This is a genomic window from Prevotella sp. P5-126, from assembly GCF_002251185.1.
Classification (GTDB): domain Bacteria; phylum Bacteroidota; class Bacteroidia; order Bacteroidales; family Bacteroidaceae; genus Prevotella.
In genome coordinates, this window is sequence record NZ_NPIZ01000050.1 from 1 (window position 1) to 57,671 (window position 57,671).

General features: G+C 45.2%; 45 protein-coding genes, 1 rRNA gene and 1 CRISPR repeat array (1 of these 47 running past the window's edge). Of the genes, 28 read left to right on the forward strand and 18 right to left on the reverse strand.

What is annotated here, in order from left to right:
• Position 1: 1 nt before the first annotated feature.
• Positions 2-111: ribosomal RNA gene (gene rrf / locus CIK90_RS04450) — 5S ribosomal RNA — on the forward strand.
• A gap of 681 nt (positions 112-792) precedes the next feature.
• Here the strand turns inward: rrf and CIK90_RS04455 are convergent.
• From CIK90_RS04455 to CIK90_RS04470, 4 genes are all read right to left on the reverse strand, one after another.
• Positions 793-957, reverse strand: coding sequence for a rubredoxin (locus CIK90_RS04455; RefSeq protein WP_094390822.1), 165 nt, complete (start codon positions 955-957; stop codon positions 793-795).
• Positions 958-985: 28 nt separating this feature from the next.
• Positions 986-1,525 (reverse strand): rubrerythrin, encoded by a 540-nt coding sequence (gene rbr / locus CIK90_RS04460; RefSeq protein WP_094390821.1) that lies wholly within the window; start codon positions 1,523-1,525, stop codon positions 986-988.
• Positions 1,526-1,993: 468 nt separating this feature from the next.
• Positions 1,994-2,290: a hypothetical protein gene (locus CIK90_RS04465; protein ID WP_144007224.1), complete on the reverse strand. Its 297-nt coding sequence runs from the start codon at positions 2,288-2,290 to the stop codon at positions 1,994-1,996.
• Positions 2,291-2,488: 198 nt separating this feature from the next.
• Complete coding sequence (locus tag CIK90_RS04470) at positions 2,489-3,259, reverse strand: class I SAM-dependent methyltransferase (protein WP_094464447.1); 771 nt, start codon at positions 3,257-3,259, stop codon at positions 2,489-2,491.
• Positions 3,260-5,445: 2,186 nt separating this feature from the next.
• On the opposite strand from CIK90_RS04470, the gene CIK90_RS04485 reads away from it, so the two are divergent.
• Genes CIK90_RS04485 through cas2 form a run of 8 tightly spaced genes read left to right on the forward strand, consistent with a single transcriptional unit; the run spans position 5,446 to position 14,053 of the window.
• A complete protein-coding gene (locus CIK90_RS04485) occupies positions 5,446-6,450 on the forward strand; it encodes an XRE family transcriptional regulator (protein ID WP_256387349.1) in 1,005 nt (334 codons plus the stop codon).
• Positions 6,447-8,624 carry a CRISPR-associated helicase/endonuclease Cas3 gene (locus tag CIK90_RS04490; RefSeq protein WP_094464451.1) on the forward strand — a complete coding sequence of 726 codons (2,178 nt, stop codon included), beginning with the start codon at positions 6,447-6,449 and terminating at the stop codon, positions 8,622-8,624. The genes CIK90_RS04485 and CIK90_RS04490 overlap by 4 nt, the downstream gene beginning before the upstream one ends.
• Before the next feature lie 12 nt (positions 8,625-8,636).
• Complete coding sequence (gene cas5c / locus CIK90_RS04495; protein ID WP_094464452.1) at positions 8,637-9,329, forward strand: type I-C CRISPR-associated protein Cas5c; 693 nt, start codon at positions 8,637-8,639, stop codon at positions 9,327-9,329.
• Entirely contained in the window at positions 9,326-11,182 is a 1,857-nt protein-coding gene (cas8c, locus tag CIK90_RS04500; RefSeq protein WP_094464453.1) for a type I-C CRISPR-associated protein Cas8c/Csd1, read from the forward strand. Before cas5c ends, cas8c begins: the two co-directional genes overlap by 4 nt.
• Before the next feature lie 28 nt (positions 11,183-11,210).
• Positions 11,211-12,074 (forward strand): type I-C CRISPR-associated protein Cas7/Csd2, encoded by an 864-nt coding sequence (cas7c, locus tag CIK90_RS04505; RefSeq protein ID WP_094464454.1) that lies wholly within the window; start codon positions 11,211-11,213, stop codon positions 12,072-12,074.
• Positions 12,075-12,081: 7 nt separating this feature from the next.
• Positions 12,082-12,753: a CRISPR-associated protein Cas4 gene (gene cas4 / locus CIK90_RS04510; RefSeq protein ID WP_094464455.1), complete on the forward strand. Its 672-nt coding sequence runs from the start codon at positions 12,082-12,084 to the stop codon at positions 12,751-12,753.
• On the forward strand, positions 12,737-13,759 hold the full coding sequence (gene cas1c, locus CIK90_RS04515) for a type I-C CRISPR-associated endonuclease Cas1c (RefSeq protein ID WP_094464456.1): 1,023 nt from the start codon (positions 12,737-12,739) through the stop codon (positions 13,757-13,759). The genes cas4 and cas1c overlap by 17 nt, the downstream gene beginning before the upstream one ends.
• Before the next feature lie 3 nt (positions 13,760-13,762).
• Positions 13,763-14,053 (forward strand): CRISPR-associated endonuclease Cas2, encoded by a 291-nt coding sequence (cas2, locus tag CIK90_RS04520; RefSeq protein ID WP_094464457.1) that lies wholly within the window; start codon positions 13,763-13,765, stop codon positions 14,051-14,053.
• 167 nt (positions 14,054-14,220) lie between these two features.
• Positions 14,221-16,417: direct repeats of the CRISPR family, unit length 32 nt; unit sequence GTCGCACCCTATGTGGGTGCGTGGATTGAAAC.
• Between the two features lie 533 nt (positions 16,418-16,950).
• Here the strand turns inward: cas2 and CIK90_RS04525 are convergent.
• The gene (locus CIK90_RS04525; protein WP_254046275.1) at positions 16,951-19,179 is read right to left on the reverse strand and encodes an exo-alpha-sialidase; all 2,229 of its coding nucleotides are present in this window, start codon (positions 19,177-19,179) and stop codon (positions 16,951-16,953) included.
• Between the two features lie 859 nt (positions 19,180-20,038).
• Complete coding sequence (gene rbr / locus CIK90_RS04535; RefSeq protein WP_094389750.1) at positions 20,039-20,578, reverse strand: rubrerythrin; 540 nt, start codon at positions 20,576-20,578, stop codon at positions 20,039-20,041.
• Between the two features lie 163 nt (positions 20,579-20,741).
• Between rbr (CIK90_RS04535) and CIK90_RS04540 the strand changes: the two genes are divergently transcribed.
• The 3 genes from CIK90_RS04540 (at position 20,742) to CIK90_RS04550 (ending at position 23,635) form a co-directional block, all read left to right on the forward strand.
• Positions 20,742-21,986 (forward strand): aminoacetone oxidase family FAD-binding enzyme, encoded by a 1,245-nt coding sequence (locus tag CIK90_RS04540; protein ID WP_094464459.1) that lies wholly within the window; start codon positions 20,742-20,744, stop codon positions 21,984-21,986.
• Between the two features lie 101 nt (positions 21,987-22,087).
• On the forward strand, positions 22,088-22,789 hold the full coding sequence (locus CIK90_RS04545; protein ID WP_254046276.1) for a peptidylprolyl isomerase: 702 nt from the start codon (positions 22,088-22,090) through the stop codon (positions 22,787-22,789).
• 390 nt (positions 22,790-23,179) lie between these two features.
• Positions 23,180-23,635 carry a transposase gene (locus CIK90_RS04550; protein ID WP_094464461.1) on the forward strand — a complete coding sequence of 152 codons (456 nt, stop codon included), beginning with the start codon at positions 23,180-23,182 and terminating at the stop codon, positions 23,633-23,635.
• A 392-nt stretch (positions 23,636-24,027) separates the two neighbouring features.
• Here the strand turns inward: CIK90_RS04550 and rhaD are convergent, their stop codons facing one another.
• Positions 24,028-24,837, reverse strand: a complete 810-nt coding sequence (gene rhaD, locus CIK90_RS04555; RefSeq protein ID WP_094389754.1) for a rhamnulose-1-phosphate aldolase — start codon at positions 24,835-24,837, stop codon at positions 24,028-24,030.
• A gap of 130 nt (positions 24,838-24,967) precedes the next feature.
• On the opposite strand from rhaD, the gene CIK90_RS04560 reads away from it, so the two are divergent.
• From CIK90_RS04560 to CIK90_RS14140, 5 genes are all read left to right on the forward strand, one after another.
• Positions 24,968-26,254: a GTP-binding protein gene (locus tag CIK90_RS04560; protein ID WP_094389755.1), complete on the forward strand. Its 1,287-nt coding sequence runs from the start codon at positions 24,968-24,970 to the stop codon at positions 26,252-26,254.
• A 265-nt stretch (positions 26,255-26,519) separates the two neighbouring features.
• Positions 26,520-26,735: a DUF4492 domain-containing protein gene (locus tag CIK90_RS04565; RefSeq protein ID WP_094389756.1), complete on the forward strand. Its 216-nt coding sequence runs from the start codon at positions 26,520-26,522 to the stop codon at positions 26,733-26,735.
• A gap of 77 nt (positions 26,736-26,812) precedes the next feature.
• Positions 26,813-28,375 carry a cytochrome ubiquinol oxidase subunit I gene (locus CIK90_RS04570; RefSeq protein WP_094464462.1) on the forward strand — a complete coding sequence of 521 codons (1,563 nt, stop codon included), beginning with the start codon at positions 26,813-26,815 and terminating at the stop codon, positions 28,373-28,375.
• 47 nt (positions 28,376-28,422) lie between these two features.
• Entirely contained in the window at positions 28,423-29,526 is a 1,104-nt protein-coding gene (locus CIK90_RS04575; protein WP_094389758.1) for a cytochrome d ubiquinol oxidase subunit II, read from the forward strand.
• Between the two features lie 363 nt (positions 29,527-29,889).
• Positions 29,890-30,039 (forward strand): hypothetical protein, encoded by a 150-nt coding sequence (locus CIK90_RS14140; RefSeq protein ID WP_158216030.1) that lies wholly within the window; start codon positions 29,890-29,892, stop codon positions 30,037-30,039.
• Here the strand turns inward: CIK90_RS14140 and CIK90_RS04580 are convergent.
• The 9 genes from CIK90_RS04580 to CIK90_RS04620 form a co-directional block, all read right to left on the reverse strand.
• The gene (locus tag CIK90_RS04580) at positions 29,998-30,645 is read right to left on the reverse strand and encodes a response regulator transcription factor (RefSeq protein ID WP_094464463.1); all 648 of its coding nucleotides are present in this window, start codon (positions 30,643-30,645) and stop codon (positions 29,998-30,000) included. The two genes, CIK90_RS14140 and CIK90_RS04580, sit on opposite strands and share 42 nt — an antisense overlap.
• Before the next feature lie 11 nt (positions 30,646-30,656).
• Complete coding sequence (locus CIK90_RS04585; protein ID WP_094464464.1) at positions 30,657-31,610, reverse strand: CDP-alcohol phosphatidyltransferase family protein; 954 nt, start codon at positions 31,608-31,610, stop codon at positions 30,657-30,659.
• A gap of 27 nt (positions 31,611-31,637) precedes the next feature.
• Positions 31,638-32,363: a sugar phosphate nucleotidyltransferase gene (locus CIK90_RS04590; RefSeq protein ID WP_094464465.1), complete on the reverse strand. Its 726-nt coding sequence runs from the start codon at positions 32,361-32,363 to the stop codon at positions 31,638-31,640.
• Positions 32,364-32,443: 80 nt separating this feature from the next.
• Complete coding sequence (locus CIK90_RS04595; protein ID WP_094464466.1) at positions 32,444-33,199, reverse strand: head GIN domain-containing protein; 756 nt, start codon at positions 33,197-33,199, stop codon at positions 32,444-32,446.
• Between the two features lie 276 nt (positions 33,200-33,475).
• Positions 33,476-36,085 (reverse strand): DUF5686 family protein, encoded by a 2,610-nt coding sequence (locus CIK90_RS04600; RefSeq protein WP_094389763.1) that lies wholly within the window; start codon positions 36,083-36,085, stop codon positions 33,476-33,478.
• Positions 36,069-37,397 (reverse strand): inositol-3-phosphate synthase, encoded by a 1,329-nt coding sequence (locus CIK90_RS04605; protein ID WP_094389764.1) that lies wholly within the window; start codon positions 37,395-37,397, stop codon positions 36,069-36,071. The genes CIK90_RS04600 and CIK90_RS04605 overlap by 17 nt, the downstream gene beginning before the upstream one ends.
• A 12-nt stretch (positions 37,398-37,409) precedes the next feature.
• A complete protein-coding gene (locus CIK90_RS04610; protein ID WP_254046277.1) occupies positions 37,410-38,126 on the reverse strand; it encodes an HAD family hydrolase in 717 nt (238 codons plus the stop codon).
• Positions 38,101-38,958, reverse strand: coding sequence for a hypothetical protein (locus CIK90_RS04615; RefSeq protein WP_094464467.1), 858 nt, complete (start codon positions 38,956-38,958; stop codon positions 38,101-38,103). Before CIK90_RS04615 ends, CIK90_RS04610 begins: the two co-directional genes overlap by 26 nt.
• A 336-nt stretch (positions 38,959-39,294) precedes the next feature.
• Positions 39,295-40,557, reverse strand: coding sequence for a HAMP domain-containing sensor histidine kinase (locus CIK90_RS04620; protein ID WP_094464468.1), 1,263 nt, complete (start codon positions 40,555-40,557; stop codon positions 39,295-39,297).
• 127 nt (positions 40,558-40,684) lie between these two features.
• On the opposite strand from CIK90_RS04620, the gene CIK90_RS04625 reads away from it, so the two are divergent.
• From CIK90_RS04625 to CIK90_RS04660, 8 genes are all read left to right on the forward strand, one after another.
• Positions 40,685-42,226, forward strand: coding sequence for a THUMP domain-containing protein (locus tag CIK90_RS04625; RefSeq protein WP_094440288.1), 1,542 nt, complete (start codon positions 40,685-40,687; stop codon positions 42,224-42,226).
• Positions 42,213-44,441: a DPP IV N-terminal domain-containing protein gene (locus CIK90_RS04630; protein ID WP_371592545.1), complete on the forward strand. Its 2,229-nt coding sequence runs from the start codon at positions 42,213-42,215 to the stop codon at positions 44,439-44,441. The genes CIK90_RS04625 and CIK90_RS04630 overlap by 14 nt, the downstream gene beginning before the upstream one ends.
• Positions 44,438-45,670 carry a phosphoserine phosphatase SerB gene (serB, locus tag CIK90_RS04635; protein ID WP_094389768.1) on the forward strand — a complete coding sequence of 411 codons (1,233 nt, stop codon included), beginning with the start codon at positions 44,438-44,440 and terminating at the stop codon, positions 45,668-45,670. The genes CIK90_RS04630 and serB overlap by 4 nt, the downstream gene beginning before the upstream one ends.
• Positions 45,671-45,708: 38 nt before the next feature.
• Positions 45,709-46,977 (forward strand): phosphoribosylamine--glycine ligase, encoded by a 1,269-nt coding sequence (gene purD, locus CIK90_RS04640; protein WP_094440289.1) that lies wholly within the window; start codon positions 45,709-45,711, stop codon positions 46,975-46,977.
• Positions 46,978-46,993: 16 nt separating this feature from the next.
• Complete coding sequence (locus tag CIK90_RS04645; RefSeq protein ID WP_144007225.1) at positions 46,994-47,932, forward strand: hypothetical protein; 939 nt, start codon at positions 46,994-46,996, stop codon at positions 47,930-47,932.
• The gene (locus tag CIK90_RS04650; protein WP_094389771.1) at positions 47,908-48,360 is read left to right on the forward strand and encodes a YqaA family protein; all 453 of its coding nucleotides are present in this window, start codon (positions 47,908-47,910) and stop codon (positions 48,358-48,360) included. The genes CIK90_RS04645 and CIK90_RS04650 overlap by 25 nt, the downstream gene beginning before the upstream one ends.
• Positions 48,361-48,449: 89 nt before the next feature.
• Positions 48,450-51,827 carry a DUF2723 domain-containing protein gene (locus tag CIK90_RS04655; RefSeq protein WP_094446728.1) on the forward strand — a complete coding sequence of 1,126 codons (3,378 nt, stop codon included), beginning with the start codon at positions 48,450-48,452 and terminating at the stop codon, positions 51,825-51,827.
• A 37-nt stretch (positions 51,828-51,864) separates the two neighbouring features.
• Positions 51,865-52,476 (forward strand): polysaccharide deacetylase family protein, encoded by a 612-nt coding sequence (locus CIK90_RS04660; RefSeq protein ID WP_094389773.1) that lies wholly within the window; start codon positions 51,865-51,867, stop codon positions 52,474-52,476.
• A 185-nt stretch (positions 52,477-52,661) separates the two neighbouring features.
• Here CIK90_RS04660 and CIK90_RS04665 read toward each other — a convergent pair whose 3' ends face one another.
• The gene (locus CIK90_RS04665) at positions 52,662-53,249 is read right to left on the reverse strand and encodes an epoxyqueuosine reductase QueH (RefSeq protein ID WP_094464469.1); all 588 of its coding nucleotides are present in this window, start codon (positions 53,247-53,249) and stop codon (positions 52,662-52,664) included.
• Positions 53,250-53,293: 44 nt separating this feature from the next.
• Entirely contained in the window at positions 53,294-53,830 is a 537-nt protein-coding gene (locus tag CIK90_RS04670; protein ID WP_094389775.1) for a DUF3237 domain-containing protein, read from the reverse strand.
• A gap of 509 nt (positions 53,831-54,339) precedes the next feature.
• Here CIK90_RS04670 and CIK90_RS04675 point away from each other — a divergent pair.
• The 3 genes from CIK90_RS04675 to CIK90_RS04685 all read left to right on the forward strand — a co-directional run.
• Positions 54,340-55,398, forward strand: coding sequence for a DUF3810 domain-containing protein (locus tag CIK90_RS04675; protein WP_094389776.1), 1,059 nt, complete (start codon positions 54,340-54,342; stop codon positions 55,396-55,398).
• A 261-nt stretch (positions 55,399-55,659) separates the two neighbouring features.
• Positions 55,660-56,685: a LacI family DNA-binding transcriptional regulator gene (locus CIK90_RS04680; protein WP_094389777.1), complete on the forward strand. Its 1,026-nt coding sequence runs from the start codon at positions 55,660-55,662 to the stop codon at positions 56,683-56,685.
• Between the two features lie 135 nt (positions 56,686-56,820).
• Positions 56,821-57,671, forward strand: partial view of a two-component regulator propeller domain-containing protein gene (locus tag CIK90_RS04685; protein WP_158214955.1) — the 5' portion only. The gene runs 2,230 nt beyond the window's last position; only the first 851 of its 3,081 coding nucleotides appear in the window; its start codon is at positions 56,821-56,823; the stop codon falls past the right edge of the window.

Sequence of the window (57,671 nt, forward strand, 5' to 3'; positions counted from 1 at the left end):
AGGTGGCTATTGCGGTGGGGTTCCACCTCTTCCCATTCCGAACAGAGAAGTTAAGCCCACTTGCGCCGATGGTACTGCAATGCAATGCGGGAGAGTAGGAGGCCGCCATCTTTTACAAAGCACCTTGCTTCATTGCTGAAACAAGGTGCTTTTTTTCGTTTCCTCCCTTTACGGATCCACAGAGCACACAGAGTACACGATCCACGGAACACACAGAGTGTTTAATTTAGAGATTAGTGGTTAGAGATTATAGTTAAAGATTCTCTTAAAGATTTTCGTTTAGATTTCGAGCCGTAAGGCGATCCATAATAAAGCTCTTCCCAAAAGCGAGGTATTCGAGCGCATTTTGGTCAAGGATTTTTGTTAATGATTATATTTTAAGTTGCCTGCCGGCAAGATGTTTTGGAGTAGCGAAGACAGAGTGAGAGACGCGGCTTCCAGTATGCTGAGTCACGACAAAACAAACCATAGGTAAATTTTAGAGGAAATCTTCATATAAAATCTAAGGACCTAACGGTCCAGAAATCTATTTAATAATATTGTTATCTTCCTAAATTATTTCTTGCCGTAGGCAACATCTTAAACAAGATTTCCTCCAAAGATTTCTTGCCGTAGGCAACTAAAAAAATCTATTTCCCAAAACTGTCAACTGTCAAACTGTAACGCCTGTGATTGATGATACGGATAGCTTGTGGGGATGGCATTATTCTGTCCTCCGTGGCATTTTATTATACGAAAAACAACCCATAACACGTTTGAAGCATTATGGGTTGTAGATGTGTTTTTATTAACTTAGTCGTCTATAGGAGAGAACTCGTCCTTTCCTACTGAGCAAAGCGGACACTCGAAATCATCGGGAAGATCCTCAAATGGTGTACCTGCTGGTATTCCAGCCTCTGGTACTCCTACAGCTGGGTCGTATACCCAACCGCATACGTCGCAAACATACTTCTTCATAGTTCGTTCTTTTTTTAGTGGTTTATATTTAGAAATTATCTACATGTACCTCAAAGTAAGCCTTTGGATGTGAGCATGTAGGGCATATCTCTGGAGCTTCGGTTCCTACTACAATATGTCCGCAGTTGCGGCATTCCCATACCTTAACCTCACTTTTCTTGAACACTTCCTGAGCTTCTACGTTGCGCAGTAGTGCACGATAACGCTCTTCGTGACGCTTCTCAATAGCAGCTACAAGGCGGAACTTTTGTGCCAATTTATTGAAGCCTTCCTCTTCGGCAGTCTTGGCAAAGTTTTCGTACATATCTGTCCATTCATAGTTCTCGCCTTCAGCAGCAGCTGCAAGATTCTCAGCTGTAGTGCCAATGCCACTAAGCTCCTTAAACCACATCTTGGCATGTTCCTTCTCGTTGTCGGCAGTTTGCTGGAAGATAGAAGCTATCTGCTCAAATCCGTCCTTTTTTGCACGTGATGCGAAATATGTATATTTATTGCGAGCCTGTGATTCGCCTGCAAAAGCAGCAGCGAGGTTCTTTTCTGTCTGTGTGCCTGAATATTTGTTTGCCATAGTCGTATTTTTTTAAAAATGTTATTGTTTTCTTTATCTGATGCAAAGTTACTGATAATCATTAAATTAGCAAAATAAATATCGGCAAACAGATAGTAAATTTCGGTACTGCGACATATTTGTACGCTTAGCTTGCTGAAATTTACCATTTGTTTTGTAATTTTATGCCCAAATAACAGATATATTATGACAACAGAAGAACTTACGATTCTACACCTTATATTATAGATGATAAAATCGTGCGTATGTTAATGCCATTGGTGGACGACATGGAGGAAGAGTCAGCAATACCGCGAAGAGTGAAACAGGACCCTGAAACAGTATCTCTCCCCTGTTTTACATGATTTCCGTGTGACTTTAAAAAGATCCGTGTTCATCAGTGTCTTTCCACAAACTGTCAACTGTCAAACTGTAACGCCTGGTGTGAATTGGCGTTGTCCCCAAAAAACAGGAACCAGTCCCCCTGTTTCATTTTACTTGCATTTCCCGTCTCAATCCGGGAAAATAGCAATAGACGAGTAATGCCGGCACCAAGGATGAAAAGAATCGCAGATAAGAAAACTCATGCAACAGCCAATCAATCCCTACTATTACTCTGATAGAGTACAAGCCTACAATGGCTATCATCACCAACCTCTGTAATGGTAACTTTCTCATATCACCAGCCACAGAGAGCGCATAAAGTCCTGCAATGGCAAAACCTACTGCCAGACAAACCGTAACCACATACAACAGCCATTCCTGCCCAAAACAGAGATGCCTCATTTCATCTAAAATACCATAAACCTTGAAAGCCTCCTCTAAAAAGAAGAGGCAAATCAAATGACCTAGGGCTATCAAAAAATGAAGGAAAGCTCCAAATCTTAACTTCAATACATTTCGCATTTTTAACCAATACTCAAACTTTATTTTTAATAATATTTCTATCTCATGTATTCTGTATCAGGACAAGACATACTATATTCAAACTTTTCTCCCAATATAAAAGACGTAACCGAAGCAATCCTTGTTCTCCTCGTAATAGGCGATTTCCTCTTTCAGGCGATCGATGAAAGCCTGTGCCTTGGAGTCTCCGGGATGATCTTTCAGAAAGGCTTCCATTGCCGGCTGCATCGGTTCATAATAATTCTTCGTCCAGCAGGTTTCGGGTAGGATGAAATGAGCATAAGGCTCGTAACCAGCCTCTGCCATCTGATGAATCTTATGTTCGATGGAATCAATCTCAGGAAGATTGTCCTGAATCCATTTCATGTTCTCTGGGCGCTTATTGCCGAGCCAGCTACATTCCGTTACGGCAACAAAGCCGCCAGGCTTTAGAAACTCCCGCCAATACGATAATCCCTTCTCGTAACCGATGATGAAGATAGAACCTTCCGCCCATATCAAATCGTAGGATTTCTTCCTGAAAGGCAGCGCATCCATTGAAGCTTGAACAGGATGGATATTCTCTTCCATATTTCTTGAACGACTTTCCATCTCTATGTTTTCCAACATTTCAGGCAATATATCAACGGCATCAATTTCTGCGTCATATTCATCGGCAAGAACGAAAGTCTGGCTACCCTTGCCGCATCCGATGTCTGCGATACGAATTTCTCGTTTGAAGTCAGGAATCATACTCGTGGCGAGTCTTGTCTCCCAGTCGCCCCCAGGACCCTGTCTATCTACTCTCTTAAAGAAATCGGCTATCATAGAGAAGTCGAAATCATCAATCACTACGTTTTCCTTTTCCATTATTATCTTTCTCCTTTTTTATTATATCTTTTTTTGCGTATTGTCATTTGATGTAATGAGATTGCAAAAATAGTTATTTTGTTGGTAGGACATTTTCAAATAAGGGAATAATGCAAAGATTTTATAGGAACAGCTGTTTTTTTGATGAATAGTTGATCGCATCCGGAAAGTCATAGAGACTGCTGCCTCGTTTTTAGCTTTTGGAAAACTGTTATACTGTTATATTGTAACGCTTGTACCGCAAAAAAACGTTTTAGGAAACTGTCAACTGTCAACTGTAACGCTTGTGAATGATGATATTGACTACGGATGGTTTTGGGATGACATTGACCTGTATCCATGACATGGCTGCAGACTGCAACTCCGGAAAGCTGAAAGGGTATGCTCCGGAATATGCAAACAAGTGAAACAGTATCTGTTCCCCTGTTTCATGGTTGCCTCATAAGTAAGTCATAACTAACTCCGCACTAAGTCCCAAAATTGGCGGACAATGATAGGAGGTACAAGGAACAGAAAGGGAGAATACCAATGATGTGGAAATGAATTGTATGATTGGAATTGCAATCTAAAGCGTTACAGTTGACAGTTGACAGTTTGGGAAAACCAAAAAATCATCCAAGCGTTACAATATAACAGTATAACAGTTTCCATAAACCATATTTTTGCGTTGGGCTCCGAAAATGTCACACGGATTACATGGATGACACGGATTTTTATTTGCAAGTTCCCTCCCTTTTTAATATCACACAGATATTCTGGAGCAGCGAAGACAGAGTGAAAGCTCGGTTTTACTCTGTTGAGTCGCGTCAGAATAAGCCAAAGGCAAATCACAGAAATTTATTATCCACGGAACACACGGAGAACACGGAAAAGATTAAAGTTAAAGAAACGCCCGGAGGAAGGTGTTCGAGTGCATTTTCGTCTTTGATTCATTTGCTCTGATATGCGCTTGGCTTATATTGTCAGGAGAGAATTATAAAAAAAACTATGCGAAGTCGAAGATAAAAATATCTATAATAAAGTTAAATAATATTAAATATCGAATTAAAACTGCCAAAACTCTTGCATTTCGGGTGTGTCATGTTGTATCTTTGTGTTTCAAGCCGAGGATGATTTCCAAAACAAGAAAGAAACCTTTAAAATCAAAAACCAAACAAAAATAATTAACAACTAAAAAGACGCTTGTGTTTACAAAACAAGTAATTCAACACGCCATTTGGTCCCGACAGAAAGACCACGGTTTCCCGATCGCTTCTCGTTCGGTTCCCGTTAACTTCTCGTTAGGTCCTCGTTCGTCTCTCGTTCGTCTCTCGTTCGTTATTCGTTAGTCTATCGAAGACCGATCGAGAACCGAACGAGGAACAAGCGAAAAACGAACGAAAGAGCAACGAATGTCGGTCGAGAAACTATCGAAAACTCGACGAGTAGCCATCGTCATGGCTGGCTTATGGCAGACAAAGTTCCCTCCAGCAACCGCAAACCAGAAAAATGCCTTTTGCCTCAAGCCAGCCGAGGTGGAATCCTGCATTTTCTGTCCCACACTGAGCATTTTCTCGGCGAATAAAACCATTTCGTCCATCCCGACGGATCCTATGGTCCAACCACGCCTAAACTCCCTCCACGGGCTTATAACGCCTTGTTGTTCCCCAAATAACCGACGGAGAGAATCCAGAGTCCACCCCAAAACACCCTACCATAAGTCCAACAGCCCATCTTTATAGGCTCAACCACAGGTCAAACCATAAAAATCATGTAAAGCCTTACAAGAACCCTCAATATTATCATTTTGTGCAATGTTGGTATTGTAACTTTACAAATGAAACATAACGTAAGTTCGATATATTTACAGAACGACGGATTTTGGCATCAATTCAATCCATTATTTCACGGAAGCCCTCTTTTGTCCAACTCCTCTTTGATGAAGGCATCATATCATGTCTGGATGATGTCGAAATCACAGAAATCACGGAAATCTTTTATCCACGGATCACACGGAGAAAGCGGATTTTTTAATGTCGCACAGAAATCATAGAAATTTTAATTTCACATGGATGACACGGGTTTTTTCTTAAATCTTCTTGTTCTTCTTGTATTCAAGTGCTTTTTTATGTTAAATTTCTATGTTGTTTAGTGACAATTTCATATATTCTTTTTATATTTGTCAACAAATCAAAGGACTAATAAATATGACTAATAACTCATTTTCTATAAGATTGCGGGAAGCTCGCCTGATGATGGGACTCAGTATGGATAAACTCGTAGAGCGGACCAACGGAGCCATCACCAAGCAGAGCATCTCCCGATATGAGAAAGGCATCATGCGCCCTAAGCGTGGTGCCCTGCAAGCCATAGCCAAAGCCCTCAATATCAGCGAGGAATATTTCGAAGGAACCAATCTCAAGATAGACATGCCTATGCTTCGCACCACCTCCAATGGTAAGTTGTCCGAAGACGAGTTGCAAGCCCTTGAAGCAAAACTCTCGTTTTGGGCAGAGCAGTATCTAGCCAAGGAGAAAGAAGCAGGCTTTCCTACCCGGTTCAAGAATCCGGTAAAAGGCACGAAGGTATCAACCCTTGAAGATGCCATCCATGCTGCCGACCTTCTTCGTGAAAAGTGGCATTGCGGTGATGGACCTATCGCCAGTATCCTGAGACTCTTGGAAAGAAAAGGTATCATGATACTTGCTGCAACTCTCCCGGATTATGTCTTCGGAATGAGCACCTGGGCAGATAAGAAGCATCCGTTGATGGTTCTGGATATGCGTCAGAAGAAAACAACAGTAGAACGTCTTCGCTTCACGGCAGCTCATGAGTTAGCTCATCTGCTTCTTGCCTTTCCTGTAAATGCAGAGTTAGATATAGAGAAGCGATGCAATAAATTTGCCGGTTTCTTTCTATTTACTCGGCAAGCTTTAATTGAAGAGATGGGAGGCGAAAAGCGAGATGTGCTTACGCTTGAAGAAATGATAGATCTCAGGGAAGTTTATGGTATTTCAATAGCTGCTCAAGTGCATGCAGCCTGGGATATCCGTATGATTTCCCGTGAACACTACGACTGGTGGTTTGATGAGAAAATCAAGAAGAACAGGTTGGAAGTTGGTTGGGGGGAGTATATATTTCCTGAGACTATTGGAAGAGAGAGGAGAATGGATGTGAGGATAGTAAATATTGAAAAGAATAATTTAAAATGACAGAATTAATATCACATATATATCAAGATTATGTAGGGCATTGGATTATCCAATCTAATGAAGAACATTCTGTTGGTGTAGCTAAGCTTGCTTCTCGCTTTGCAGGTGAATTTGTCATGAGTGAATGGGGAAAAGTTTTAGGGCAGCTTCATGATAAGGGTAAGGAATCACATGCTTTTCAGCAGCATATTAAAAAAGAGAGTGGATATGAGCCTGATATTAAAGTTTGTGGTAATTATAACCATGCATTTATTGGTGGAGTTTTGGCACGAAAACTTTATGGTAAATCTGCTGATATTTTCTTCGTTAATCAAATAGTGTCTCATCATACAGGCTTACATGATTATGATGAGATAGAAGGCATTCTTAATCAGGATATTCCAGCAGAAGTTAATATCAATATAGGAAAGGAAAAATTAAATGTACCTGCTTTTAAGATTCAAACTAATGATTTTCATCATTTAGCTCGTATGATGTTTTCATGTTTGGTGGATGCCGACTTTCTTGATACTGAAGCTTTTATGGATAAAGAATCTTCTATGTTAAGACGGAATAAAGCTACGATATATGATTTGCTGCCTTTACTTGAAAATAAACTGAAGGATTTGAAAGCTAAAGCAGATAATTCTAATGTAAATGCAATAAGAAATCAAGTCCAGCAGCAATGTATTAAAATGGCAGATACTGAAATAGGTTTTTATAGTTTGACGGTACCAACTGGTGGAGGAAAAACTTTGTCTTCTTTGGTATGGGCAATGAAGCATGCTATCAGAAATGGTCAGAAAAGAATTATTATAGCCATTCCATATACAAGTATCATTGTTCAGACGGCATCTGTTCTACGAAGCATTTTTGGAGAAGAGAATGTTTTGGAGCATCATAGCAATGTGGATCCTGAGCATATTAAAGACGAAAGACTTCAGGAGAAAATGAAGTTGGCGACAGAAAATTGGGACTATCCGATAATTGTAACAACTAATGTGCAATTATTTGAATCTATATTTAGCAATAAGCCATCGGTTTGTAGGAAGCTTCACAATATAGTCAACAGTGTAGTGATCTTAGATGAGGTGCAGACGCTTCCGATGGACTATCTTCAGCCTGTTGTGGATTCGTTGAAAACGTATTATAAACTATTCAATGTTTCTTTCTTGTTCACTACGGCAAGTCAACCCGTGTTAAGTGGGCTTATAGAAGGATGTAATCCAAAAGCAGCATTCAGAGGAATTGACCATATTACAGAAATCATTCCTCGAGAATTTAAGTTGCATGACAAGTTACGAAGGGTAAAGTTAAGTATCAATAACGAAGGGAGAACGTATGATGAGGTTGCTGAGATGTTGAGTAAGCATAAAAGAGTGCTTTGTATTGTGAATACACGTCGTGATGCTAGAGATCTCTATGCACGTTTGCCGCAAGAAGGGATTACATTACATCTTTCAAAAATGATGTGTCCAGCACATATTAGCGAGACGTTAGATAAACTCAAAAAAGCTCTAAAGGACGATACGAATGAAGTTATCCGTGTTGTCTCCACGCAATTGATAGAAGCTGGAGTTGATTTGGATTTTCCTGTTGTATATAGGCAAGAAGCTGGACTTGACTCTGTATTGCAAGCTGCCGGCCGATGTAATCGAGAAGGAAAGAATGGCTTAAGTACTACTTATGTCTTTTCTTTGTCTAAAGAGCATAATCTTCCTAGAGGAGATATGCAGGCTGCGAATAATGCAAGGTTAAGTCTTGGTGCAGCGATAGATTGGTTTGCTCCAGATGTGATGACATCATATTTCAAGCAAATATATTGCAGAAAGGAATGTTTCGATGTAAAGAATATGAAGCATTATCTTTATAATCCTAAGGAAATATGTTTTGCTACTGCTGCAAAAGAGTTTCAGATGGTTGAAGATAATGGTATCAATGTTGTTGTCTGTTGGAGAAATAGTTTCGAGCTTATTCAACAATTATTGGAAAAGGGACCTTCATATATACTGATAAAGAAGCTGTCGAAGTATATCGTAAATATCACTAAGACAGACTTTAAAACTTTGTTAGATATGGGTGTCATTAGTGAGAAAAAAGAGGGACTCTTTGTTGTCGATTATAAACAGCAGTATGATGAACATATAGGCTTGTGCATCGATAATAATTGGGCAAATGAAGTATTAATACAATAAAAATATAATGGTATGGAATATACTGATAAAGAATATTGTTTGGAGGTGTGGGGCGATATGGCTTGTTTCACAAGACCCGAACTGAAAGTTGAACGTGTAAGCTATGATGTGATTACACCATCAGCTGCACGAGCTATATTCGAGGCTATATTTTGGAAGCCTGCCATTCATTGGCAGATAACCAAGATAGAAGTGTTGAAACCTATCAAATGGACTTCTGTAAGAAGAAATGAGGTGGGGGCGGTAGCTGGTAAATCTGTCATCTTTATAGAGGAAAAACGCCAGCAGAAAAATACTTTGCTTTTAAAAGATGTTGGTTATCGAATTTGGGCAAAGATGGAGTTCCGTTCTGTATTGAAGCGAAAGGCAGAAGGAGATTTGTTTTCTCATGAGCCGGGTAAAGATGAGAATCCGATGAAGTATTATCAGATGTTTGAGCGTAGAGCAAGCAAGGGACAATGCTTCAATCAGCCTTATCTTGGTACTCGTGAGTTCTCTGCCTCTTTCCGTCTCGTTAATCCTGATGATGATACATTGACTCCACCAATATCTGAAGAGCAAGGTGGTACTAAAGACTTAGGAATCATGCTCTATGATATGGACTTTGCTGATAAGAAGAACATCCAGCCAATGTTCTATCGTCCACAGATGAAAGATGGCGTAATAATTGTTCCACCAATTAATAGTGAGGAGATTTTAAAATGATACTAAAAGCATTATATGATTATTATAATAGATGCGGTGATCTTCCAATGCCTGGTATGGAAGAAAAAGAGATTGGTTTCATTATAGTCCTTTCTAAAGAGGGAAGGTTTGTTCGCTTCGAAGATTGCCGTACGGGTAAGAGTCAGGCAAGAACATATCTTGTAAAGAAGCATGTAGGACGCTCAAGTGCAATAGTTGCTAATTATTTGTATGATAATAGTACTTATGTATTAGGGTATGCAGATATGGACAAAGAGGTTGATAAATGTAAAGAACAAGTTGACCTGTTGGAGAAGCAGGCTGCCCAATCGGTAGCTGCTCAAAGTGCATACGAGAAAGCCAAAGAAGAGCTGAAAGAATTAGAGAATAAACGTTCTATTAAAGAGCAAAGTTGTCTAGATGCTTTTAAAAACAAATTAATTTCAATTTTCCACTCCTATCCTGATAGTTATGAGTTGTCTTTAGTCTGTAAGTTCTACCAGCAAGATAAAGATGAAATTCTGTCCTCTATTAAACAAGATAGTTTGTGGGAAGATATAAAAAAGAACTTGTCAAAGAAGTATTCTACATTTTCATTTAGAATTGAGGGTGACTTAAAGATTATTGCAGAAAAAAGAGAACTCTTGCAATTGGATGAAGCTGAGGAGATGAATGGTGAAAAAGATATTTGTTTAATAACAGGAAATAGGGATATTACTGTCGATACGACAAGCGCAACAATGATTCCTGGAAGTCAGGCAACTGCAAAATTAGTTGCATTCCAGGTTAACTCTGGCTATGATTCCTATGGCAAGAAGAAATGTGGTAATGCTCCAATATCTAAAAAAGCAGAATTTGCCTATACCACTTCTCTTAACGCTATGCTGCAAAAAGGTTCTCACAATAAGTTTAGTGTAGGTAATCGAACTTTTGTCTTTTGGGCGTCCTCTAACAGCGAGGCAGCAGAACAGATTGAAGGTAGCCTCTTTGACCTGTTGGGATATATCGAAGAAGAAGGTGACGACCCAAATGCTAAGATAGAGCAAGTGCGCAAAGTGTTTACGGCTATATATTCTGGAAGTTTGAAGACATCATTAGAGGATCGTTTCTTTATACTTGGCTTGGCTCCAAATTCGGCTAGAATAGCTGTTGTATATTGGTCAGAAAGCTCTCTTAGAGAATTTGCAGGAAAGATCCTTCAGCATTTCAAAGATATGGAAATTATAGATACTCGCAAAGAAGGAAAGCCATATATGGGAATTAAGGATATGCTTGCTGCTGTTACTTTGAGTGGAAAACAGTCTGAAGCGACGCCTAATCTTCCTGAAGCTATAGTCAATAGTATCTTCCAAGGAACACCATATCCATTCACTTTATTTTCTGCATGCATTCGCAGAATAAGAGCAGAGTCAGGAAGTCACGATAAAAAAGCTATACGCATAGCTCGTATGGCAATCATTAAGGCATATCTCAATAGAACAAATAGTAATAATAAAAAAATAGAAATTATGTTAGACAAGAGTAACACAAACCAAGGCTACTTATGTGGCCGTCTTTTTGCTGTTCTTGATAAGATTCAAGAAGATGCAAATGGAATTAGCAGCATACGTGAAAGATATATGAATGCTGCCAGTGCAACACCAGCTTCTGTGTTTGCAACAATTCTTAATCTTTCTTCACATCACATGGAGAAGTTGACAAATGATGGTAAGAAAATATTCTTTGAAAAGATGAAGCAGGAGATTATTGATAAGATTCCTGCATCGGGTTTTCCTGCACATCTTGATCTTCAAGACCAGGGTAGGTTCTTTATTGGATATTACCATCAGAGACAAGAGTTCTTTACGAAGAAAGAGGAAGAAAATAAAGAATGAAATATTAACGTTTTAAAATATAAATATTATGGCTGAATTAAAAAATAAAATTGATTTTGTTTACATTTTTGATGTTCAGGATGGCAATCCTAATGGAGATCCAGATGCAGGTAATCTTCCTCGTGTGGACGCAGAGACTGGTATGGGCTTAGTTACTGATGTATGCTTGAAGCGTAAGGTGCGTAACTATGTACAAGTGGCTAAAGGCTTGGTTGATGGCTATGATATTTTTATCAAGGAGAAGGCCGTTCTCAACAATGAGATAGATAAGGCCCATGATGACTCAGAAGTCAAGAGCGCAAAAGACAAAACAGCTGCTGCTCGTTTGTTTATGTGCAAGAACTATTATGATATTCGTACTTTTGGTGCAGTAATGTCTACAGGAAAGAATGCAGGACAGGTAAGAGGTCCTATTCAACTTACTTTTGCTCGCTCTGTAGATTCAATTGCAACTGCTGAACATTCTATTACTCGAATGGCGGTCGCTACAGAAAATGAAGCAGAAAAGCAGAAAGGCGACAACAGAACTATGGGTCGCAAAGCAACTGTTCCTTATGGTCTCTATGTCTGTCACGGTTTTATCTCTGCTAATCTTGCAAAGCAAACTGGTTTTTCAGAGGAAGATCTTCAACTATTCTTTGATGCATTAAAGAACATGTTTGATGTTGACCGTTCTGCAGCAAGGGGCTTGATGAGTGCTCAGAAATTAATCGTGTTCAAACATGATTCCGTTCTGGGTAATGCTCCAGCGAATAAATTATTTGATTTGGTGAAGATTGAGAGAAATCCTGATACGAATCCGGATGCGGTACCAAGATCGTTTAACGATTATAAAGTTACAATAGATTTGGACTCTGTTCCAAGCAGCGTATCAGTTGAAGAATTGATTTAGTATCATCATGTATGCTGAAGATGAAATGCTCATGTTGTCGGGGATACAGCACTTTATGTTCTGCCCCCGTCAATGGGCTTTGATTCATATCGAACAACAATGGGCAGAAAATAAACTGACGACAGAAGGGCAGATTTTACACAAGAATGTAGATAATCCCTTCTATCGTCAGAAAAATGGTGATGTTATCACACTTCGCTCCCTTCATATTGCCTCTAAAGAATTAGGGTTATATGGTATAACTGATGCTGTGGAACTTGTTCCAACTGATTCTTCTGAAGATGCCATCACTCATAATCGCTACAAAGGATATTGGAAACCATATCCTGTGGAGTATAAAAGAGGGCATCATAAGCCTGATGAAAGAGATGAAGTACAATTGGCTGCCCAGGCAATGTGTCTTGAAGAAATGTATGGTATCCATATTCCATACGGTGCATTGTATTATGATGAAGTAAAACATAGAGAAACGGTCTCTATTTCAGAGTCATTAAGAAGTACGACTATTCAATGTGCCAGGCAGATGCACGAGGTCTTTAAAAGCGGTATCTTGCCAAAAGCAAACAAACAGCATCATTGCAAGAATTGTTCTTTGGTAAATATCTGTATGCCGGAAATGAGTGATTGTACTCTAGTATCGACCTATTTAAACAAGAATCTATATGAGGATATTACTTAATACATTATATGTAACCACACCTGAAGCCTATCTAAGTAAAGACGGGCTAAATGTAGTAGTATCCGTTAAGCAAAACGAGATATTCCGTATTCCTATCCATAATATAGAGCAAATTATTACTTTTGGTTATATGGGGGCAAGCCCTGGATTGATGAAATTGTGTGCAGATAACAATGTTTCTCTAACCTTTCTTTCACCACAAGGAAGATATATCAGTCGTTCGCAAGGGCCGACTAAAGGAAATGTTTTATTGAGAAAAGCACAATATAAGAATTCTGATGAACCTAACTATGCTCTTCATCTCAGTAAACTTTTCATAGGAGGAAAAATCCAAAACTATCGCAATATCTTGCGCCGCTTTGTTAGAGACAATGGAGATAATGAGGCTATAGAACGTGTTTGCGAGGAACTGCTTCGGTGCAAAAGAAGAGTTTTGAATACAGATTCGTTAGATAGTATAAGAGGAATAGAAGGAGAAGCAGCCACCTCTTATTTTAGTGTTTTTTCTTGTCTTCTTCTAAACCAAAAAGAAAATTTTACTTTTCAAGGTCGCAATCGTCGTCCACCAAAAGATGCTGTTAATGCCATGTTATCTTTCGTATATACTCTTATATGTAATGATATGGCATCAGCTTTGGAAACAGTAGGCTTAGATCCGTATGTAGGGTTTATGCATACTTTAAGGCCAGGACGTGCATCATTGGCTTTGGATATGATGGAGGAATTAAGAGCATATTTAGGAGACAGATTGGTTTTGTCTTTAATAAATCGAAAACAGATAACGATTAAGGATTTTGTAAAACAGGGTGACGAAGGAATAGTTATGACAGATTCTGGTCGTAAGACTATAATTTCAGCTTGGCAAAATAGGAAAAAGGAGCAGATAACCCATCCATATCTAAATGAAAAAGTAAGTATAGGACTTCTTCCTTATATTCAAGCAATGTTGCTGGCGAGATTTATCCGTAAGGATATTGATGATTATCCTGTATTTTTAATTAAGTAGCTTATGTTTGTCCTAATAACTTATGATGTAAACATCACATCAACGCATGGCGCGAAACGTTTGCGCAGTGTGGCGAGAGCCTGTATGGATTATGGTAAAAGAGTTCAAAATTCTGTTTTTGAGTGTATTTTGACTGAAGTACAGTTTCTTAACTTAAAAAATAAACTACTTAGTGTAATTGATTCAAACCAAGATAGCATAAGGTTTTATGTGTTGGGTAAGAATTGGAAAAATAGGGTAGAAACTATAGGAAAGGATATGGGGATAGATTTTACGGGTGAGCTTATAATATGACGCGAACCTATAGCTTTGCAAAAAATCCCCATGTTTTCGCACATGCAGATAGTCAATATGTTATAAAAACAATAGAAGAAAAATAACTTTTATTGTTTTGGGTTTTGATATTTTTCGCAAAAATTGTATTTTTGCAGTCTAATATTCAGACGTTTGCTGGATATGCAGTCGCACCCTATGTGGGTGCGTGGATTGAAACCGCAGGTCTTAATCCTGCAGGAGCCCTGAATAATGTCGCACCCTATGTGGGTGCGTGGATTGAAACTTGCAGACAGGCAGGACACTTACCACAATTAGCGTCGCACCCTATGTGGGTGCGTGGATTGAAACACAGATAAGACATGTGCCTGTTTGGCAATATCAAGTCGCACCCTATGTGGGTGCGTGGATTGAAACAGTTTCACGAACTTTAGAAATGTTGTCCTTAAGTCGCACCCTATGTGGGTGCGTGGATTGAAACAGTTTCACGAACTTTAGAAATGTTGTCCTTAATGTCGCACCCTATGTGGGTGCGTGGATTGAAACTTCGTTAGATATTGCCCATCATGCTCATGTTTTGAGTCGCACCCTATGTGGGTGCGTGGATTGAAACTCTTTAAGCCAATACATATAATCTTTTTGCTCTTGTCGCACCCTATGTGGGTGCGTGGATTGAAACGTAAGCAAAAAGTGGTTGCATACCGAGGTTATCGTCGCACCCTATGTGGGTGCGTGGATTGAAACATCTCCAGGTAATAAGGTATGCGCATGGCAATATGTCGCACCCTATGTGGGTGCGTGGATTGAAACTTGGATCTATGGTATAGATGACCAACACTCATCTCGTCGCACCCTATGTGGGTGCGTGGATTGAAACTTAAGAATTAGTTAATTCACTCAGGAGTAACGACAGTCGCACCCTATGTGGGTGCGTGGATTGAAACATCACTATCTATTGATAATCGCAAGGCTATATCCGTCGCACCCTATGTGGGTGCGTGGATTGAAACACCTGTAGAGGTAACAGTACGAGAGCTAATAGAGTCGCACCCTATGTGGGTGCGTGGATTGAAACTTCTGAACATCTGCATAATCAGTTGCCATCGAAGGTCGCACCCTATGTGGGTGCGTGGATTGAAACAACAATTTAACGCTCAAAACATGAGCATGATGGGTCGCACCCTATGTGGGTGCGTGGATTGAAACGGTTCTAACAATGATCAAAAACGAGCCTTTGAGTGTCGCACCCTATGTGGGTGCGTGGATTGAAACTTAAGAATGAATGTTTTACGAATGAATATGAGGTCGCACCCTATGTGGGTGCGTGGATTGAAACTTCGTTAGATATTGCCCATCATGCTCATGTTTTGTCGCACCCTATGTGGGTGCGTGGATTGAAACTTGGAGACAAGCGTTACAATGTCCGCACTTGACAGTCGCACCCTATGTGGGTGCGTGGATTGAAACATCTCCAGGTAATAAGGTATGCGCATGGCAATATAGTCGCACCCTATGTGGGTGCGTGGATTGAAACATAATCTTGTATTTTGTTGGTTAAAAAATCGGGTCGCACCCTATGTGGGTGCGTGGATTGAAACAAGCCTTTATGTAGTATCTAACAAGCGTGATCGAGTCGCACCCTATGTGGGTGCGTGGATTGAAACGTGCAATTGAGGAATTGGATAAAAAACATGCTAAGTCGCACCCTATGTGGGTGCGTGGATTGAAACTCCAAAGAAAGTACCAAATTTTCGACTCGTTTTGTCGCACCCTATGTGGGTGCGTGGATTGAAACTTAAGGATAGTAACGGTATCACCTGTTGCATCAGTCGCACCCTATGTGGGTGCGTGGATTGAAACCTAAAAACGGCTATTTGCAGGTCAAAGCCCAGAGTCGCACCCTATGTGGGTGCGTGGATTGAAACATTCATACCGGGGACAAAGAATACGACACGCAAGTCGCACCCTATGTGGGTGCGTGGATTGAAACATAATCTTACAAGGCGTTAAAGGGTTAGTTAATGTCGCACCCTATGTGGGTGCGTGGATTGAAACCGGTGCTGTGTAGGTGTATGCCTCCAGATAGCCGTGTCGCACCCTATGTGGGTGCGTGGATTGAAACGTTGAACTCCTCCAAGGTCGGCCCATCCTGCCAGTCGCACCCTATGTGGGTGCGTGGATTGAAACACGCCATGAGCAACCACACCCAGAACGACACACAGTCGCACCCTATGTGGGTGCGTGGATTGAAACAACGTCTTATTTCCGCAGGTCTTAACCCTGCAGGTGTCGCACCCTATGTGGGTGCGTGGATTGAAACTTGATATGCGGTAGACGCATAACCTCAGGAACTGTCGCACCCTATGTGGGTGCGTGGATTGAAACAATTCTTCGTTCTAACTGTACAGTCATATAAAGCAAAACTATGGATTATCGTTTTAGCCTCAAATATACCTATATAAATGGAATAAAAGGTGGAAATAGTTTGTGGATTGAAGAAAAATGTGTAATTTTGGAGGCGAAAACCTTACTATGATATAGAAGGAAAATGGGGTTAAACGAAACCACATTGGATTATCAACAATTTAAATATAGATTATGTACATATTATTATTTGTAGCTTTTGCCGTTTTTATCACCATCAGCTGGATGATGAAAGATGTATGGTAGGTGAAGCCTCTTAAGGTTGCACACGGATGTTTTAGTCGCACGGATTTTACTTTTGTCCTTACAGGACGATTGTAAAATGTTTTGTTGTGTCCGCAGGGTGTCGCCCTGGGCTAAGGAAACCGTTGGGCTTCCAGCCCGGGGCTGCTTGTTCCGTGATTCCGTGTACTCCGCGTGCTCCGTGGATTTTTTTAGTTGCCTACGGCAAGATATTAAAAGATCCGTGTCGTCCGTGTGACATTTTCCGTGTGCTATTGGCGGAGAGAACCGCATACGAGTCCTCTTCCGTGTGTACCCACATAAACGCGGCCGTATTCTTGCATGTCTCCGCAAATGTGGAGGACAAGACCATACTGGTGGTTGTCATCGTTGATGCGCACCCAGTTTTTGCCAGAGTCGTCAGAACGGAAGAAACCATAGACACCATCTACTACACCTATTATATATAGGGCGGGATAGCCATCTTCTATGCGTGACTTGCCAAAACCGAAAGCATAGAGGGTGCTGACATGAGGCATGGCACCCACGGCCTGTAAGTCAGCGTTGAGATGATACAGTCCGTCGTAGGCGGCAAGCCATAGGTCGCCTTCGCGGTCGGGCATGGCGTATATGCGATCTTGACCGCCCCGATTGTCGCCCCGTTTTTTCTTTTCGGTGGTTCGCAATGTGATGTTGAGCGGTTTTGAAGTGAAGGTTCTACCCGCATCTATACTGGTATAGAGTGTTTTGTTGATCACATCGACAGCATAGAAGCGTTGTGGATTTACTTTGTCGGCGATGACTTTGATGTTTTTGGGGAGACCTTGACATGTGTTCCACGATTCCCCTTTGTCGGTAGTGAATGAGGGTAGGGCACCGCGTGGCGTCCATATCCATACCGAGGCATCGGCATTGACAGCGATGTGTCCGCTCTCCGCTTTTTCTACAGGAGCATTTGCGCATGGCTTCCATGTGCGTCCGCCATCTTCAGAATACGAGATAGGTGGAATGTCGAATAGATGGTTGAAGATGACACCCACGCGCACCATGACGTCAGGTTTGTTCCATGCGCCAGTTACTCCGTCGGTATTGCCGAAATATGGAGCGTAGTGCATGCCCTCCGGTACTGGTTTGGTGATGTCGAAATGCGTATATCCGCCGTAGTCTCCCACACCGCTTACTATGCTTGCTCCCGTTGGAGGAGCATAGAGTTCGAGGGGTACAGTTTCCTCAACTCCCTTAGTGGCAATGCTCCACACGATGGTGTCGCCCTGTCGTTCGCCAGCAGAGAGATTGAACGTTTCCCAACCTCCGAAACCAGTAGTGAAATAGGCATGATCGGCATTGCAGGGGTCGATCTCTATGTCGAACATCCAGTGGAGCGGTGCCATCTTCGTATAAGGAGCTTTGCTATGGTCGTATCTGTAACCATGTTTGAAGAGTGGTATCCATTGTTTACCGCCATCGGTACTGCGAAACATTTCCTCGTCACCGTAGCCGTATTTCTTCCCTAGTCCGTGTGTGCTTACAATGATATGTTGCGGATGGTGTGCATCGACAGCAACTGCCGCATATCCGAATCCCGATTTCTTGCCCTTGTCGAATTTCAAAGGAGAGATGTCCGTCCATGTGTTCTTCTTGATATCGTAAGCCCACAGTGCGCCATCGGTCATGGGTGACGGTCCTGGCGAATCGGCATAACTGATATACAGTTTTCTGTCGGCAGCCATGACCATGTGGGTGGGGCGCAGTCCGACGGGTTGATTGTCAACGGCTTTCCAACTCTTTCCGGCATCGCGGCTGACAAAAATGCTCTGTCGGTCTTTGAGCGAAACAGCCACAAAGATATTCTTTGCATCGTTGCCTTTCTTCTCTTTTTTGTCGAATACAACGGCAATGATGCCGCTGCCTCTGTTCATGCGGTTTTGGGGATTGGAGAAGTCCGTCTGTTCTGTGACATCAGGAAAAGTGTCCACGCGCTTCCATGTCATTCCTTCGTCAACCGACCTCCATAGTCCGTTGAGCCGTGTTCCGAAGTAGATATTGCGTGAATTGAGAGGATCAACCATCATTCGTTCGCCGTTGCCACGTCCGTTCTCGTTGCCTCCCATGGCAATGGGCACTTTCACCTCGATGAATGATCTGCCTCCGTCGTTTGATTTCAGAATACTTCCCGTCTTAATTGTATAAGTGCCACAGGCCAGATACACCTTTTGGTCGTTGTTGGGGTCGATAGCCACGCTCTCCACCCCTTGCAGATTTTGATTGTCGAGCGACACCCAGTCGAGCATCTGTATCCACTCTTTGTTGACCGCATCCCATCGGTATGCGCCTCCCATATCTGTTCTGCAGAAGCGTACGTCAGGGTTAGTCGGATGAAGAATAAACCCATCTACGAATCCTCCGCCGACGATAGGTACATTCTTCCATTGGTATTGTTGTGCTGAAGCAGTCATGCCTGTCAACAGGCAAGCGATGGTTAACAGAAAGTGTTTCTTCATATTCCTGAATATCATGTTGGGTTATTAGTATTGGGCTGTAAAGGTAGTCATTATTCTGAAGAAAACCACAAAACTTTGTGTGAAAAATGCAAAAAAGCTTTTGATGGGATGTTGCTTCGCTTTTTTATCATCGTATGATCGTATGATCGGAATTTAAACGGATTTTTTGGGGGGGTGCCTACGGCAAGAAATCTTTGGAGGAAATCTTTTTTTAAATATGGCCTTTGGCCAGAAATCAATCATCGGATCATTGGAATTTAAACGGAATTTAGACGGATTTTTTTGGGGGTTGCCTACGGCAAGAAATCTTTGGAGGAAATCTTTTTTTTATATGGCCTTTGGCCAGAAATCAATCATCGGATCATCGGAATTTATACGGATATTACGGATATACGGAATTATGGCGGGCTGAAAGCCCAATGGTTTCCTTAGCCCAGGGTAACATCCTGGGGGGCTTTGTATTATTTAGCCAACGTCCTGTAAGGACAAAAGTAATTACCTGGTAGGCTGGAAACAAAATCTTTAACGAAAATCCTAACTGAAAATGCGCAACAGTACGTTGCTTTTGGGAGCGATTTAATATGGATCGCATCGGAGATGCTCGAAATCTTAACTAGAATCTCGAATAAAAATTTTTAACTAGAATCTTTTCCGTGATTTCTGTGATTTCCGTGTGACATTAAAAAAAATCCGTGTTCTTCGTGTGTTCCGTGGATTTTTTGGGGTTGCTTCGCAAGATGTTTTGGGGGGAAATCAGTTTTCGGGTATTGTATTTCAATCAAACACCCAATCAATCAAAAACCATCCGGCAGAAAAGGAATATCTGCCGGATGGAATATAGATGATAGGTTGTCAACGCTTAGAAGTTGTCTTTGTGGATTTCGAAGTAGGCTTGAGGATGAGCGCATACAGGGCAAACCTCTGGTGCTTTCTCACCAACTACGATGTGTCCGCAGTTGCGACATTCCCATACTTTCACTTCACTCTTAGCAAATACCTCCTTCATTTCTACGTTGTGAAGCAGTGCGCGATAACGCTCTTCGTGGCGTTTCTCGATAGCAGCCACCAGGCGGAATTTTATTGCCAAGTCAGCGAAGCCTTCCTCTTCTGCGGTTTTAGCAAATCCCTCATACATATCAGTCCACTCGTAGTTTTCCCCTTCTGCAGCAGCAGCCAGGTTTTGAGCGGTGTCTCCAATGCCGTTGAGTTCTTTGAACCACATTTTAGCATGCTCTTTCTCGTTGTCGGCAGTTTTTTGAAAGAGTTCAGCAATTTGTTCGAAACCTTCCTTTTTTGCTTTTGATGCGAAATAGGTATATTTGTTACGTGCTTGCGACTCGCCAGCGAATGCGGCCTCGAGATTCTTCTCAGTCTGTGTTCCAGAATACTTTGTTGTCATAGTCTTTATTGTGTTTAGTTTATATCATTGATGTTTATTGTTCACGATGCAAAGTTACGGATTATTCCAATAGGTTGTTTGAAAATAAAAGAAATCGAATGGTAAATAATGGAAAAAGCATGAAAAAACACATGTTTTGCCATTTTTTTAGTATCTTCGCATAATGAAACAAACGATAGCAATCATAGGAGGCGGTGCCGCGGGCTGCTTTTGTGCCATAGCGGTCAAGCGCCTGTTGCCTCACGCAGATGTCACGGTCTATGAAGGCGGCCGTAAGGCGTTGGCCAAAGTGGCAGTGACAGGAGGTGGACGGTGTAATCTGACCAACTCGTTCCGGCAAGTGGAACACCTTGCCGCAGTATATCCGCGTGGTGAAAAACTGATGAAGCGACTGCTGAAAGGCTTTTCTGCTGCCGATGTCTGCCGATGGTTTGAGCGCGAAGGAGTGCGCTTAGTGACGCAAACCGATGAGTGTGTGTTTCCCAAATCGCAGTATGCGATGGAAATAGTAGATACGCTGTTGTCGCTGATGCGTCAGTTGGGCGTGACGCTGAAGTTAGGTCATCGTGTCAGCGCTATTGCCCATGAGGATGAGTGCTATCGGTTGACTTTCTCACCGGCCGATAACGTTCAGCAACCAACCGTTACTGCCGACATGGCGGTAGTGACGACAGGAGGCAGTCCGACGATGCAGGGTCTGCAGATGCTTGCCGGTTTGGATTTAGAAATGGTGTCGCCAGTGCCATCGCTCTTCAGCGTATGTGTTGCCGACCGCGCTCTGACCCAGTTGACGGGAACCGTGGTAGAACATGCGACCGCCGCCCTTCCCGGTACTAAATTCCGAGGCGAAGGTCCGTTGCTCATCACTCATTGGGGCATGAGCGGCCCTGCCGTACTGAAACTGTCGAGTCGTGCAGCACGCCATTTGCACGGCTGTGGTTATCAGCACGACCTTTGCATCAACTGGTGTGGAGCGATGACGCTCCCTGAAGTGGAGGCCATGATAGGGGAGATGAGTGTGGCACATGGTCGCAAACAGGTATCTACTGTGTATCCGCCCCATTTGAACAGCCGACTTTGGAAACTGTTGGTTGACCGATCGCAGATACGTGGCGGACAGCGTTGGGCAGAACTTCAGAAGAAACAGATCAATCGATTGGTGAATACGCTGACTGCCGATGTCTATCGGATGACAGGTAAGTGTAGGTTTAAGGAAGAGTTTGTGACCTGTGGAGGTGTGGCCCTTTCCAATGTCAACCTCTCTACCTTAGAATGTAAGCAGCATGAAGGTCTTTATTTTGCAGGTGAGGTGCTCGATGTAGATGCCGTCACAGGCGGTTTCAACCTGCAGGCAGCTTGGACCATGGGGCATACCGTTGCCGTTGCCATCAACAAGAAGTGCCATTGACCGACAGTCTGTCGGAGGCAAACGAGATGTAAGAATAGAAACAACCGGCCGTTCCTTCCCTTGGTCATGGGGCAGTGGGGCGGTATAAAACAAATATGAAGATGAATATGAAGAAAACACTGATGTGGATGATGCTGATGCTGACCGGCACCGCCACGCTATCGGCACAGACCGCTGCCGACACTACGCAACACGAGGTGGTGATGGAAACCACCATGGGTACCATTGTTCTGCGGCTTTACAACGACACCCCCTTACACCGCGACAATTTCTTGGATCGGGTGCGAACGGGCTATTATAATGGCTGCACGTTTCAGCGTGTCATTCGTAATTTCATGATTCAAGCCGGCAATCCGCAAGCCCGTCAAGTGTCTGCCGGCGATACAGTGCAGTATGATGTGGAGCGCCGTGTACCTGCAGAAATCCGTTATCCGGCGCATTATCATCGTCGCGGACAACTCTGTGCTGCGCGCGAGGGAGATGATACCAATCCTGAGTTTGCCTCCTCGTCGCATGATTTCTACATCACGTGGGGTCGCAATTTCTCGCCTCGGCAGATGGAATACTATGCCGACCAACTTCGCCGTGAGGGCAGAGCTTATGTCATTCCCGATTCAGTGATGCAACAGAACTATATAAAATATGGTGGTGTGCCCCATCTGGATGGCGGTTATACTGTGTTTGGCGAGGTCATCGAAGGACTGGATGTGGTTGATCGCATCCAACAGACTCCTGTGGATCACGACCATGGTGACCGTCCGTTTGAGGATGTGGTTATTCTCCGGGCTACTATTCGCAAGTGATATGCTACGGTTGTGAATCTGCAATCCGGCGCAACATAGAGCCCAATGGGTTTTCTTAGCCCTGCTGATGTTACTGTTGCCCTTACAGGGCGTATAGGTAAAAATAGGCATAGAACCCCAGGGTGTTACCCTGGGCTATGAAGATATTGCCCCGTTCGGGGCGTTGGTTGCAGAACGTGTGCATGGGGTATAATCACACAACCACAACAGGCCGAAAGCCCAATGGTTTTCTTAGTTAGGACATCGCCCTGCTGGTGAGAATATAATGACCGCATAAACAACGAAGAACGGGCTGAAAGCCCAATGGTTTCCTTAGCCCAGGGCAACGCCCTGCGGATGTGAATGTTAACAAATTAATAAACGTCCTGTAAGGACAAAAGTAAAAATCATATGTCACAATCACTTTGCAAAATCTATTTGCATATTATCTTCCACATCAAGACATCTAGCCCATATATTCTTGATGATGATCTCGATCGGGTGCATGCGTATATAGGGCAACTCGTCAACGATGCAAATTGTCTAAATATTTGGGTTGATGGCACAGGTGACCATGTGCATGTATTGTGTCTGTTAGGGCGTGAGATTTCTATTGCAAATCTCTTGGAAACATTGAAGCGCAATAGTAGCAGATGGATTAAATCATTATCACCACATTATTCAATGTTTGCGTGGCAGGGGGGATATGCAGCATTATCGGTCAGTCAATCTGTAGTCGATAAAACGTTAGCATACATCAAAAACCAGAAAGCGCATCATAAGAAGACAACATTCCAAGAGGAATACAAGCAATTCTTGAAGCTATATAACATAGAATATGATGAGAAGTATGTGTTCTCTGACTAGCTTGATTTTACTGTTGCCCTTACAGGGCGTATAGGTAAAAGAGGCATAAAAACCCAGGGTGTTACCCTGGGCTATGGAAATATTGCCCCGTTCGGGGCGTTGGTTGCAGAACGTGTACATGGGTAATAATCACACACCATTCGTGATGTTTTTCATCTGCAACAATCCGACGTTGCAAAACGTGTCGTGGGTAATAATCACACAACCACAACGGGCTGAAGGCCCAATGGTTTCCTTAGCCCTGGGTAACACCCTGTGGGTGTGTGGGGTTATTTTACCGAACGTCCTGAAAGGACAAAAGTAAAATGTTAGAAGACCTTTTCAATGAGTATATAACACAAATCCGCCCTCTTTCTGATGGAACGGGGGTGGACTTGTGTTTTTATTTATTGTTATTTCGGCAGATTGAATGCGCGACTCATCTCCTGCATTTGCTCCTGACTCATACCTTCGGGCATGAAACCCATGGCTCTTGCGTTGACATAAATCTTAGCACTCTTGGAGAGAACGTCAATCTGGTCGAAGGCATCCATCACGTCGATACCTTTGGCAAAGACACCATGTTTCTCCCAAAGCACCACATCATAGTCTTCCAACTGATGGAGTGTGGCCTGAGCGAGCGTATTAGATCCCGGCAGTTCGTAAGGCACAATGCCCAGTCCGAGCGGACAGAAAGCCTTGGTTTCCGGTATCATCGACCAGAGCAGATTGGTGAGCACATCCTTGCCCAGCATCTCGCGGTTGTGGCTCATTGCCACCAGTTCGATGGGGTGGGTGTGTACCGTAGCACGGTAGTTGCTGCCTGTGGCAATGAGCTGTGCATGTACGGTGAGGTGGCTTGGCAGTTCGCTGGTAGGCATGACGGGCTCGTCGGCAATGATTACATACGATGCGCAGTCGTCGAGAATGCGTATGATGCTACCGTTTGCCATGGGCTTTCTTGCTAAATCGCGCATGCGCTTACCCGTACCTTTACAATAGAAATAGGTATTTTTAAGTTCAGGGAGAGTCACTCCAATGGGTATTGCATCGCTGATGGGAGGCATCTGCCTGATTTCGTCATCAACGAGTTCGGTGACATTGACGGTGATGTTTCCACCGTTGCGCTCTGCCCATCCGTTTTGCCAGAGGTATCCTGCCACTTCTGCAATCTTCTCAATTTCCTGTGTCAGTGCAGGACGTTGTTCCAATATACTTTTCATTTTGTTTGTAGATTTGTAGTTTGAATGGTGCAAAGGTAGTCATTTTTCTGATATTTAACGCTATTTGTTCATGATATTTCATATATTTTCAGTAATTTTGCGTCTCGAAGAAACCAAATACAAAACGACGATGAATAAGAAGGAATTACCTGTATTGCTGCTCACGGGTTATCTGGGCAGCGGAAAAACCACCTTGTTGAACCGCATCTTGACCAATAAGAAAGGCATCAAGTTTGCTGTTGTGGTCAACGATATTGGTGAGGTGAACATCGACGCCAACCTCATTCAGCAGGGCGGTGTGGTCAATCAGAAGGACGACAGCCTTGTGGCTTTGCAGAATGGCTGCATCTGTTGTACGCTAAAGATGGATCTCGTGGAACAGTTGAAAGACATTGCTGCCATGCAGCGCTTCGACTATATCGTGATAGAGGCGAGTGGTATTTGCGAGCCTGCACCTATCGCACAGACCATCTGCTCCATCCCCACCTTGGGTCCGGAATATACGAAAGACGCGATACTGCGCCTTGACAGCATTGTTACCGTGGTCGATGCATTGCGTATGCGCGATGAGTTTGGCAGCGGTGAGGCGCTGACCAGCCAGAATATTGGTGAGGAAGACATTGAAAACCTGGTTATCCAGCAGATAGAATTCTGCAACACCATCCTGCTCAACAAGGCTTCTGAGGTGTCGGCAGAGGAGTTGGAGAAGATCAAGCAAATCATCCATGCACTGCAACCCAAGGCAGAGATTATCACATGCGACTATGGTGACGTGGATTTGGATAAACTGGTGAACACCCACGGTTTTGACTTTGATGCCGTAGCCACGTCGGCTGCGTGGATTGACGAGATAGAACATCACCATGAAGATGATGACGACGAAGAAGAAGAACATCACCACCACCATCATGACGACGATGATGACAACGAGGAAGAACATCACCACCACCATCATGACGATGATGACGACGACGAAGAAGAACATCACCACCACCATCATCACCACCACCACGACCATAAAGGCGGCGAAGTGGAAGAGTATGGCATTGGCAGTTTTGTGTATTATGCCCGCAAACCTTTCGACATCAACTACTTCGATAATTTTGTTGCGCGGCAGTGGCCCAAGGGCGTTATCCGTTGCAAAGGCATCTGCTGGTTTGTCGATGAGCCCGACCGCTGTTATGTGTTTGAGCAGGCAGGCCGCCAGATGGGACTTCAGGGAGCCGGTCAATGGTATGCTACCATGCCCGAAGACGAGTTGCGCGACATGATGGCGATGAACGAAGACTTGCGTCGCGACTGGAATCCAATGTATGGCGACCGCATGCAGAAACTGGTGTTTATCGGTCAGCACATGGATCGCAAAGCCATTACCGATGCGCTCGATTTCTGCCTGAGCGACAAGGTGACGTGGTAATCGCACGTGATAAGACTTACAAGTCGGAGATCGGTTAGTGTGCCGCTCTCCGATTTTTTTTTGTTTACCCTCTTTTCATATAGGTCGCAAAATACCTGTTGCATGTAGTCGTGGCAATATCCTACAGCGTGTCGGTGGACGTCAATCAAATAGCTTATGAATAAAAAAACAGCCCAGTTTTTGTAGATTTCCCAGATTATTTCATATATTTGCAAAATAATTGCTCCAACAGAGTCATTGGCAATTAAAAATACTACTATCCTGCATGTCAGACAAGAATATTATATATAAGGTGTATCGATTCTATCGAGATGGATTTCGCAGCATGACCATAGGTCGCACGCTGTGGACCGTTATCATCATCAAACTCATTGTGATATTCGCCGTGTTGAAGTTGTTTTTCTTCCCCGATGTGGTGGGCAGACAAGCCAAAAACGGCGACCGCGCCACATTTGTGGCAGGCGAACTGACGCGCCGGTAGGTATCTGTGCTGACAATACAGCCTGACAGTGAAGGAAGCAAATAGAAAAATAATCAATAATAAAAAAAATAAAGCTTATGAATCATCTTCTGACAATCGACCCCGCACTCATTGATTGGTCGCGTGCCCAGTTTGCTCTGACAGCCATTTACCACTGGTTGTTTGTGCCGCTAACATTGGGCTTGGCTGTAGTGATGGGCATTATGGAAACCATCTATTACCGTACGGGAAAACCTTTTTGGCGCGAACTGTCGCAGTTTTGGCAGCGTTTGTTTGGTGTCAATTTTGCCATGGGCGTAGCCACAGGCATCATACTTGAGTTTGAGTTTGGCACCAACTGGAGCAATTATTCCTGGTTTGTAGGCGACATATTCGGCGCTCCACTTGCCATAGAGGGTATTGTAGCCTTCTTCATGGAGAGTACGTTTGTGGCAGTGATGTTCTTCGGATGGGACAAAGTGTCGCGCGGATTCCATCTTGCATCCACATGGCTTACCGGTATCGGTGCTACGATATCTGCATGGTGGATACTTGTGGCAAACTCATGGATGCAGTATCCTGTGGGTTGCGAGTTCAATCCCGATACTATGCGCAACGAGATGACGAGTTTCATGGAGGTGGCACTGTCGCCGGTGGCTGTTGATAAATTCTTCCACACCGTCACTTCCACATGGATTGTGGGTGCTGTGTTTGTTTGTGCCGTGAGTTGCTGGTATCTGTTGCGTGGCAGAGAGAAGGAACTTGCACGTCAAAGCATCAAGGTGGCAAGCATCGTGGGACTGGTGGCTTCGCTGGCTGCCATACATACAGGCGATGGTTCTGCGGTAATGGTGGCAGAGAAACAACCCATGAAACTTGCTGCTATGGAGGCACTCTACGATGGTGGTGAGGGTGTCGGACTGACCGTGGTCGGTGCGCTCAATCCCTTTGCTCAACCCGATTATGCCCAGGGAGGCGAGATGCCTTTGCGCATAGCCGTGCCTTACGGACTCTCTATCCTTGCCACTCATTCCACCGACGGATATGTGCCTGGAGTGAACGATCTGCTCAACGGCTATACGCGCAAGGACGGTACGCGCGAACTGTCGGCTGAGGAGAAGATGGAGCGTGGTCGCAATGCCATTGCCACGCTTGCCGAATACCGCAAAGTGAAAGCTGCCAATGCCAACGACAGCCGTTTGCCACAACTCGCAGAACAGTTGAAGGCCGACATGCCATACTTTGGTTATGGTTACATCAAAGACCGTGCAGAACTCGTGCCCTATATCCCCATCAACTTCTACGCCTTCCGCGTCATGGTAGGAGTGGGCAGTCTGCTGTTGCTGTTCTTCATCGTTATAGGTTTTGTGGCATGGCGAAAAGACATCACCAGGAGTGGCAGATGGCTCTGGATAACGGCTGTTGCGATGCTACCACTGGTTTATATTGCCAGCGAAGCAGGTTGGATAGTGGCAGAACTGGGTCGTCAGCCATGGGCTATACAGGATATGTTGCCCACGGTAGCCGCAGTTTCCGACCTGAAGGCAGGTAGCGTTTCGCTGACCTTCTTCATCTTCCTCGTGCTGTTTACCGTTCTGCTGATAGCAGAAGTCAGCATCATGTGTCGTGTCATCAAGAACTATAAGTCGGCACAAGAATAGAGATTACATCCAATATTCAATTTCCAACACTAAAAAAGAACACTGTTATGACTTATACATTTCTTCAACAATACTGGTGGTTTGTGGTGTCGCTGCTTGGCGCATTGCTCGTATTTCTGCTCTTTGTGCAGGGTGCCAATTCGCTGGTCTATAGTCTGGGACGTACCGAAGAGGGACAGCGCAAAGTGATGGAGTCCACTGGCCGGAAGTGGGAAATCACGTTTACCACACTCGTAACCTTCGGTGGTGCATTCTTCGCCTCCTTCCCATTATTCTACAGTACAAGTTTCGGCGGAGCTTACTGGCTGTGGATGATTATTCTCTTCTCGTTTGTGTTGCAGGCTGTGAGCTATGAGTTTCAGCACTGCAAAGGCAATCTGCTCGGCAAGCGCACCTATCAGTGGTTTCTTGTGATCAACGGCATAGTGGGTCCGTTGCTGTTGGGTGGGGCTGTTGCCACCTTCTTCAATGGGTCAAACTTCATTGTCGAGAAAGCATCGCTCACCGATCTTGGCGCACCGGTCATCAGTCGGTGGGCCAACGCTTCGGCAGGTCTTGACGCACTGCTCGACCCTTGGAACCTTGCATTGGGCTTTGCCGTGATGTTCTTGGCGCGCATCTTGGGCATCCTGTATATCATGAACAATGTTGATGACGAGGATATCCGTTCGCGCGGTTCAGTAAGACTGGTGGGATGTACGATACCATTCCTGGTGTTTTTCCTTGCTTTCTTTGTGCGCACGCTACTGAAGGATGGCTTTGCCGTTGACCCTGCCACGGGTGCTGTGTTTATGGAACCGATGAAATATCTGCACAACTATCTCCAGTTGTGGCCGCTCGCAGTGCTCACGGTGATTGGTGTTGTGCTGTTGCTCTACGGCGTGGCGCGCACCATTTTCAGTGCCACCTATGTCAAAGGAATATGGCCTGCCGGTATTGGCGTGGTGCTTGTGGTGTTGTCGCTGCTGTTGGTGGCAGGGTGGGGCAATACAGCCTACTATCCGTCGAATGCCGATTTGCAGTGCTCACTGACCATTGCCAACAGTTGCAGCAGCGAGTTTACGCTTCGCACCATGTTTTATGTTTCGCTCCTCGTGCCTTTTGTTTTCGGCTATATAGCCTACGTTTGGCGCGTGATGGACAGAAAATAGCGACGTTGCCGATAGGCTTTGCAAACATGCTAATATATCCGTGGCTTTGCTGCGGATATATTTTTTTAGGTGTTTGCCTATTGCTTGGCTCACTCGGCAATGGTCTGTTGATGTGGTTCAGATATTCCCTTGCTCGGCAATTTCAATGAATTTGCTGAGTAAATTCAATGAATTTGCTGAGCAAAACAAATTGAATTGCTGAGCAAAACAAATTGAATTGCTGAGCAAAACAAATTGATTTGCCTTTAGAAGTATGTGCTATAGGAATGTAAGGTGTTGCTTGTTAGGTTGTTAAGCGACGTTTGCACGACCTGTGGCAGCACCACTTTCAACATCGGTCGAAACCCTATACGGCAAAAATGCATGCCACAGACTATTGCTGCCGATGGACTGCAAGAGTTAAGTCAGCTGGTGACAGACCAACTGTCAGGCGCATGTAGCTCAAGGGCGGATGAGATATGCGGCGAATACTCAGATGTAATACTCTGCAGAATCGACGAGGCCGGCACGTAGCGCATACTTGGTAGCCTCGTGTGCATTGTTGACACCCAACTTGCGGAAGATGTTTTTGCGATGGGTGTTGACGGTATGGAAACTGGAGAAACGGCGCTCGGCAATCTCTTTCGTGGTAAGACCGAGCGCAATATCCTTGAGGATCTCGGTCTCTGTGGGCGTCAGGCGAATGTCTTCCTCTTGCTTCTCCTGACTTGGCGCCAATAGCATTTCTGCCATGCGCTGGCAGATGTAGCGCTGATGGCGACAGGCGGCAGACAGACATTCGCGCACTTCTTGCAAGGGAGATTCCTTGAGCAAAATGCTGAAACGGGGACTCAGCGCCAGCAAACGGCGTACAAAATCGCCGGAAAGGTCGGTGCTGAACATCACCCATTGCACATCGGGAAAACGAAGATGCAGGATGTCGAGCTCGTCAACATCATTGACGTCAAACAGCGTATAGTCCATCACAACCACCGCTTCACTATCGCTTTTCAATAATTCAATAAGTCCGCATTTGTCTTCAGCACTATCCGTTGACCACTGGTCGGCCTGACTGCAAACATACAGAATGCCCGCACGGGTGATGTCTTGATTGTCGGCAAGGATGATGTGACAGTTCATGGGGCAAGAAACTATTGGAAGGAAGCAAGTCGCTTGGTCATCTGTTCGGACAGACGCTCATGGCTGCGGCGCATGTGTGCATACATCACGGTATAGACCGTAATCTCCAAAATAGGATAAACGTAGGGCACACCCAGCAGACACGACAGATAGACAATGATGGCACGGCTGTTGAAAGTCAGCAGATTGGTGTATTTCATCAGCGGAAGAGAACCTCGGCGGAACTCGTCGCGCAACGATTGCGGAATAGTGGCAGGATTGGAATAACGCTGGCGCAACTGCTCATAGAATGCCTGAAACTTAGGAGTTCGGTCTTCTTGTGATTTGCAGTAGCCGGCATAGTTGGAATAGAATAGGCGGGCAAACCAACGCTCTTTGGGCATCGACTCGGCTATCTTACGCTGTTCGGCAGAGTTGTCGAGCTCGCTGCCTTCCTTGCCTAACAGGAAGAAAAGATGAATCTGACGATAGTAATCGGCTAAGGAACTCTGACGGGAGTGGCAGCCGAAACCTGCCCAAGCGGCAATGGCAAAGGCTATGAAGTAGGCAGAATAGCCTATTTCGTCATAAAACATATTACCTGTGCGAAGGAAGATGGCTACGTAGATGAAGAGAAACCAGACATCGCCGGATAGTCCATCGAGCACACGGCCTACAAGGGTTTTCTTGCCAGTAAGGCGCGCCATCTGTCCGTCGGTAGAGTCGCAGAAGTTAGCAAACATCAGGAGAACGACTCCTGCAATGTTGTGATAGAGGTCGGGGAAATAGAACATCACTCCGGCAGCAGCACCAAGGAAGAAGGAAATGATGGTGATGACGTTGGGATGCACACCGAAACGGTTCCAGAAAAGCGCAAACGCCAAACCGATAGGACGTGTGAAATGCACATCAAGCCACTCTTCGGTATCGTCTGACTTGAAGGATGCACGAAGCAGTTCGCGGAAGGTTTTATGTTCGTTTGTCATAATCGTATTGTGAATGAGAAATATCTGTTATTGACCGGCGAGGAAGGCTTCTGCCTTCTTGATATCATCGGCATGGTCGATGTCGAGTACTTTGGAGAATACCCAAGCCGTCAGCTGACGACCGTCGGTCAGCAGGGCACGCTGGAAATTGCGCATGCGGCTTTCGCCACGTTCCATGCAGCCATTAAGTGTTTCGATGGCTGACGAGGTGAGACCGTAGATGCCGCCGGAGATGTAACGGGGATGCTCTTGATAGTCGAGAAAATTGAGAATACGGAGCGTATCGTCGGTTTCGACATAGAGTGGCTTTTCGTCATCGATGTAGTCGGTGACGCCCATCACGCCATCGGTATGTCCGTCGGCAATCTGTTGACGGAAGGCTTTCACGTAGTTGCTGAATTCTTCTTCGCGGAAAATGGTATCGACGGTGGTCAATACAAAAGGACTGTCGGAGAGATACGGGCTGATGACATGGAAACTGTGCATCGAACTGGGAGTGCTCTGAACGCAGAAGCGCAGAGGAATGGGGCGTCCTTTCAGTCCGTCGCGCTGCAGTTCTACCAAGTGTTGAGCTACCAAAGTGGTGAGATCGTTGCAGATGACAACGATTTCTTCTGCATCATTATCCATGAAAACACGTATCAGACGGTCTATCAGATACTCGCCGCCTACCTTGACCAACGGTTTGGGAGAGTCAATTCCCTCGGCTGCCAATCGGCTGCCTTCGCCGGCCGCAATTATTGCATATTTCATCTTATATATAAATAATGTGTAACTTTGCAAGCGCAAAATTACACATTATTCGTGAAAAACGAGCAATATACTGTCGTTTTTTATCTTAATACCAGTTTGTTGGTATATACATCGCCTGAACCTTTGACGTCGTGGCGCTCCCTTTGGGCTGTTCCTTCAATGTTGATATCGCCCGAACCGATGACCTGACTCTCGATGGTTCCGCAGTCAACGGCTTTCAACTCGATATCGCCCGAACCTTTCAAATCCATCCGTGTGGCGATGACTTGGTGCTGCGTGATGTCGATGTCGCCCGAACCGATGAGGGAAAGATTGGTGTTGCGTGCCGTAACATTGGGGAGATCGATATCGCCACTTCCGGAAAGAACCACTTTCAGATTGTCGCAGATGAGACTCTGAAGGTCGATATCGCCGCTACCACGCAGGTCAATCATCATATTGTCGGTATCGATATGGCCGTTGCATTTGAAATCGCCAGAACCTTTCAAGAAGATGCCGACAAGGTCGGGAGAGCTGACGGTAACGGTTACATCGTCGCTATTGCCGACGTTGAAAAAGGTGTTGGGGGTCTTGATCATAATCTTCAACCGCTTGTCAGAAACGGAGGTCTCTACATTCTTAAGAAGCGACTGCGGGGCTTTTACTGATACATGATACGTATTGGCTTGTTGATAAACAACATTGACCGAACCGTAAATCTCAATGGCTTCAAAGTCTTTCACTTCGTTGCGAATGGTGGTAACCTGTGGCGATTGCGAGTCGGCGGTAATCTTCATTTCCTTGCATGATGTCATGGTGACGATGGCAGTCAGCATTAAAAACATGATTTTTTTCATAGTCTAATATTTTTTGTTTTTGTGATGTTTCTGACCTTTTGACGATACATAGCGTGGAAAAGTTGCAGGCAACCGATTTTTTTTTCGCAAGTAATGTGATTTTATGGAATGGGTCAGACTGCAAGGGTATGATAATCATATAGGGCGGGAATGATAAATAGAAATGGATTTTCCATCAAAGGAATAGGTGCAGAATGACAATCAGGGCTGGATTTCCAATCGTAGGAATCCAGCCCTGATAGGTGGTGTATGCAGAAAATGTGCTGTCGATAGCGGTTAGAAAGTCATGCGCACCATGAAACGGATGCCGTGCTTGTGGGCACTCGGCAGGTCGTTGTAGTTGAGGCGGCGCACATATTCCACATGCATGATCTTGAAGATATTGTGAATACCCAATGCCAATTCCCAGTAGGGACGATGGGGATCCATGATATGCGAACCTGTGGGGAATGCCATCACGATAGGACTGTCGGTCTGCATGTTGGGGTTGTTCTTGTCGGAGAGTTCTCCCCACAGCATCTTCACGCCGATATATTCACGCCATTTCAACTTTTTGAGCAATGGGATGCGGTTGAAGATTTTACCGTTGAGGTCCCAACTGATATCGGCAGAAACATAGCGGTCGTTGAGAAACTCCATGTTGTTGATCAGGTTGAACGTGTTGTCCTGAATGATGTATGAGAGGTTGGTCTCAGGCATGCAGAGCAGCAGGAACGGCACTTTCTCCCATTGTATTCCACCCTTGAGATAGCAGTCAATCTTTCCCCAGCTGTTCATCCAGAAGCGTTTGTAAATGCCTGCTTCGGTATAGTTGTAGCTGTAGTCACCGCCCAATACATTCTTCAGACCCAGGGTGTGGCTGACAGAGAACACCGGTGCATCAAGATTGATCTTCAAACGGCGCTGTTTGGTATTGATATAGGTGGCACCGGGACAATACTCCAGAGCGGCACGTATTTCTGTTGTGCGAATATGGTGAGATGGCTGAACTGCTGTCGTCGGATAGGGTGAAATGATGTTATCTTCACCGTTGCCAGCAATATTTTTCCATGCCGTGTATTCGTTCATAGGAGTGAAACGCAGATTGCCGCAGGCTTCGTTGTCTTCGGTCTTGATGCTGAAAGTAGTCTTGAAGCCGAAGTCTTCCTCACGTTCGAAGGTGATCTGCTGTCGGTTGTAGAACATCATAGCATCTACTTTGCTCCACTTGAATGCAGTAAACACGTTGTCCTTGTCGGTATGCATGAACTTGTCTGAGGGCGACATCACATCGTAGGTAGAGGTGAAACTCAGCGTGCGTTTAGGGAACTCACGTGGGAGATACTCCTTCTTGTTGAACGAGTAAGTCACTTCGCCTTTATAGTAGTTCTTGTGTGACTTCATGCCGTGGGCATAGTAGCCGGAGAAGAACCAATGCTTGTTGAGATTGGCTGTGGTCTGGGCAGAAGCACGCAGTCGCATACCGTCAACAAAGTTGTTGGATATCATGGTGTTGATAGGTCCGATATCAACTTTCGACGGATTGCCGGTCTCTACAAAGTTTTCGATGAGTGCCTTTGCACCGAAGATGATATACTTGAAGCCCTTGATGTTCTGCAGTCCTTTGATGAAGGCATCCATGGAATTCTCGCCTTTGGTTAGTTCCACCTGACGGTATTGAGCCCAGAAAGCATCGCCACGCATCATGGCATCGGCCTCGCGCACATCTTTCTTTTTGCCTTTGAAGAGTTGTTTTGGCAACTCATCGAAAGCATAGTCTGTGAGGCGTGTGTTACGTATGACAATGATTTTATGGAGGAAACTTGCAATCTTCATCTCCACAATCATGTCATCAACAGAGAGTACCCATTCGCCATTGGGCAACTGGGTAAATTCCTGATCGACACGAAGGTTTTCTACGAAATTGACGTCGCTGCGCCGCGGAATGGTCAGTTGGCAACGTTTCACCTGATAGGACGAGTCCTTCAAAATGTAGATGTCGCCACGGAATCCGAAGTCCTGCTGGTTGTTGGGAAGAAACTGCAGATGGATGCAACTATCGCGATCTACCTTGACGGTGTCCTCTATATAAAATCGGTAGAAGCCGATGGCTCCTTTGCCAATAGGTGAGGTGAAGGGATATTGCAACAGTCGGATCTGGTCGTCGTAGATATTTACATCGGTGAACACATCTTTCAGCATCGTCGTGATGATATCGCCAGTTTGGAAAAGATCGCCTATTCCTGTAGAACTCTGTCCGATGATGATGTTCTTTTCATCGTGTGGCCTGCGGCGATAAAGTCGTTTGGTGACGGTCTCATCTACCGATAGGGGCAATATCAACTTGTTGTTATAGGGGCAGTTCTCAACCTGGTCGGTCAGCCATTTCTTGTTCTTGAACTTAGGGTTCTGGAGCATTTCCGGCGTTATTTCGTTGGCCGCCATGGTGAGCTTCTGATACTTATTGTATTGGTAGAAGTCGTTGTTGGCGAGGTCGGTCATCTTCTTGTGTTCGATGACCTTGCGCATCAGTTCTACTGCCGGATTGTTTTTGCGGCTGTAGCGTTGGCGCTTGGCACGGACGGTGACTCCCTTTAGCATCTTTGTATCGGGCTTCAGACGGATGTCGAGCCGCATGGGGGTGCGGTCAGTAATCTGAATCGTCTGTGAAATATAGCCTACGGCACTAAAGGTCAAGGCCCAGCCAACCCTCTTCTGAATGGTGTAGCGGCCCTCTATGCTTGATACAACAGCTTCTTTATGGGTTTTATAAACGACGCTCGCCATGGGTATGCTGTCTTTGGTCTGAGCGTCGATGACGTATCCTGAAAGCAATCCTTGTGCCTGCGTGGGCAGGCACAAGGACATTACTAATATTATAAAATAGAGTTTAATCGATTTCTTCATCGGCTTCATAACCACCCATTTCGCGGATAGCATTCTTCAACATGGTGTATTGCTGGTAGAGGTTGTTGACAGCCTCTTCGCCCTGAGTGTAGTCGTGCATAGGTGCTTTGAGGAAGAAACTCAGGAAGCGCTGGATGCCGAAGCGTCCTGCACGTGCAGCCAGATCACTCAACAGAGTGAGGTCGAGCAACAGTGGAGCGGCGAGGATAGAGTCGCGGCAGAGGAAGTTGATCTTGATCTGCATGGGGTATCCCATCCATCCAAAGATGTCGATGTTGTCCCATCCTTCCTTGTTGTCGTTGCGGGGAGGATAGTAGTTGATACGTACTTTGTGGTAGTATTGAGTATCCTCATCGTTGCCGTGGCCGTAGAGGTCGGGCTGTACGTCTGGCTTCAGAATGGTCTCAAGAGTAGAGAGCTTGCTGACTTCCTTGGTGTGGAAGTTTGCGGGTTCGTCGAGCACGAGACCGTCGCGGTTGCCGAGGATGTTGGTAGAGAACCATCCGTTCAGACCGAGGCAACGTGTGCCGATGATAGGAGCGAAGCCTGACTTAACAAGTGTCTGACCTGTTTTGAAGTCTTTACCTGCGATAGGCATCTTGGTCTTTTCGGCGAGTTCCCACATGGCGGGAATATCTACGGTGGTGTTTGGAGCGCCCATGATGAAGGGTGCACCTTCGGTGAGGGCTGCGTAAGCATAGCACATAGATGGTGCGATGTGCTCGCGGTCGTCGGCCTTCATAGCTTCTTCGAGTGCTGCGAGTGTGCCGTGGATTTTCTCGTCAACGGGTACGTAGATTTCGGTAGAGGCAGCCCAGATAACAACGATGCGTGCGCAGCCGTTCTTTGCTTTGAAGTCGCGGATGTCCTGACGCAGGGCTTCAACCATTTCCCAACGTGTTTTGCAGTCTTTCACGTTGTCGCCATCCAGACGCTTAGCGTAGTTTTTGTCGAAAGCGGCCTTCATAGGAACGATCTTTTCCAGTTCGTCGCGTACGGGCTCGATATCTTTCTCTTTCAGAACTTCAGCGTACATGGCAGCCTGATAGGCATTCTGGGGGTAAACATCCCATGTGCCGAACACGATGTCGTTCAGATCGGCGAGGGGAACGATATCCTTGTAGTGCAGATACTTCTTGTCTGTGCCACGGCCGATACGAATTTTGTCATACTGCGTCATGGAGCCGACAGGTTTGGTCAGTCCCTTGCGAGTCATGAGTACACCAGTCATGAATGTAGTGGCAACGGCGCCGCAGCCAACTACCATAATTCCCAATTTGCCTTCAGCAGGCTTAACATTAGTTTGTTTCATTACACTTAGTTTTTAATATATGTATTTTATATTATTGTTGTCTAACAGTTCTGTGAGGTTGTCGATAGCGAGATTGGCCTGTGATTCATCTACTGGGTCATCAGTCCATTGTTCGCCTCGTATCCATACGGTATTGCATCCTGCACGATGTGCGGGGATGATGTCTTTGTCGATGCTGTCGCCTACTACGGTTACTTCGTCGGCTTTCATGCCGAGGGCTTCTACTCCGAGTTGGAAGATGCGTGGGTCCGGTTTGCGTACGCCGACCACCGCCGACTCTATGATATGGTCGAAGATGCCATCGAATCCGAATTCGCGGAGTACGGTTGAGATGTTGCCGTAGAAGTTGCTCACCAGTACCATGGGCACTCGCTCTTTGAGTTGCAGGAGTACTGCACGACTTTCTGCGGTGTGTCTGCACACCTCGGTATAAAGCAGGTCGAGTACTTGGTCGTGGTAGTTCAGACAGTCGAGATATTCCATCTCGATGTGCAGCTTAGAGTCGAGGGTTTGACGGAATGTGTAGTCTGGCTGTATGATAGGATTCTTGGCCAATGTCCGCTCGCCGTGCACGTATGCATCGCGAAAGCGGGCTTCGGTCACGGGTACGCCTGCCTGTTGGTAGGTGTGCCACAGTACTTTTCCCCAATGGCAGCCTCCGGTGTCGAGTGTTCCGCCATAGTCGAAAATATAGCCTTTCGTCTTAAGCATGTTTGTCAGTTCTGTCATTTCCTTTTTTTATTGTTTGCAGTCCTGCTTTCTGAACGATGTGTTCTGCAATGGCTTGGGCTGCTTCGGTCCGGCATCTTGAGAAACTGGGCCAGTCGTTGAAGTCTATCAATACGGGGGTTCCGTCTGGCTGTATGATGCAGTCACCTCCGTAGATGCCTGTCTGCAGTAGTGTTGCGGCTTGGTTGGCCATCTGCTGCAATTGTTTTTTGTCAAACGGATAGTGGGCGGGCTTGCCGTTGCGCTGTTCGTCGCCGAATTTGCTTTGCCCATCATCGCCTGGATAGTAGTAGCAGAAAAAGTCTGTATCGGTGACACCGTAAAACTTCACAAGGTCTCCGGTGATGTGTGCCCGTATGTCAATTTCCGTTATCCCCTTGGCTTTCATCTCATTTGCCGTGGTCATGGCGCTTTCGTAGTCTGGGCGGAACAGTACATCCGCTGATGTCTGTGCCGAAGCATCGCCTCGTTTGACCCAATAACCGTTGTTGCCTTTATGCGGTGCAACATTTATTCCGGCGCTTTCCAGCATCTGCATTTGTTGGTAGCGCTGACAGCAGGTGATAATGCCTTCCGGACTGTTGATGACGATGGCGCCTTGCTGTTGCTTTCTTTTAAGCTCTTGCAGCACCGTTTCGTCGCGTCCCATGGTCACATACACCTCTGCTTGAGGAAGCGGTTTTTCTTTCTCGTCTTCCGAATATGTTGCTATACGAAGCCCTTTGTCGAGCAATCTGCAACCGACTTCATGTAATATGGCCGTGTCCTTCTCTACGCTGTTGGGCGAATACCGATGGGCCCGGCTTATCATGACTATTTGACTGTCGTACATATTTTATATTACGCATTAAAAAGCATACAAAGATACTCCTTATTATTCAAATATAGAAAACTTTTGAACATTTTTTTGTTTTCTACGTAAAGTTTTGCCTTTTTTATTTATTTTCTTACAAAATAATGGCGATTATTGCCGTTTGTTGGCAAATAAACGGGGGCTGGCTGCAAAAAGGACGTGATGATGGATTTCGGAGTCTTGTTGCGTAGGGAAATACGATTTTGAAATCGGTTTGAAAATGTTCCGAAGCTATTCAGAAACCATCCCGGAGGCATCCCGACGGCATCCCGAAGGGTGGCGGTAAGCATGTCAAGGCGATATGATGTCTCCAATTTACTCTTTTCTCTCGTTGAAAAAATCAATCCAGAATATGGAACCTTTGCCCATGACCGATTCTACTCCAACCTTGGCTTTCAGACTTTTTGCCAAATTGCGGCAGATGCTTAGGCCAATTCCCGTGCCTGGAACAAATTCGTTGACCTTCACGAAGCGTTCGAAAAGAAGGTCGTTGCATTTGTCAGCAGGAATGCCGATGCCTGTGTCTCTTACCCAAATGCTGATGCGATCGGTTTTCTTTGTGTAGCCCAAACGGATTTCTCCAGTCTCGGTAAACTTGACTGCGTTGCTGACATATTGATTGATAATTTCCTTTAGGCGGTCGTGGTCGGTTTGTAATAGGTGGTTGTTTGTATTATCAACAACAATTGTTAATCCTTTTTCTTTGCATGGTGTGGTGTATTTGTCGGCAATCTCACGCAAGACTTCCAGTATGCTGACGTCTGTATTTTCTATAGTTTGGTAGCTTCCTGCTTCCAGTTTGGAGACGTTCATCATGTCATCGAATAGGCGTAGCAGATGTGCATTATTCTGCTTGATGAGGTCTATCAGATTCTGGCGCTCCTCATCGCTCTGTGCCAAAGGTAGAATATCGCTAAATCCGACAATGGCGTGGAGAGGTGTGCGTACTTCGTGAGTGATGTTGGCAAGGAATGCTGATTTCAGTCTGTCGCTCTCTTCGGCGTGGTTGCGAGCTTCGAGTAGTTCTTGTTCCGCCTGCTTGGTGGTGTCTATACATGTGGTTGCTCCTACTATGGTTAGTGGGCGCCCGTTCAGATCCCGCTTCTCAATGGTGGCAAACATGGCAGCCCAATACTTTTTTCCTGCTGCATTAGTCATTTGGTATTCCTGATAGGTTTCTTCCTCGCGTCCTGCCGCAAGGTTGAGAAAGGCGTTGCGAACTGCTTGCACTTGTTCGGTGGAGATGTGTTTGAAAATCTTTTCTACAGGAGTTCCCTTTTGCGGTATGAAAAGGTCTTTACCTTCACGATAGTCGCTCTCTACGTTGATGGTCATCGAAGGTACGTCAACTCGCCAAGTGGAGAGCTTCATTGCTTTAAGCACCAAGTCGTATTCAATGTTGCCAACTTCGTCGGACATGGCCTCTACTTGAGTCTTTAATCGTTTGACTCTGCGTGTCAGCACAAACCAAGAAATTGCCAAAAAAATAATAAGTGGAATGCTTATAATCCATGCAAGAACATCGGCTGTCAGCCATGAACGGATAGATAGAAATATGGTGTCTGTTAGGTTTGTCATATTGGAATTGGCAATATTGCGATGGGCAAAATTACATAAAAGATTTAGAATAATGAAAAAAAACGGGAATTATTTTGCAATTTGCGGCATTTCAGTTAACTTTGCACCATATTTATAAATACACATAATGACACAAGAATTTGAACTGATCGCCAAGACCTTTATGGGATTGGAACCCGTCTTGGCGAAGGAATTGACGCAACTGGGCGCAAACGAAGTGCAAATAGGACGCCGCATGGTGTCCTTTATGGGCGATAAAGAAATGATGTATCGAGCCAATTTTCAGTTGCATACTGCTATCCGTATTCTTAAACCCATTAAGCATTTCAAGGCTCTGTCAGCTGATGATGTCTATCGGGAGGTGCAAAAAATCGATTGGTCAGAGTACATCGGCTTAGACAAAACGTTTGCCGTTGACTCTGTGGTGTTCTCGGAAGAGTTCCGCCATTCTAAGTTTGTGGCCTATAAAGTGAAGGATGCCATTGTTGACCAATTTCGCGAAAAGACAGGAAAACGCCCCAATATCTCGGTGGCAAATCCTGATATCCGTCTGAATATCCATATCGCAGAAGACAAATGTACGTTGTCGCTCGATTCAAGTGGTGAATCGCTCCATCGTCGCGGCTATCGTCAGGAGTCGGTAGAAGCTCCGCTCAATGAGGTGTTGGCTGCCGGTATGATTCTCATGACAGGATGGCAAGGCGAAACCGACTTCATCGATCCTATGTGTGGAAGCGGTACGTTGCTCGTTGAGGCAGCACTCATTGCCCACAATATGGCTCCAGGACTATTCCGTAAGGAGTATGCTTTTGAAAAATGGCCCGATTTCGATAGCGATCTGTTCGACCGCATCTATAATGACGATTCCAGCGAAAGAGAATTTACTCACCATATCTATGGCTATGACGTTGATATCAAGGCAGTCAATACTGCGCGCCTTAATGTGCGTGCTGCTGGGCTTCTCAACGATATTACCGTAGAGGAGGCTGATTTCAAAAACTTCACACAACCGAAGGAGAAAAGCATTATTGTTACCAATCCGCCATACGGAGAACGCATCTCTACCCCTGACCTGCTTGGCACTTACAAGATGATTGGCGAACGCCTGAAACATCAATTCCTCAACAACGACGCTTGGATACTCAGCTATCGTGAGGAGTGCTTCGATCAGATCGGTCTTAAGCCAAGCATCAAGATTCCCGTTTACAATGGCAGCTTGGAATGTGAGTTCCGCAAATATCAGATATTCGACGGAAAGATGAAAGACTTCCGTGCAGAAGGCGGTACCGTCAAAACCGACGAAGAGAAACGTCAGATGGCTGAGAAACGCCGCTTCAAGCAGAATCGTGAATTCAAAAAACGACTTGACGAGAAAGAAGAAAACGAAGAGGCAGACATACGCACATTCCGATTCCGCTCTTTAGAGAAATGCGAATTTAAAGGCGACCGCCGTGATGACCGCTTCCAGAAACGTGGCGGACGCAACGACCGCTATTCACGTGACGATCGTGGTGATGACCGTTATTCGCGCGATGACCGCAAACCCTATCGCAAGAGCGAGAACCGTGGGGGGCATGAGCGCTTTGACCGAAGTGGAGGTAAAAAGCAACGCGGCGGTGGACGTGGCTTTGACCGTAACAAAAGAAGATTAGAAGATGACAATGATTAAATATTGTAGTAAGGCGTTGATGGTCTGCATGACTATGTTGATGACTGTATCTCCAATGAACGCACAGAAGAATTTTACACTTGAGGACCTTAATTTCGGTGGTACAAACTATCGGAATATGGTGCCGGAGAACCGGTGGACTGCATGGTGGGGAGACCAACTCGTTCGCCTCGATGTGGATGCTTGTTATCTGGTAGATAAAGCTAACGGTAAAGAAACCCGTCTCTTTGATGTCAGCCAGATTAACCAATGGATTGCACCAACAAAGGATATTAAGGTTCGTACGCTATATAATGCAGAATTTCCATTTGCAAACAAGAGCGTTGTGGTGATTAGCCAAGGTAGCAAAACCTATATGGTCGATTTCAAAAAACATGCCTTGGTCAGCTCTTTCGAGTTGAAAGACGGTGAAAATCTGTTGGAAACCAATGCTCAACAGACAGCCTATGCTTTCTTGAAAGACAACAACCTGTTTGTCTGCAACCATAAGCAACAGACTGTGCAACTCTCAACCGACGGCAGTAGAGAAGTGGTTTATGGACAGGCTGTGCATCGTGATGAGTTCGGCATCAGTAAAGGAACATTCTGGAGTCCCGATGGAAACAAACTGGCCTTTTATAGAATGGACCAGTCGATGGTGACCGATTATCCACAAGTGGATATCCCGGAAATCGGTTTCGACCCAGAAGAAAAACGTTCCTGCATCGCCACACTGGCTCCCGACAAATATCCTATGGCTGGCGAGACTTCACATCAGGTGACTGTAGGTGTGTATGACCTTACTACAGGAAAGACTATTTATCTCAAGGCTGGCGATCCCACAGACCGCTATTTCACCAATGTGGCATGGAGTCCAGACAGCAAAACGGTTTATATGTTTGAATTGAACCGCAAGCAGAACGACAGTCGCCTGGTCGCTTATAGTGCAGAAACAGGCAATAAAACTGCTGAACTCTATCGAGAAACCGACGAGAAGTATGTGGAACCTCTACATCCCATCGTCTTCTTGCCATGGGATGCTAACTCATTTATCATGCAGAGTCGTCAGGATGGATATAATCACCTGTACCTTTGTTCACTTGGCAAGCACGGTAGCAGAATGGCCGGCAATACCGAATCACTCGAAGTCAGTCAACTGACCGCTGGCAAGTGGGAGGTCCTGGAAATGATTGGTTTTAATGCCAAACAGAAGACCATTATCATTGCCAGCAACGAAAAGAGTCCTATCCAACAGAATATCTATGCGGTAAGTGTAAAGACCGGCAAACGAACATTATTAGGAAATGGCGAGGGTTGGCATAATGCCAAACTCAGCGGAAGCGGCAACTATATCCTCGATAACTATTCTACTCCGACCGTTCCACGTCGTATAGAAATCGTGCAAACCACTAAGGCAAAGGCCGTTTCTTATTTCCAGGCAAAAGATCCTTGGATGGGATATTCTATTCCGCAGTTCAGTTGTGGTACCATTAAAGCAGCAGATGGCGTTACCGATCTCTATTACCGTATGGTGAAACCTGCGGATTTTGATCCTAACAAGAAATATCCTACTGTAGTATATGTCTATGGTGGACCTCATGCACACAACGTCGATGCACGTTGGCATTATAGTAGCCGTGGATGGGAAAGCTATATGGCAGGCAAAGGATACATCACCTTTATCCTCGATAACCGCGGAAGTGAACATCGTGGCAAGGATTTCGAACAGGCTACATTCCATCAACTGGGACAGGAAGAAATGAAAGATCAGATGAAGGGAGTGGAATTCCTAAAGACACTCTCTTATGTGGATGCAGACCGAATCGGTGTACACGGATGGAGTTTTGGTGGATTTATGACCATTTCGTTGATGACCAATTATCCCGATGTCTTCAAAGTCGGTGTGGCTGGTGGCCCTGTTATCGACTGGCATTGGTACGAAGTGATGTATGGCGAACGCTATATGGGAACTCCACAAAGCAATCCGGAAGGTTACAAAAAAACATCATTGCTCTATCAGGCTAAGAATCTCAAAGGAAAACTGCAAATCATACAGGGACTTAATGATGTGACAGTAGTGCCACAACATTGCCTCACTTTCCTTAAAGCATGTATCGCAGCAGGAACACAGCCCGACTTCTTTGTATATCCGGGCGAACCACACAATATGCGGGGACATCAGAGCGTGCATCTGCATGAACGTATTACACAGTATTTTGAAGATTATCTGAAATGAACCAAGAAGAACAGATACTTGTGCGCATCACAGGTCAGGACCGCCCTGGATTGACGGCCTCAGTCATGGGAATCCTTGCTCGGTATGATGCGCAGATTCTCGATATCGGTCAGGCCGATATCCACTCAACACTTTCGCTGGGAATACTCATGCGCTTGAAGGAAGCACATTCCGGACAAGTCATGAAAGAACTTTTGTTTAAAGCCACAGAACTGGGAGTCAACATCGGATTCTCGCCTATTACTGACGATGAATATGAAGACTGGGTGGGACATCAAGGCAAAAACCGTTATATCCTAACAGTTATGGGACGCCAGTTGGATGCACGGCAGATAGAGGCAGCATCGCTGATTATCACCGAGCAGGGGCTTAATATCGACAGCATCCTCAGACTGACAGGTAGAAAGAGCATCAAGAATCCAACAAACCATGTGCGAGCTTGTATCGAATTCTCTCTCCGTGGCGAACCCAACAACCGCAAGGAGATGCAAAGCAAACTCATGCAGGTGTCGAAAGATATGGAAATTGATTTCTCGTTCCAACGCGACGATATGTTCCGCAGAATGCGACGGCTCATCTGTTTTGATATGGACTCGACACTTATACAAACTGAATGTATCGACGAACTGGCAGATCGGGCAGGAGTAGGTGCAGAGGTGCGCGCCATTACCGAGAGTGCTATGCGTGGTGAAATAGACTTCAAAGAGAGCTTCACCAGACGCGTTGCATTGTTGAAGGGATTGGATGTCAGCGTGATGAAGGATATTGCTGAACATCTCCCAATAACAGAAGGTGTGGACCGACTGATGACTATCCTCAAGCGTTACGGGTATAAGATTGCCATCCTCAGCGGAGGATTTACCTATTTTGGCGAATATCTCCAACGTCGATATGGTATTGACTATGTCTATGCTAACGAACTGGAGATTGACGATAACGGCAAGTTGACTGGACGTTATGTTGGGGATATAGTTGACGGACACCGGAAAGCGGAACTCCTCAAACTCATCGCTCAGGTAGAGAAAGTCAATCTTGCACAGACCATTGCCGTAGGTGATGGAGCCAACGACTTGCCCATGATATCAGAAGCAGGACTGGGTATCGCATTCCATGCCAAACCGCGCGTGGTTGCCAATGCCAAGCAAAGCATCAATACCATTGGACTTGACGGCGTGCTTTATTTCCTTGGATTTAAAGATTCCTACCTTGGCGAGCAAGGCAAGTTATAAAATAACCATTCCATTAATATAATAAGGTGTAACAAGATATGAAAATATTACTTTTAGGCAGCGGCGGACGTGAACACGCCCTGGCATGGAAAATCTCCCAAAGTCCGAAATGTGAGCAACTCTACATCGCCCCAGGCAATGCCGGTACTGGCAACTGTGGTGAGAATGTGGCCATGAAGGCTGATGACTTCGAAACCATCAAGACTTTCTGTGTAGAGAAAGCCATAGATATGGTTATCGTAGGTCCAGAAGACCCATTGGTAAAAGGTATTTATGATGAGTTGAAAGCCGATTCACGCACCAAGGACATCCCAGTGATAGGTCCTTCTAAACAAGGTGCAGTACTGGAAGGATCGAAAGACTTTGCAAAAGCATTTATGCAACGTCATCAGATTCCTACTGCACGCTATCAGACTTTTGACGGAGAACATCTTGAAGACGGATTGCGTTTCCTCGAAACCTTGCAAGCTCCATACGTGCTGAAGGCCGATGGACTCTGTGCAGGCAAGGGCGTCTTGATTCTGCCTACACTTGAAGAAGCACAAAAGGAACTCAAGGAAATGCTTGGCGGAATGTTTGGCAATGCCTCTTCGCAAGTGGTTATTGAGGAATTCTTGAGTGGTATTGAGTGCTCGGTGTTCGTGCTGACCGATGGCGATCACTATAAAATTCTGCCTGAAGCCAAGGACTATAAGCGCATTGGCGAACATGATACCGGTTTGAATACTGGTGGTATGGGTAGTGTTACACCTGTACCTTTCGCCACTAAGGAGTGGATGCAGAAGGTGGAGGACCGTATTATCCGTCCTACTGTGGAAGGTTTGAAAGCTGAAAATATTGACTATAAGGGATTCATATTCTTCGGTCTTATCAATGTTGAAGGGGAACCGATGGTTATCGAATACAACTGCCGTATGGGTGACCCAGAAACCGAAAGTGTCATGTTGCGATTGAAAAGCGATATCGTAGATTTGTTTGAGGGAGTGGCTGAAGGCAATCTCGACGAGCGCGAAATAGCATTTGACGAACGAGCTGCTGTATGTGTTATGCTTGTTAGCGGTGGTTATCCGCAGGAATATAAGAAAGGCTATCCTATTACCGGTATTGACCAAGTGGAGGGAAGTATCGTGTTCCATAGCGGAACTGCCCTTAAGGATGGTCAGGTGCTAACCAATGGCGGACGTGTAATTGCCGTTTCGTCTTATGGTAAGGACAAGGCCGAGGCTCTGCAGAAATCATTTGAAGAAGCCCAGAAAATTCAGTTTACCGACAAGTATTTCCGTCGTGATATAGGTGCAGACCTTTAAGCGATAGCTCTCAAGCATGACGAAACTACTGCAGAATAGAATATCAGAAAGCAAACTCACACTACCTGTCACCGTACTTTGTGTGACGGGGGTGTGGTTATTGGCAGGACTCACACAAGGAGATTGGTGGGCATCTTTTGCGTGCTTTGTTGTCTCGACCTATCTGATGATAGAGTTGAACAACAGCAATGCGCTCATCCGTATTTATTCACGTATGGTGTCGTGTGTCTTCTTGGTGCTTTCGGCAGTGGCATGTCCATTGTTTGCTTCAACCGAAGGTGCATGGGTACAAGTGTGTGTGGTTGGTGCCTTGCTGATGATTTTCCGAACATACCAAGATGACACATCGGTGGGAAGTTCCTATTATGCCTATCTGTGTATAGGACTTGCCAGTTTGTCATTTGTCCAGATAGTATGTTTGATACCATTACTGTTGTTGATGCATGGTGTTGTGCTTCACTCTTTGTCGTGGCGTACATTTTTTGCCGGCTTCTTTGGCTTGCTCACTCCCTATTGGTTTTGGACATGCTGGTCGGTGTATCAACAGAGTATCGACCAGATAACTGACCATTTCATGGCATTGACAGAATGGAGTCAACCCTTTGACTTCAGCGCGTGGGATGGGAGTCAGGTTGCTGTGCTGTTGCTATTGGCGCTGATAAGTGTAATAGGTATAGTGCATTATATTCGCACAAGTTATCTCGACCGCATACGTGTGCGTCAACTTTACCATGTCTTCAGTTGGTCGGTATTGCTGATGTTTGCATGTTTGTTGCTACAGCCAACGCTTTACAACATTCTTACTCGCATGCTTATTGTATTTGTGTCGCCCTTGCTGGCCCATTATCTGGCGCTTACCCATACCCGTATCACTAATATCACCTTCCAGGTGTTGCTATTCATGGCTGTACTTCTGATAATTTATAATCTATGGACATCATCACTACTTTTCTGATTAGTTATGGTTATTGGGGAATGCTTATAGCTGCTTTTGTGGCTGGTTCGTTCTTCCCTTTTTCCAGTGAAGCTGTCATGGTGGGACTGATGGCGGCAGGGCTTGACCCTATAGGCCTTATAGTCTATGGTACGATAGGTAATGTGTTGGGATCATGTTTCAATTATGGCGTTGGACGAATGGGGCGTTTGGAGTGGATAGAGAAGTATCTCCACGTCAAGAAAGAGAGTATCGACAAGGCTACGCGTTTCATGGGTGGCCGTGGTGCATGGATGGGATTCTTTGCCTTTCTGCCTATTTTGGGCAGTGGTATTACCATCGCTCTTGGCTTGATGCGTGCCAATATAGTCATCTCATTGGTCAGCATCAGCATAGGTAAGTTACTACGCTATGTGTTGCTCATCTATGGTGCAAGCATCTTTATCTAGTTAAAATTGCTGAAAGATACGGCGCTTCGATAGAAATATTGTACTTTTGTATTTTATTAGGTAATTAAGATCATAATTAATAATACACAATGAAACAATTTCGACTGTTAGACAATATACTGGGGTGGGTCACCTTTTTGATTGCCGCCTTTGTTTATTGCTCTACTATTGAACCGACAGCCTCTTTCTGGGACTGTCCCGAATTTATCTCTACGGGCTATAAACTCGAAGTCGGACATCCACCGGGTGCACCGTTCTTCATGCTTACCGCCAATCTGTTTTCACATTTTGCCAGCGACCCCTCGCAGGTAGCACGTATGGTCAATACGATGAGCGCATTGCTCTCGGCAGTAACCATTCTGTTCCTGTTCTGGTCTATCTCGCATCTTGTTCGACGCTTGTTGGTCAAGGATTGGAGCGAGTTGACACCCGCCAAAACCATAGCCATTGAAGGCTCGGCACTGGTAGGTGCGCTGATTTATACGTTCAGCGATACCTTCTGGTTCTCAGCTGTTGAGGGTGAGGTGTATGCCTATTCTTCGGCATTTACCGCTTTGGTATTCTGGCTGATTCTGAAGTGGGAAGAACATGCCGACGAGCCTCATTCCGACCGTTGGCTGGTGCTTATCATGTATATGACAGGCCTCTCGATTGGTGTTCACTTGCTCAACTTGTTGTGTCTGCCTGCCATCGTGCTGGTATATTACTATCGCAAGTGTCCCCAGCCCGATTCACGTAAAGATCTGTATGGCTCTATTGCCGCTTTGGTGATATCAGTAGTCATCTTGGGCGCTGTGCTCTATGGTCTTGTGCCGGGTATTGTTCGTGTGGGTGGATGGTTCGAACTGTTGTTTGTCAACGTGTTTGGTTGTCCGTTCAATACAGGTGAGATTGTTTATATCATCCTGCTTATTGCCACATTGGTATGGGCGATCTATGAGTCCTACAAGGATCAAAGTCTGAAACGTCAGAATATAGCATTTCTGTTGTCTGTAGCCATGTTGGGTATTCCTTTCTTTGGCTATGGCTGGTCGGCTGTGCTTATCGGCATTGTTGTATTGGCTCTGATTTGGCTGGTACTTCAATATAAGCGCCAAGGCAAGTTGCTCATCACCTCACGTATCAAGAATACATCTCTGCTCTGCATGATGATGCTCCTCATTGGTTATTCGTCATATGCTGTCATTGTCATTCGTTCGGCAGCCAATCCACCAATGGACCAGAACTCTCCAGAGGATATATTTACCCTTGGCGACTATCTGGCTCGTGACCAGTACGGACAGCGTCCGTTGCTTTACGGTCAGGCTTATACCTCACAGGTGGCTTTGGAGAAGGCGGGCGACTATTGCCGTCCAGTCTCAACAAAGGGCGCACCTGTTTGGCAGCGCAAGGAGAAAGCATCTGCCGACGAGAAGGATGAATACTTCGTAGCACGTACTAAGGACGACTATGTATATGCTCAGAATATGCTGTTCCCGCGTATGTGGGATTCAGGTAAAGCTGCTTCATATCGTAGTTGGTTGGGCGAAGAGCCCGATGGAAGTGAAGAAGCATACGATCGTTGTGGCGAGATGGTTACGGTGAAGATGCCGAGCATGTTGCAGAACATTCGTTTCTTCCTCTCATACCAGTGCAATTTCATGTATTGGCGCTATTTCATGTGGAATTTCGCAGGCCGTCAGAATGATATTCAAGGTCAGGGCGAATTGGAACATGGCAACTGGATAAGTGGTTTCAGTTGGTTGGACAACTGGCGTCTGGGAGACCAATCGACATTGCCCGATGAGTTGAAAAACAACAAAGGCCACAATGTATTCTATATGATGCCATTGATGCTCGGTCTTATCGGACTCTTCTGGCAGTCGTGGTACACTCGCAAACGTCGTGTGCCCGGTAGCGACAAAGAAGATATAGAACCAGTGGGCATCCGCCAGTTCTGGGTTGTGTTCTTCCTGTTCTTCATGACAGGTTTGGCTATTGTCATCTACCTTAATCAGAATCCTGAGCAGGTACGTGAACGCGACTATGCTTATGCGGGTTCGTTCTATGCTTTTGCCATCTGGTGTGGTATGGGTGTTGCAGCTCTCATCGACCTGTTGAACCGCAAGCTGAAGAAAGAAAATGTGTTGGTTGCCGCAGTTATTGCTGTAGTGGCATTGGCTGTTCCCATACAAATGGGTAGTCAGACATGGGATGATCATGACCGAAGTGGTCGTTATTCGTGCCGTGACTTTGGACAAAACTATCTGATGTCGCTGCAGAATGAGGGCAATCCTATCATCTATACCAATGGTGATAACGATACATTCCCCTTGTGGTACAATCAGGATGTAGAAGGTGTGCGCACCGATGCGCGCGTTTGCAACCTGTCGTATCTGCAGACCGATTGGTATATAGACCAGATGCGTCGTCCTGCTTATACCTCTCCTGGCATTCCCATTAAATGGAATCGTTTGGAGTATGTTACTGGTACCAACGAGTATGTGCCCATCGATCCTCATATGAAGCAGGCTGTTCTCGATTTCTATAAGCAAGATCCCGAAACTGCCAAAGCACAGTTTGGTGATGACCCATTTGAGTTGAAGAATGTATTGAAGTATTGGGCACGTTCCAAAAATTCAGAACTCCACGTCATTCCAACCGACACACTCTATATGACTATCGACAAGGAGGCAGTACGCAAGAGTGGTATGATGATGGCAAGTGATAGCATTCCCGACCGCATGGTTATCTCGCTTGCAGGCAAGAGTGCACTCTACAAAGGCGACTTGATGATTCTGGAGATGTTGGCTGAGTGTAACTGGAAACGCCCAATCTACGTGGCTGCAACTGTTGGTGAGAGTAGTTATATCAACCTTGGCAACAATGTGGTGACTGAAGGATTGGCATATCGTATCACACCATTCACTACCAATGCTCAAGGCGCACGCAACTTCGATACGAAGCGCACCTATGATAACGTGATGCATCGTTTCAAGTTTGGTGGACTCAACCAAAAGGGCATATATATCGATGAGACTGTGATGCGCATGTGCTACAGCCATCGTCGCATCATGTCGCAGTTGGCCAACAAACTCATTGAGGAAGGTGACAAGAAGCGTGCCGCTGAAGTTCTTGCCTACATTGACAAGATGCTTCCTTCATATAATATCCCGCATGAATTCTCATCGGGTTCGCTTGATATTGCAGAAGGATGGTATCAGGTAGGTCAGAAGCAGAAAGCCATCAAGGTGCTCAATGAGATGTGGCACAATTCTCAGCAATACCTCAATTGGTACAACAACCTCAATGCTGAGCAGTTTGCCTTCTCTAAGAATAATGCTTATGCCCATGCTTACTATTTGCAGCAGATACTTCTCGTGGCTCAGCAGATAGATCAGCAATGGTTCAACAAACACTACGAGCAGTATAGCCGCATGATACGCACCTTTGAGGAGCGTGGCGGTGCACAGGGCATAGATCGCTGATCGTGGATAGTGATAATATGAAAAGTATTAACTGCAAGTGATAATAGAACAACCGGCAATATGGCTAAGGTGGCTATATCCCAGAGCCACTTGGCGGATGAACCGTCACGAACGGTCAGTATATCTGACCTTCGATGACGGTCCCATCCCCGAGGCCACGCCATTTATTCTTGATACGCTTAGACATTATGGCATCAAAGCCACCTTTTTTATGGTGGGCGACAATGCTCGTAAGTATCCCGAATTGTTGCAGCGTGTCATCGACGAAGGTCATCGGGTGGGTAATCATACACACAACCATATTAGTGGTTTCCGTCATAGCATCCATCAGTATTGCTATAATGTAGAAAAGGCTAATGCCTATCTTCATACTGATTTGGTGCGCCCGCCACATGGTTGGATGCGATGGGAACAGTATGCCATCTTAGGTCGAAAGTATCGCATAGTGATGTGGGATCTTGTCACGCGAGACTATTCCAAGTGGATGACGGCAGAAGATGTGTTGGCTAATGTGAAACGCTATGCTCGCAACGGTTCCATCATCACATTCCACGATTCTCTCAAGAGTATTGATAAACTGAAAACGGCATTGCCAGCAAGTATAGAATGGTTGCGTGAGCAAGGCTATGAATTTAAGGTGTTCGAATGAACACCTTTTTTGTTTCTGTACAATCATAATATGTACGCGCACGCATACTCATGCGTGCGTATGTGCGCAGGTGCACATGCGATGCTGTAAAAACAGAATATATGACTGTAAATGTAGGATTTGCAGCACACCACCGCATCTTTGAATGTGATGGATGCCCATGTTCGGACCATACAGAATATGGTTTATTCCTGTTCTTTTCTCATGCTGAATTCACATCCACAATACTGCTGGTTGTAAAACTGGTATTGCTTTAACAGTTCGTTGCGACGCTCCTGCAGTCCTCCTTTGCGCCAGTTTTGCGCCCAGAAGTGGATGCCTGGCACAGCCTCTTCTGCCATTTTCCCTGCTGCTGCTATTTGGTCAAGACTCTTCCAACGTGATGTGGCAAGGGTGGTGGCAATCGTGGTGAAACCACGTCGTTGTGCCTCCATGGCAGTGGCAATGAGTCGCATACGGAAACATTGCAGACAGCGGCCTCCCCGTTCAGGTTCGCCCTCCAGCCCTTTGATAGCCGCAAGCCATGTTTCATGATTGTAGTCGCCATCTATCCACTCGATGCCGAGTGAATTGGCGTGGCGCTTGCTTTCTTCTTTGCGGATTTCATATTCTTCATGTGGCCAGATGTTTGGATTGAAGTAGAAGATAGTTGGGCGCACATCGTGTGCCATCATCCATTCTACAATGGCTGAAGAACATGGAGCACAACAGGCATGTAGCATGATGCGGTTGATGCCTTCTGGAATTTCGATATCGTTTTTCTTTTTTTTCATTGTGTAGTATAGGATGTCTGTGTCAGCAACAATTCTATGGTCCGTCAATTAACTTTCCAAACTTTCAAGCCGATAGTGTTCTGCTCGAAAAATGGTGTGCAAACAAAGGTTGCGTCATTGAGCCAAGCATAACAACTCTCGGTGGGTGCCTCAAACACAGGTGTTGTGTTGAAGTAGAAACCCGTTTTCCCGTTGGGAAGGATAGGGTTGGCCAGAACTCCCTCGTTACGCACATGAATCATCACTCCATCTGCTGTACGGATGTTGTAGATGGCTTCAAGATGAGTACGGTTGCGTATGGTATCTACCAGTTGATAGTCTGCACCGCCTGCCAAGACATCTCCTTTGAAACTGCTGCCGTTGGGATGTGTTCCTTCGAAGTGTCCGCCTATAATCGGTATGACGATGCGTTTGCCCATAGCAGTATTTCCCAATGTTTGTGCTGGCGAACATGCTACATGTAATGTCAGTACGTGAGTGAGTTGTGGCGTAGTTGGTTCCTGAGCCATGGCCGTTAGTGGCGTGGCAAGCATCAGTAGCCAAGCCATTGTTGTCATCAAGTATAGAATAGTCTTTTTCATTGTCAGCCGTTGAATTGTTGGTTGGTCTGCAAAGTTACTATCTTTTTTCTTTATACCCAAATCTAATGGCAGATTTGCACCAAAACATGAGGTGCCGATATTCCGTTATGTTAAAATGATGTGGCGCCATAATTGCTACCTTTGCACCGGCAATCAAAAATCATTTCTATAGACGAATGAAGAGATGCACGACCACAATACCGACTTTCATAAACACAAATCATAATTATCAATTTAGGTTTGGGGCAATGTCCATCGTGATGGTGGGTGTTGCCTTTTGATATTTTTATGGCTCTTGCAAACGACAATGCTATTCCTGTTTATGGACGATACTATTGGTGCTGTTTTCCTTCGGGATGCCTTCGGGATCCGTTCGGGATGTGTTATCTGTCGGTAGGATAGTATCATTCCCGATGGCTGAAGTATAGAAGAAAAAGCGATAAACATCCTTTGTGGATTGAAGAGAAAAGTGTATCTTTGCTGCATCTTTCTGAAAGATGCGATAGAATATGAAGTGGAATAGACGTAGAAAGATACTCGTAGTATTCTTGGTAATCGTTGTTGCCGTACAAGGTATAGGTGGGTTGGGTGACTATTATGCCCAAGCGGTCTATCCATGTGTTGCTACCGTTTTGACATTCTTGTCAGGATATGTGCCCTTTGCCATAGGCGACTTGTTTATAGCCTTGAGTATCATCGGTATTGTGGCATTTCCGTTCTATGCTGTTCGTCGGAAGAATAAAACTGTGGGCTATGCCATTGCTGGGGTGGGTGAGTATCTGTTGTGGGTCTATGTGTGGTTCTATCTGGCATGGGGATTAAACTATGCCCAGTCTGATTTTTATCATCGAAGTCATACACCCCGTTATGAAGCCAACAATGATCAACTGCGACATTTTGCATGGCGTTATGCCGATAGCTTGAATGCCACTTATAGTAAAACAGCCATTTATGATACTCTGCGAGTGCCGTCTTTGGTGGTGGCAGGTTATAAGCGTTTAGCCCAGCAGAATATGGGTGTCCATGCCCCTTTCCATGTTCATACGCAAGCCAAGACCATGCTTTTCACTCCGTTGAGTTCCAAGGTAGGAGTGACCGGCAGTATGGGTCCTTTCTTCTGCGAGTTTACGCTCAATGGCGATTTGCGTGCCCACGAGTATCCATCCACGTTTGCCCACGAGTATGCTCATCTACTTGGCATCACCAACGAGGGTGAAGCCAATTTCTATGCCTATCAGGTTTGTACTTCATCTGCCGACCGCACGATGCGCTTTTGTGGCTATTATGCCATCTTCTTTCATGTGTTGCGTAGTGTAGATGCTGTACTTGGTGATGTGGCAGCCGAAGATTTCCTGCAATATGTACGACCGGAAATCAGGCAGATGGCATCTGCCGACCGCAACTATTGGCGTTCGAAATACAGTACCTGGTTGGGCAACTTGCAAAATGCGGTCTATGAGTTTTATCTGAGAACCAATCGGGTTGATGGCGGACGGAAGAGTTATTCGCAAGTGGTGGCGCTGATATTCTCATGGGAGCAACGCCAAGGACAGATGCAACGCCGTTGAATAGACTATAAAACAATGTGTTATAGACGGATAGGTAATGGCTGATACAAAAAAAACTGGGTGTGTCTCGCGACAATCCCAGTTTCTGTTTTCTAACTAACTTATTATCAACTATTCATTACTCTTTCTTTGTTATGCACAAAATTATTTCTTGTTTGCTGATGCAAAGGTATGTACATTTTATGATAAAAAACAGAAAATGAATGAAAAAATACACGTAAACGTTTGCGCCATTGCGAGTTTTTTTGTATTTTTGCAGCAATGAACAATAGAAAGCAACATAGAACATCGTTGAAGGACCTGGCTAAAGAGCTCAATGTGAGTATTGCTACAGTCAGTCGTGCCCTGCGCAGTTCTTCGGAAATAGGCCATGAAATGCAGGAAAAGGTGAAGGCTTTAGCCAAACTACGCAACTATCGCCCCAACCCTTTTGCACAGAGTTTGCGTAAAGAAGCTCCAAAGATTATTGGCGTGGTGCTGCCCAATTTGGTGACCCACTATTATGCTGCGGTACTCGATGGCATAGAAGATGAGGCCAAACGATCGGGCTATAGCGTCATTAGTGCCAATAGCCATGAATCATTTGATATTGAAACACAAGCCATCGACAACTTTATCAATCTCCATGTGGAGGGCATTATAGCTTGTTTGTCACAATCCACTACTGATTACAGCCACTTTGAGGAGATTGCAGAGATGGGCATTCCTTTGGTATTCTTTGGTCGTACTTGTCTGAAAGAGCGCTTCTCGTGTGTCACAGCCAATGGTGACCAAGCCGCCCAGATGGCTACTCAGCATTTGATAGATACCGGTAGTCGTCGCATAGCCTTTATCGGCGGTCCTAACCACCTCGATATGGTTCAGCGTCGTAAACATGGTTATCTTGAAGCACTTCGTGAAAATCAGATTCCCATCGAGCGTGAACTTGTGAAATGCGGATCGATAGATTATGATGCCGTACTTTCCAATACTGTTACCCTACTTAAAGAGCAGAAACCTGATGCCATAGTGGCTTTCAACGATATCATCACCTTTGCCGCATTCAATGCCATTCGTGAGGCAGGATTGCGCATACCCGACGATGTGGCACTCATCGGCTTTACCGATGACGTGCATGCTGCATTCGTCACGCCGCAAATGTCAGCCATCGTCGATCAGGCTCACCAAATGGGTGCAACAGCCTGTCAATTGCTGCTCAAGAATATTGCAGGTGATACAGGCGTATATCACAAAATTGTGCCACAAAAGTTGGTCATCCGTGGTACCTCGGCTAAAAAACCGCAGTAAGTAGTAGGTCGAGGACCAAAAAAGGCTGACTATGTTTGGTCTTTTCAATAAAAAAGAGTACATTTGCACCATATTATATATAACTCGTAAAACCTAAAATAAATGCCTCTGGCATTGATGCTAATGACTGTAAATATGAGAAGGATGATCATGTTACTGACGCTGATGGTCAGCTTTGTGCTGACAGTCGGTGCTGCTATTGATGACATTAAGTTTAGCCGACTTGATACCCGTGACGGACTGAGCAACTCACAGATTCTTTGTGTGAAGCGCGACTCCAAGGGATTTGTATGGATAGGAACTCCCTATGGCCTTAATCGATACGACGGATATCGTATCAAGACATTCTACTCATACGCCAAAGATACCACTACGCTACGCAACAATTATGTGGATGAGATCTATGAGGCATACGATGGAAAACTATGGTTGAAGCAGGGTATGAACTATACCATCTTCGACCCAGTAACCGAGTCATGTGACAGACATCCTGAGCGTTGGTTGCAGCAACACGGCGTGGCGGGTGGTATCGAGCGCCTTTATATAGACAAGCATCATCATTTTTGGGTAAAAACCTATGATACTGGTTTCTGGCATTATAATCCTTATACCAAAGAAGCCAAGCAGTTTAATTTCGGTTATGGCCGCCAAGAGTTCAATTCCGACTTTGGTGTATCGAGTTTTGCAGAGATAGGCAAGAGCTTGTTGGTATCTTCACACAATGGTGAGGTGTTCTGTTTCAACAGAGAGAAAAACTGGATTAGTTGGAAAGATGCTTATATTCGTGAGAAAGGACTCTTCAACAATCAGGAATGTAAGTTGCGTACCGATGCCGATGGTAATCTCTGGATGATAACCGTGGTAGGCTGTTTTGTGAAGTCGAAAGGACGTTGGATTCTTTCTTATAAAGAACTGGCGAAACGCTGGGGCGTGGAATTGCCTGACGGACTGAGCATTTGGGATATTTGTTCGGATAGCAAAAAGCG

What these genes read in the sequence shown, in the direction of transcription:
- cas4 (WP_094464455.1), top strand. Translation starts at nt 12,082, where the DNA reads ATGTATGCTGAAGATGAAATGCTCATGTTGTCGGGGATACAGCACTTT.
- CIK90_RS04615 (WP_094464467.1), bottom strand. Translation starts at nt 38,958, where the DNA reads ATGTACGACAGTCAAATAGTCATGATAAGCCGGGCCCATCGGTATTCG.
- CIK90_RS04570 (WP_094464462.1), top strand. Translation starts at nt 26,813, where the DNA reads ATGAATCATCTTCTGACAATCGACCCCGCACTCATTGATTGGTCGCGT.
- CIK90_RS04665 (WP_094464469.1), bottom strand. Translation starts at nt 53,249, where the DNA reads ATGAAAAAAAAGAAAAACGATATCGAAATTCCAGAAGGCATCAACCGC.
- CIK90_RS04610 (WP_254046277.1), bottom strand. Translation starts at nt 38,126, where the DNA reads ATGACAGAACTGACAAACATGCTTAAGACGAAAGGCTATATTTTCGAC.
- CIK90_RS04595 (WP_094464466.1), bottom strand. Translation starts at nt 33,199, where the DNA reads ATGAAAAAAATCATGTTTTTAATGCTGACTGCCATCGTCACCATGACA.
- CIK90_RS04655 (WP_094446728.1), top strand. Translation starts at nt 48,450, where the DNA reads ATGAAACAATTTCGACTGTTAGACAATATACTGGGGTGGGTCACCTTT.
- rhaD (WP_094389754.1), bottom strand. Translation starts at nt 24,837, where the DNA reads ATGAAAAGTATATTGGAACAACGTCCTGCACTGACACAGGAAATTGAG.
- CIK90_RS04650 (WP_094389771.1), top strand. Translation starts at nt 47,908, where the DNA reads ATGGACATCATCACTACTTTTCTGATTAGTTATGGTTATTGGGGAATG.
- CIK90_RS04630 (WP_371592545.1), top strand. Translation starts at nt 42,213, where the DNA reads ATGACAATGATTAAATATTGTAGTAAGGCGTTGATGGTCTGCATGACT.
- cas1c (WP_094464456.1), top strand. Translation starts at nt 12,737, where the DNA reads ATGAGGATATTACTTAATACATTATATGTAACCACACCTGAAGCCTAT.
- cas5c (WP_094464452.1), top strand. Translation starts at nt 8,637, where the DNA reads ATGGAATATACTGATAAAGAATATTGTTTGGAGGTGTGGGGCGATATG.
- cas8c (WP_094464453.1), top strand. Translation starts at nt 9,326, where the DNA reads ATGATACTAAAAGCATTATATGATTATTATAATAGATGCGGTGATCTT.
- CIK90_RS04545 (WP_254046276.1), top strand. Translation starts at nt 22,088, where the DNA reads ATGAATATGAAGAAAACACTGATGTGGATGATGCTGATGCTGACCGGC.
- cas2 (WP_094464457.1), top strand. Translation starts at nt 13,763, where the DNA reads ATGTTTGTCCTAATAACTTATGATGTAAACATCACATCAACGCATGGC.
- rbr (WP_094390821.1), bottom strand. Translation starts at nt 1,525, where the DNA reads ATGGCAAACAAATATTCAGGCACACAGACAGAAAAGAACCTCGCTGCT.
- CIK90_RS04470 (WP_094464447.1), bottom strand. Translation starts at nt 3,259, where the DNA reads ATGGAAAAGGAAAACGTAGTGATTGATGATTTCGACTTCTCTATGATA.
- CIK90_RS14140 (WP_158216030.1), top strand. Translation starts at nt 29,890, where the DNA reads ATGCCACAGACTATTGCTGCCGATGGACTGCAAGAGTTAAGTCAGCTG.
- CIK90_RS04675 (WP_094389776.1), top strand. Translation starts at nt 54,340, where the DNA reads ATGAAGTGGAATAGACGTAGAAAGATACTCGTAGTATTCTTGGTAATC.
- CIK90_RS04585 (WP_094464464.1), bottom strand. Translation starts at nt 31,610, where the DNA reads ATGACAAACGAACATAAAACCTTCCGCGAACTGCTTCGTGCATCCTTC.
- serB (WP_094389768.1), top strand. Translation starts at nt 44,438, where the DNA reads ATGAACCAAGAAGAACAGATACTTGTGCGCATCACAGGTCAGGACCGC.
- CIK90_RS04455 (WP_094390822.1), bottom strand. Translation starts at nt 957, where the DNA reads ATGAAGAAGTATGTTTGCGACGTATGCGGTTGGGTATACGACCCAGCT.
- CIK90_RS04580 (WP_094464463.1), bottom strand. Translation starts at nt 30,645, where the DNA reads ATGAACTGTCACATCATCCTTGCCGACAATCAAGACATCACCCGTGCG.
- rbr (WP_094389750.1), bottom strand. Translation starts at nt 20,578, where the DNA reads ATGACAACAAAGTATTCTGGAACACAGACTGAGAAGAATCTCGAGGCC.
- CIK90_RS04680 (WP_094389777.1), top strand. Translation starts at nt 55,660, where the DNA reads ATGAACAATAGAAAGCAACATAGAACATCGTTGAAGGACCTGGCTAAA.
- CIK90_RS04490 (WP_094464451.1), top strand. Translation starts at nt 6,447, where the DNA reads ATGACAGAATTAATATCACATATATATCAAGATTATGTAGGGCATTGG.
- CIK90_RS04565 (WP_094389756.1), top strand. Translation starts at nt 26,520, where the DNA reads ATGTCAGACAAGAATATTATATATAAGGTGTATCGATTCTATCGAGAT.
- CIK90_RS04590 (WP_094464465.1), bottom strand. Translation starts at nt 32,363, where the DNA reads ATGAAATATGCAATAATTGCGGCCGGCGAAGGCAGCCGATTGGCAGCC.
- CIK90_RS04575 (WP_094389758.1), top strand. Translation starts at nt 28,423, where the DNA reads ATGACTTATACATTTCTTCAACAATACTGGTGGTTTGTGGTGTCGCTG.
- CIK90_RS04485 (WP_256387349.1), top strand. Translation starts at nt 5,446, where the DNA reads ATGACTAATAACTCATTTTCTATAAGATTGCGGGAAGCTCGCCTGATG.
- CIK90_RS04645 (WP_144007225.1), top strand. Translation starts at nt 46,994, where the DNA reads ATGACGAAACTACTGCAGAATAGAATATCAGAAAGCAAACTCACACTA.
- CIK90_RS04560 (WP_094389755.1), top strand. Translation starts at nt 24,968, where the DNA reads ATGAATAAGAAGGAATTACCTGTATTGCTGCTCACGGGTTATCTGGGC.
- CIK90_RS04605 (WP_094389764.1), bottom strand. Translation starts at nt 37,397, where the DNA reads ATGAAACAAACTAATGTTAAGCCTGCTGAAGGCAAATTGGGAATTATG.
- purD (WP_094440289.1), top strand. Translation starts at nt 45,709, where the DNA reads ATGAAAATATTACTTTTAGGCAGCGGCGGACGTGAACACGCCCTGGCA.
- CIK90_RS04540 (WP_094464459.1), top strand. Translation starts at nt 20,742, where the DNA reads ATGAAACAAACGATAGCAATCATAGGAGGCGGTGCCGCGGGCTGCTTT.
- cas7c (WP_094464454.1), top strand. Translation starts at nt 11,211, where the DNA reads ATGGCTGAATTAAAAAATAAAATTGATTTTGTTTACATTTTTGATGTT.
- CIK90_RS04625 (WP_094440288.1), top strand. Translation starts at nt 40,685, where the DNA reads ATGACACAAGAATTTGAACTGATCGCCAAGACCTTTATGGGATTGGAA.
- CIK90_RS04670 (WP_094389775.1), bottom strand. Translation starts at nt 53,830, where the DNA reads ATGAAAAAGACTATTCTATACTTGATGACAACAATGGCTTGGCTACTG.
- CIK90_RS04620 (WP_094464468.1), bottom strand. Translation starts at nt 40,557, where the DNA reads ATGACAAACCTAACAGACACCATATTTCTATCTATCCGTTCATGGCTG.
- CIK90_RS04600 (WP_094389763.1), bottom strand. Translation starts at nt 36,085, where the DNA reads ATGAAGAAATCGATTAAACTCTATTTTATAATATTAGTAATGTCCTTG.
- CIK90_RS04550 (WP_094464461.1), top strand. Translation starts at nt 23,180, where the DNA reads ATGTCACAATCACTTTGCAAAATCTATTTGCATATTATCTTCCACATC.
- CIK90_RS04465 (WP_144007224.1), bottom strand. Translation starts at nt 2,290, where the DNA reads ATGAGGCATCTCTGTTTTGGGCAGGAATGGCTGTTGTATGTGGTTACG.
- CIK90_RS04525 (WP_254046275.1), bottom strand. Translation starts at nt 19,179, where the DNA reads ATGAAGAAACACTTTCTGTTAACCATCGCTTGCCTGTTGACAGGCATG.